This window comes from Paenibacillus thiaminolyticus (assembly GCF_003591545.1).
Lineage (GTDB): Bacteria > Bacillota > Bacilli > Paenibacillales > Paenibacillaceae > Paenibacillus_B > Paenibacillus_B thiaminolyticus_A.
The window spans coordinates 57,672-115,342 of record NZ_QYZD01000008.1 but is presented as its reverse complement, the minus strand read 5'-3'; the positions used below and the strand labels follow the sequence as shown (position 1 = coordinate 115,342).

Genomic DNA, 57,671 nt, shown 5'->3' with positions numbered 1-57,671 from the left:
ATAAAATAGCGCCGCCAAAATCGAGAAGACGATGAATGTACCCAATCCGAGAACCTGGCCGTACCCCGTTGTCAAATAGTCATGCTTGAAAAACGGCTCGACCAAAAAACCGGGCACGATAATCGTGAATTTAAAAATATAGCTGAGCCAATGTAGTCCCCCCCATATCAACCCGGCAAAAAAGCCTGTCACCACGCCGAACGAGAACGGATTCGTCCGCTGCTGCTGCATACGAGTTTGTCGTTGGTTCATATCGATTGCTCTCCTTTCCTCGGACACACAATATATGCGGTAGTATGCACCATTTAGGAAAGGGAGATTACAGAATTCCGCAATGAAATCATGAAGTGGAAAACGGTGTTGAAATTCGTTACAATAATATAACATTCCTAATACATTAGTACTGACTGAACAACTGTTTTTGAATACATGAGGATGGTGAAGAATTTGTCTGAACAGCAAAACCGGTCAATTTATGGCGGACAGGCCGTTATCGAAGGCGTCATGTTCGCTGGCAAGCATGTCAATGTGACAGCGGTCCGCCGTAAAAATAAGGAAATCACTTTTTATGAAGTTCCGCGCGAAGACAAGCCGTGGCTTACCGCATTGAAGAAGATTCCTTTTATCCGCGGGTTCGTCAGCCTGCTGGACGCGAGTGGCAAAGGGTATCAGCACTTGACTTATGCGGCGGAGAAGTACGCCGAAGATGAGGAAGGAGAAGAGGCGGCAGAACAAGGAAAAGACGATGGCAAATGGAATCTCGTCATGATTATCGGGGTCGCAGCCGTCGGCGTGCTGTCGCTTATTTTCAGCAAGGTCATCTTTACCGCCGTTCCTGTCGTCATCGAACAATTTTTATTCGGAAAAGCATTCGATAATCGGGTCATTCATACGCTGATTGAAGGAATTATTAAAATTATTTTCCTGCTTGCCTACTTGTGGCTAATCGCCAAGACGCCGATTATACGAAGACTGTTCCAGTACCACGGTGCGGAACACAAGGTGATCAGCGCTTATGAAGCAGGGCTGGAGCTGACGGTGAAGAATGTACAGAAGTTCAGCACGCTTCATTACCGCTGTGGCAGCAGCTTTATCATTTTATCGGTCATCGTAGGTGTCGTCATTTACTCCTTCATTCCATATGATAATTTATGGGAACGGATTTATCCTCGACTCCTGCTTATCCCTGTCGTCATGGGTGTAGCTTATGAGTTCCTCCGCCTGACCAATGCGCTGAGAGATGTTCCCGTGCTGCGCTGGCTCGGATACCCCGGCTTGTGGCTGCAGATGCTGACGACGAAGCAGCCGACCGACGATCAAGTGGAAGTATCCATCGCTTCGTTCAACCGAATGCGCGAATTGGATCAGGAGTTAACCGCGAAGAAAGCGGCCTCCTGAGCGGCATCGGCTTCTGCGGTACAAGACCACAGGCGAAAGGAATGATGATATGCGCGCATTTCCAAGATGGGCTCTGGCTGTAATCCTTGCGTTGGCCGGAATTGGCGTAATGTACTCCGCCCTGCAAAGAGGCATCGCATCGCTGCTCATTCCCGTCGTGCTGATTGCAGCGGTGTTCCTCCTATATAAGCTGGGACCGAAGAAATCAGCCGCCCCCAAAATCAAGAAGTCGGCACAGACAGAAGCCAAGGCAAAGGGCAACGCGAACCGGCAGCCTAAGCGGATCCGGCCGCGATCTCAGGCCAACCTGCGGGTCATTGAAGGAAGCAAGCCTAAGGATAACAAGAAGAATACGAAGTAGCGGAACGGAAGCGCTCGCCATGGCGCTTCCTTTTTTATTTCTTAACATTTCATTAATATTCCATTAAATAAAGGGACAGATTGATCCATCGCGATTCATCTCCCTGTACAATCAGACCGTAACGCTTCTTTTCTTAGATGCCGGATCGGCTCCCCTCCTTCACTGCACAAGCGTTAGTTGGATGCGCATCTTTCTTCCTTATTTGTACGTAAAAGGGTCTGGAATAAGTTTTTAACAATTATCCGACACGCATGTTATCCCCTAAGAGAGAAGGAGTGTTCTTGATGAAACGCAACAAATCATGTAGTCTGATCGCATTCAGTACGATTCTGGCTTGGCAGCTACTGTGTCCATTCGCTGCCGCAGAGGCCTCCGATGCAAGCCATGTGCTTGCTTTTACAGCCGATAAGGCCACAATGTCTCATAATGGACAAGAGCTTGTCGCCGATCAGCCCGTTGTCAAAAAGGACAACCTGGCGTATATTCCGCTGAAGAGCGTCGCGCTCCTCTACGGATTCTCGGTAACCTATGATGCCGATACCAAGGAAACGGTAGCCAGCAAAGAAGACATGACGCTCCGGTTCAAAGCAGGCGCGAAAACGATTGATGTCAACGGGACGGCGGTGGAATCGGCAGGAGACATTTTCAGCCAGAAGGGCAGCCTAATGATACCGCTTCGCACATGGGCCGGCATTATGGAGAGCCAGCTGAAGGTGTCCGGCTCGGAGTATACGCTATCCTGGACAGAGGTCATCGCCGAGCCCTCCCCTCCCGTCGCCAAGTTCAAAACTGACAAATCTGTTTATCGAATGGGCGAAAATATTGAGTATGATGATCTGAGCGAGGACGAGTATAGCGAGATCGTGAAGCGGACCTGGACAGGCAAAGCGCCCGCCTTCTTCGAACCCGGAGAGCATGAAGTCACGCTTCGGGTCGAGAACGAACACGGGAAGAGCGATACGATCACTCATAAAATTACCGTTACCAATGATTCCTTATATACCCCTATCGAGCACGGGATGCTCTACGCTGAGCCCGGAAGCAAATTTCCGGTTGACCGCAACGACGTGCTTGGCTATGAACCGGTCACTTATACGACAACGCCAAGTCCAATGACCTTTGTCCGCAGCAATAGTCCGGAGCATCTGTATGGGGAGGAAGGCATCGGTTACCGGGATACGCTCACGGGAAGCTTCCGGATTAACATCCACAATCAGAACCGTTCGCAGCAAGATATTTCCGTATACTTGCTGGCGACGAATCATGGCACCACCGATGCCAATGTCACGCTCAACGCCTTCGGAATGGGCGGCCCGACCAAATATGTGTCTACCAGCGGCAAAACCGCCGTATCGCGGTTCCTGGACTCTCTCGCCAAGTCCGAACCGGTCCGGACGATGAAGGTGCCGGCCGGCGAGTCGGTCGTTGTCCTGCCCGAGATCAGCAAATCTCCGATGAAGGGCGGATTGACCATGACATCCTATTCCGAAATTCATACGGATCAAGAACTTGAATTCTCGGTTGTCATCCTCAATCCGGACAAGGATCCGATCGAAGCGCTGCCGGAGCTTCCCGTGCTGGAGCGGGACGGCAAACATGTGCGCGGAACGTTCCCTGAAGGTAACCGCACGTTCCACGTCAATCAAGTGCTCGGCGCCAAGCCGCAGCGGATGATTATCGGGGACAATGATCTCGATACATTCGTGACAGGCTCCGATAGCGTCACTGGCCTTGAAGAGGTCAATATCGGGAACACCGGGGTGCTCTATGATATAGAGCTCCGGGTTGCCCCGCACACCCTTGTCGGGCTGAATGCCCGCGGCGGACATTATGCAGGCGCCTTCCTCGTGAACGGCAAAGTCGTAAATATGTTGGACGGAAGCATACTTATCAATCCGGAAGAAGTCGGCGTTCTGCACCGGACAGGAGATCAAGAAGAGACGGTTTATCTGACCTTCGTACTGGCCTCGGGAAGCAATCTCCCGATCCATATGTTGTTCTTGCCGATACCGGAAGCAAATGAATAGGGTTGCGTTCTCGCTCAGTTACGCGCATCCTATATAGCGTATAGAGAGAATATATGATTCGGTTGATTGGCGCGATCAAGACGCTGCCGGGCGGGAATGCACGGGGCGTCTTGAAGCATGTCCCGCCGCTGTCATACTGGCGGGCCGTGGGCCGCATCACATAACCGTACCTACACTGCAAAGGAGTCAGTCTGATGCCGAAAGAGACCATTCTATTGGTAGACGATGAAAAAGAAATTATTGAGCTTATGGAAATCTATTTAAAAAACGAAGGGTATGAGCTGCTGAAGGCGCCGAACGGACTGGTCGCTCTCGACTTGCTGCAGAACCATAAGGTCGATCTGATTATTTTGGATGTCATGATGCCGAAGATGGACGGAATTCAGGCCTGCATGAAAATACGGGAGCAGAACAACACCCCGATTATTATGCTCTCGGCTAAGAGCCAGGATATCGATAAAATTGCAGGCCTGAGCATCGGAGCGGACGATTACGTTACCAAGCCGTTCAATCCGCTTGTCCTCATTGCCCGCGTCAAGTCCCATCTCCGCCGTTACAAGCAGTTCAATACGGCGCGCCCGGCGGACGAGAATGAGATCCAGATCGATGATCTCGTCATTAATTTTGCCACTCACTCGGTGACCGTGGACGATGTGCCCGTGAAGCTGACTCCGCGCGAGTTCGCAATCCTGAAGCTGCTGGCCGTGAATCGGGGAATTGTATTGAGCATGGAGAAGATATATCAAGAAGTATGGAACGAACCTTTCATGGAGTCCAAAAACACCGTCATGGTCCATATTCGTAAAATTCGCGAGAAAATCGAAAAAGACAGTCAAAATCCGAAATTTATTAAGACCGTATGGGGCATTGGCTACAAGATGGAGTCCCTGTAAAACGGGATGCGATAGGAGTGTCATGAATGGGAAAACCGAAAAGCGCCAACCTCATCCGCACCGTCCGTTGGAAGTTCCTGCTCGTGTTCCTCGGGAGCGTGAGCCTGACCGCATTCATCATGCTGCTAGGCCGCTTGCTGGCCTCGTACTTGCTGTTAGAGCCTCCTTACAACGAACCGCTGATCTGGGCGGTGAACAACATCGGCTCTAAACCGATCATGATCGTGACGGGTATTGGAACGTTTCTGTTGTTTTATTTTCTGTTCAGCCGTCCCATCATTCGTTATTTGAATGAGATAACATACGGACTTCAGGAGATTGCCAAGGGACAATTCGAATATGCCATTCCAGTCAAAACGACGGATGAAATCGGATCGATTGCCTATCGGATTAACGTGTTGTCCGAAGAGTTGAACAACTATTTGCAAGAGATTACATACGGACTGCAGGAGATCGCCAAGGGGCAATTCGAGCATGTCATTCCGGTGAAGCCTGCCAACGATCTCGGCCTGGTCGCCGAGAGCATCAATCATATGAGCGCCCAGCTGTATCACTCGATACAGGAGGAGCGCAATGCCGAGAAGACGAAGAACGACCTGATTACGGGCGTCTCACATGACCTGCGTACCCCGCTGACGTCGATTCTCGGCTTCCTGGAGCTAATCGAAAATGACCGCTACCACGATGAAGTCGAATTGCGGTATTATGTTAATATTGCATATGAAAAAGCATTAAGCTTAAAATATTTGATCGATGACCTATTCGAATTCACGCGCATCAACAACGGACTTCCTCTCGAATTGACCGAGCTGGACATGACCAGCTTCATCCGGCAGCTGGCGGAGGAATTCGTGCCGAGTCTGGAGAATTCCGGCATGACGTGCCGAATCAACGCCCCATCCGAGCCGCTGTACATCATGGCGGATGGAGACCGCCTCGTCCGATCGTATGAAAATCTCATCTCGAATGCAATCCAATACGGCAAGGCTGGCAAAAATGTCGATATTGAGCTCGGCAAAGAAGAGGATCAGATTTATGTGAAGATAACCAATTACGGCGATCCAATATCGGAGAGGGATCTGCCATATATATTCGACCGCTTCTATCGGGCGGAGCAGTCCCGATCCAAGGAGACCGGCGGGACCGGCTTGGGACTGGCCATTACGAAGAGCATTATTGAAGTTCACGGCGGGAAGATCTCGGTGACGAGCGATCGCAACAAGACGACATTTACGACTCGCTTCCCTTGCGCTTGACCCGCCGGCGCCTTCCTCATCGTTTGCTAAGAAAATAATAAGGATTTTAGATCCGTTTTCGTAAGATACATATTTTATACTCGTTGATAGGGCATGTTCCGCAGGAGCTGATTGGAGGCCTGCTTGAACATCTTCTTATAGATATTTCGCATGGGAGGTATGACATCATGGCAACCGGACGTGAAAAGCTGTCCGAGGTGCAGCTTGTACGCGCGATGGCGATCATCGGCGTACTATCCGTTCACTCGACGTCATTTGCGACGCTGCAGATGAAGGAGTCTAATTTTTACTGGATGTACAGCTTCATGAATATATTTATGAAGATTGGGACACCGACATTTTTATTTCTGAGCAGCTTCGTGCTATTCTACAATTACTTTTCGAGGCCTTTGGATTCTAAGCTTATCGGCAATTTCTACAAAAAACGGCTAAAGTACATTATCATTCCGTATTGTTTATTTTCGGTCTTTTACTTCGTCATTTTGCATTTTACTCATTACCGGGACCGTGCCCTGGACGAGACGCTCATCAAATTTTTCACCCAGCTGGCTACGGGCAAGGCGTATACGCATCTATACTTCGTCTTCATCAGCATCCAATTCTATCTGCTGTTCCCGATTTGCCTGTGGCTGTTCAAGCGGAAGCCGGCCATCGCTAAGTGGAGCATTCCACTCGGACTGGCCATTCAGTGGGGCTTCATCCTTCTTAATAAATACGCGCTTCAGGTGCCTAACAAAGGGAGCTGGTCGCTCGCGTATATGTCCTACTTCATGCTGGGCGCCTTCCTGGGCATCTACTATCCGAAGCTGAAGAGCTGGCTCGTCATCAGCCGGGACAATGCGACTGCGCCGCGTATCATGTCCTGGATCGCCTTGTGGACAGTGGGATTATGCGCCGGACTCGGTCACGTGTACATCTGGCACACGACACGGCTGTATGGCGCAAATTACAACTCGCTCTTATATGAATTACTGTGGAATGTTCACACCTATACCTTCGCGATTATGGCGTTTCAGATCGCATTTCTGCTTCGCCGCCACGCTTGGCCGTGGCTCGTTAACGGAATGCATCGGCTTGGGGAAATATCATTCGGCATTTATTTGATTCATCCGTTCTTTTTATTCGTCTATCGCAATTTTCCGCCGCACACGTCGAAATCGCCGCTCTTGCATATGTGGTATGCCGGCGGATTCTTGTCGGCTCTTATCTTGTCCTGGATTACGGTCTCCCTGACGGTGCGCTTCGTGCCACAGTCGTGGCTTATCTTCGGGAGCACGCCTCCACGGAAGAAGAGCAAGCCTGCACAGGGCGTGGCCGCGAGCGGCTGAACCTGAATACTCCGTCCCGATCTGATGCGGGGCGGAGTTTTTATTTCCTTATTAAGAACTTCTTAAGTAAGATGGTAATTGTTTCACGTCAAATAAGCATTTGTTAAGATTTGGCTCACAAGATCATTAAGATCCTCCATCTACAATCTCGTTATGAGATGAACGAAGGAGGATTTTTTAATGAAAGCCCGCTTATTATACCCTGTCAAAATCGCATTTGCACTTCTATCTTTATTCGTGATGCTGCAAGGCTGCGGCTTGAACCGCAGCGTAAAGGAGGTTGCATTCATTATTAATGGACAAAAGTTGGAGAAGCCCGTCTCTGTTGTCGTTGATGATGGAACTCTGATGGTCCAGGCATCCTCTGATCAGATCTGGAAGGAACTAGGCATGTCAATTGTTGAATATGCCCCGCCAGCATCGTCTTCCGTCTACTATTCGGACCAGGTTGCCGTCTTGATGTACCATCAGCTCGTTGACCAAGCGGATAAGAAGAAGCCACACTTGCTGCCCGTCGACCAATTCGAGCAGCAGATGAAGCTGCTTAAGGAACGAGGATTTCATGTCATCAGCATGGATGAATATGTTGACTTTATGACGGCAGGCGCCGCCATTCCGGATAATGCCGTGCTGCTTACCTTCGATGACGGCTATGAGACGTTCTATACGCACGCCTTTCCCATTTTGCAGCAATTCGGCTACACCGCCACGAACTTCGTCATTGTCGCCAGCATAGACAACCAGACGGGCAAGCCGAAGCTGACCTGGGATCAAATGCGGGAAATGAAACAGGCCGGCATGAGCTTCTACAGCCATACATACAACTCCCATCGCCAGGGCCCAATCAATGCCACAGGCAAGGAGAAACCGATGCTGAGCCGCCATCTCTACTTGAAGGACCGGGATCGAATCGAGAACGATGAGGAATATATCGGCCGCATTACCGGCGACCTGGCCACCGCCGAGAAGCGGCTGCGGGAAGAGCTGGGGAACACGCGCAGAATCGTCGCGTTCCCATACGGAGCTTATAACCAAGACGTGCTCCGTGTTCTCAACACGCTGAATATTGAGCTCTCCTTCACTATCAAACCGGGAATGACCGGCCGGGAAGACCGCAACGCCTTCCGCTTCAATGCGGGAACGACCAAGCAGACGCCGGAGGAGCTGATCAAGCTGCTTAGCGAAGGCGGGTATACGAAGAAGAAGAAGGATAATGAGGTTCGTGTCCGGATCAACGGCAAAAATGCCAACTTTACAAAAAAGCAGCCGATACGGGAGGAGGAGGATATACTGATCCCGCTGCGCGAGCTGTGCAAAATGTATAGTATCGAGATCAACTGGAACAACTCGCAAAAGACCGTTGCATTGATAACCACCCCCGTGTCGGAGGAATCCCCTCCGGACCACGGCAGTGATGGCGTCTCTTCTCCATGACGTGTTCATTCGTCCGCAACCTGCCTTTTCGACCGTAGGCCTCATGCACGACTTCAAGAACGAACCGAAATAGCGCTGCCGCATACACCGTGGAGCGCTATTGGCCTATATTTTATGAACCAGACTATGAAAAGCTTGAAACATCTCTCTATATCTCCCGAAATCCCAGCTTTTAAAGAACTCGGTGCCCGCTTCCAGACCGGAAGCGAATAACGCCATGCTCTGCTCCAACGTGAGATTGAAATCAGTCGTGCCGATGCCAAGCGTCGGGATTTTGATGGTCCGATACTGATTACGCTTCTCGATATACCTCTGATCATGAGCGGACATCATCGTGCCGAAAATCGCTTGCAGCATCGACAGCAGGCCGGAAATCCGGTGCGGCTGGTTCTCTCTCTTCCCTACCATCTGGAATCCGATAGTCGGAATACAGTTTTTCCCCCCGCCCGCCGCGTCCTCATCGAACAGCCAAAGCGGAAAATTGCTCAGCAAGCCTCCATCGACGATATAGGAGAACTGCTTGTTGAACGGCTTGCTCTTGCGCATGGCCGATTGGAAGGACTGACGGATGATAACGGGATCAAAAAAATACGGGATGCTGGTGCTCATCCGTACGGCTCGGCTTACGAGAAACCGGTTCGGATCGATCCCGTACTGCTTAATATCGTCGGGAAGCACGAGCAGCCGGCCATTGGAAATATCCGAGGCGATAATGCGCAGCCGGCCGGGCTTGACGTCCCCGAAGCTCCGAACCCCTTTTTCCAGCAGCCGCTGATGGATCCAGTATTCGAGCCGTTCTCCGGAATACAGGCCTTTTTTCAGCAGCATCCGCATGGCCGGCCCAATCCATTTGACTTGAAAAATCGGAGCGCGATGCAAAAAAGAGGAGAATGGCATCTCCATCATGAGATGGCGCATCTCTTCCGCCGAGTAGCCTGCAGCGATGAGCGCGGCCACGACGGCACCCGAAGAAGTTCCGGCTACGCGATGGAAGGAAAATCCGTAGTTCTCGGCGGCCTGCACCGCTCCGGACAACGAAATCCCTTTCACGCCGCCGCCTTCAAAAACAGCATTGATTTTCATAGAGGGAATACCCCCTTCCGGCACATACGGGATCGTATTACTGTTATGTATGCGCGGAAGGGGGCGGTTATGATGGGTTATATAATGGCGGTATTCTTATTGCTCATAATACTGCTTCAGCCGCGCAGCCACGTCCTTCGTGTTGTTCAGCAAATCCTTCGCGCTGAAGAAAATGCTGCCGGCCACGCTGTCATACTGCTTGTTGTAGTCCAGTTGGCGGATAAGCACATCAGCGCTGGACCAATCCTTCTCCTTCGCGTCCGCGAGCTTGTAAGCGGCATGCCCGATATACAGATCGACGCCGGTGCCTGCCGTCTCCTTCATCCACCAATCGACCAGCGTCTTGTAGTCTGCTGCCGAGTGGCCGATATGCCAATAAATTTGCGGCGCGATGTAATCAATCCAGCCGTTCTTAATCCAGGTGCGCGTATCGGCGTACAGGTCATCATAGGTGTTCACGCCGGCCTTCGTATTCGAACCTGTCGGATCAAGACTCGCATTGCGCCACACTCCGAACGGGCTGACCCCGAAGCGGATATTCGCATTGCTCGCCTTAATTTCTCTGTTCAATTGATCAATGAACTGATTGACATTGTTGCGGCGCCAGTCGCCTTTGTTGTTGAATACTTTGTTGTACGCTTTGTAGGAAGCGTCGTCACGGAACGGCTCGGAAGCCTGTCCATACGGATAGAAGTAATCATCCAGATGGACTCCGTCGATATCATATCCGTTCACGACTTCCATAATCGTATCGATAATGAACCGGCGCGCTTCCGGCACGCCCGGATCATACATCAGCTTGCCGCCATGCTTGACGACCCAATCCGGATGCTGCTTCGCCGGATGATCGGCAGCCAGCTTCGCGATGTCTCCCTGCACGCTGATCCGGAACGGATTGAACCAGGCATGGAACTCCATTCCCCGGCGGTGGGTCTCTTCGATCATATAAGCGAGCGGATCATAGCCAGGGTCCTGCCCCTGCTTGCCTGTCAGCCATTCCGACCACGGAAGAAGCTTGGAAGGGAAGAAAGCGTCCGATGTCGGTCTCACCTGAACGAAGACCGCGTTTAAGCCCATGCCCTGAAGCTTGTCCAGCATCTCGGAATATTGCTTCTTCTGCTGCTCCGGGTTGGCCCCTTTGTTGGGATCGGCCGGCCAGTCAATGTTATATACAGTGGAAATCCAAGTGCCTCTCAAGCCCTCGGTATGTATCTCTTCTTCCGCTCCCGCATTGCCTTGCGAGCCTGTATTCCCTTGCGAACCTGCATTGGATCCCGCCTCGCCCGTTAACAGGTTCACCCTGCGATCCTGCTGATTCCAATTAACGGTTAGGCCCGTGTTCTCCCCGATGAATCGCAGCGGCACCATCGTCCGGCTGTCCCGCATTTGCGCTCCGGCATCCAGCGCCACCTTCTCTCCGTTGACTAGCGCCGTATCGCTGCCGATCGTGAGCTGGATGACGGTGTCATCCTTGCGGAACTCCACCTCCTGCTTGCTCTTGTTCCAGCCTACCGTCGCACCGACCGCTTCCCCGACGGCCCGGAACGGAAGCATTGTTACGTTCTTCCCCGGCACCAGGTAAGGCGCCACGTCCGTGACAAGCCTCTTCTGATCGAGATAAATGGTAATGTCGTCCGCTGCTGCCTTCGCAGGCGCCGCTAATCCGGCCCCGAGCAGCAGCGCCGCCATCGTTCCCGATAGGAGGCGTCTCCAGATTGTCATGAATCCTCTCTCTCCCTTGCATCTGATATTTCAGACTTGATCATTTATTCAAGCCCTACTCTATTAGACGCACAAAACAAAACATCTGTTTCTCTCGAAACAGATGTTTTTACGAAGATTCGTTCTCTAATTCGCCGCGTACGCCAGCGAGATCCTTGATGCGCTTGGGGTCACGCTTGAAATATTCGACAAGCGCTTCGATGCACGTAATGGAATCCCAGCTCAAGTGATGCTCGATTCCTTCCACATCCGTGTAAATGTTCTCATGTTGCACGCCGATCATCTCCAGGAACTCCTCGAGCAGATGGTGGCGGTCTACAAGCCGTTTGCCGATTTTTTTGCCTTTGCTCGTTAGCACGAGCCCGCGGTATTTCTCATAGATCAGATATTGATCCTTATCCAGCTTCTGAATCATCTTCGTGACGGAAGATGGATGTACCTCCAGCCCTTCCGCAATATCCGATACACGGGCGTACCCTTTCTCATCAATCAACTTATAAATGCGTTCCAAATAATCTTCCATGCTTGGCGTAGGCATCAAGCGTCCCTCATTTCATCCACGATCACTAACAATATCCATAAGATAGTGTACCATGTTCATGTAAGCAAGTTCAACCATAGCAGGGAAATACGGCTTTTTCCAAGCGGTTCTGCCTGAAAATGACGCATACTAACCGGGAATGATTGCTTGCAAGGATCATACTGTCCAGTGCAGGCAGGAACCGACTATAAAGGAGGGACAGGCGAGAAATGGCGTCACAATCCGTAACACGGCAGGACAAGCGGCGGGAGACGACGCTGTTCGTCCCCGATCTCGTCTATTTCGAGCCGGGGGCGCTTGCATATCCGAAGGGGCAGCAGATTATGGGTTGGGTCCAGTCCCAGGGGATAGAATATCGGATGACAACCTCACATAACCGGATTCTGGACTTGCCGGGGGCTACCGATACGGAGAAATACCGAATTGCGAAGCGCACGCTCGTCGTCGGCGTCCGCAAAACATTGACCTTCGATCAATCAAAGCCTTCCGCCGAATACGCGATTCCGATCGGAACCGGGTGCATCGGCCACTGCCATTATTGCTATCTGCAGACGACGCTTGGTGCCAAGCCCTATATCCGGGTGTATGTCAACACGGATGACATATGGGCGGCAGCTATGCGATACATCGAGGAACGGAAGCCGGAAATAACGCGCTTCGAAGCGTCCTGTACCTCGGATCCGCTGAGCATCGAGCATATTACCGGCAGCCTGTCCGAACTGGTCGAGCGGATGGCCGATCAACCCTTCGGCAAGCTTCGCTTCGTCACGAAGTACCATCACGTCGATCCGCTTCTCCCCCTCCGCCACGGCGGACGCACCGATGTCCGCTTCAGCATCAACAGCGATTATGTCATTCGCCACTTCGAGCCGGCCACCTCGCGCTTCGAGGAGCGGATCGAGGCGGCCCGGCGCATCGCCGAAGCCGGCTATCCGCTTGGCTTCATTATCGCGCCGATAATGTGGCACGACGGCTGGGAGGATGGGTACGACAAGCTGATTATGACGTTGGCCGGCGCCTTACCGCGGGAAGCAAGCGAGGGGATCACGTTCGAGTTGATCCAGCACCGCTTCACGAAGACAGCCAAGGCCATCATCGAAAAGCGGTACCCGAAGAGCAAGCTGGAGATGAATATCGCGGAACGGAAATATAAGTGGGGCCGCTGGGGGCAAGGGAAATATGTCTATCCGGATGAGCGGGCCAACCGGTTGAAGGAATTCATCACCGGGCGAATCGGCAAATACTTCCCTGCTTCCCGTGTTCTCTATTTCACGTAGCCGGAGTCCATGAGGGGAAAACAACGAACCGGGCATGCCTGTCTCCCTGTGGAGAAAACATGCCCGGTTATCTGATGAGCAGCATCGAGTCCCATTTCCATGGGAAGTTGCCGCTCCTATGTAAGCCGCTTCAGCCAATCCGGCGTGATCTGCTGCAGCCAAATATTGATCTGGTTCAAATGATCCGTAAATAGCAGCACGCCCATAATAATCATCACCGCGCCGCCGAACTTCATCATGGCGTTCGAATAGCGGAGCAGCCAGCGCGTCGATCCGATGAAGAACGACAAAATGAAAAACGGCAGCCCGAAGCCGATGCAGTAGGCGGTCGTCATCACGATGCCAAGGCTCGGCTGAGAAGCCGACAAGGTGAAGATTGCGCCGAGAATCGGCCCCACGCAGGGGGACCATCCGGCCGAGAAGCCCATCCCGAATAAGAACGATCCGAGGTAGCCTCCCTTGCGCGACACGTCGACCTTCCATTCCTTCATCAGCAGCTGCGGGCGGAATACGCCCATGATGACAAGACCCATCGCAATAATGATAATTGCCGATACTTGACGGACCGTATCCCGATATTCCGCCAGGAATGATCCGAGGAAGGTCGCGCTTAACCCCAGCGTATAAAATACGACGCTGACCCCAAGAATGAAAAACAGTGTATGCGTCATCGTCTTCCAGCGAACGACACGCTTATTGCGCTCTTCTTTCAATTGATTGACGGACATGCCCGTAATAATTGAAAGGAATGTGGGATACAACGGCAAGCAGCACGGGGAAATAAATGATATGACTCCCGCCCAAAAGGCAACCCAGACCGTTACATCCGACATGTTGACCGCCTCCTCCCTAGTTCACACACCGGGGCGGCACGGCTGCATGCCCTGGAAGAGCCGCCATTCCGACAGCCCTATACCTTTACCCCCCGGCGTATCACTAAGGTTAATATTAACATGGTAATCAATAGTAAGACAATCGTTGCACCAGGAGCCAGGTTCCACACGCCTGCCATCAGCAGCCCGGCAATGACGGCGGATTCCGACACGAGCACGGAGACGATGACCGCCTTCTTGAAGCTCTTCGCGAGGAGCAGGCTGGTCGCGACCGGAATCGTCAAGAGCGCCGATACGAGCAAGGCTCCGACGATCTTGATCGCGACGCTGATGACCAGCGCCGTCAGCACCGTCACGGCGGTATTCAACCAGCGGACCGGAAGCCCGTTCACCGCGGCCGCGTCCTCATCGAAGGTCAGCATGAACATTTCCTTGAAAAAAATAAGCATAAAAACGACGACGATGACCGTTACGGCTCCGACCACCGTCAGATCCGTGCCGTTCAACGTGTAGATGCTGCCGAATAAATAATTGGTCACGTTCGCGTTGAAGCTTCGTCCCAGCGTAAAAAAGAGCGAGGCTAACGCGACGCCGCCCGACATGATGACGGCTATCGACAGCTCCGCATACGTCTTATACGCCTTGCGAAGCCGCTCGATTGCCACCGCCCCCAGCAGGGCGAAGACGACCCCCATCGCGAGCGGATAGATGCCTAGCAAAAAGCCAAGCGCCACCCCGGCAATCGTCACATGAGCCAAGGTGTCCCCGATCATGGACAACCGGCGCAGCACGAGAAACATCCCCATCAGCGGCCCCGTAATCCCGATGAGCAGACCGCCGATAAGGGCCCTCTGGAAAAATTCCGAAAATATGATATCCAATCTATACCGACCCCTTCACATCATTTGCTAGCCGTATGCCGCAGCGGCATTCAGACGATGACGCCATGCGTCAAACCCGGCTCCAGACATTCCGCCTCATGAGAGTGCTTCACATAGAAGTGGAACTTCCCGCAGGTGCCGGCCGGCTCGTCTCCAAGCCACGAGTTCACCAGGGCCAGATCGTGGGAGACCATGACGAAGGTCATCCGGTGATGCTCATGCAAATGCTGCAGCAGGCTGAAAAACTCCTTCTGCGTGCCGGCATCAATGCCGACGGTCGGTTCGTCCAAAATCATCAAGTCCGGCTTGTTCACCATCGCCCGGGCTAAAAAGACGCGCTGCTGCTGTCCCCCGGACAGCTGTCCAATTTTTTTGTGAGCCAGATCCTCGATCCGCATCGCCGCCATCGCATCAACGCATTGGCTGATTTCCTGCTTCGACAGCCTGCGGAACAGGCGGCTCCGGTTATACATACCGGACTGCACTACCTCCATGACCGTGGCGGGGAACAGCGGATTGAACGAATTTTTTTGCGGAACATATCCTACACGTTCCCACTGCTTGAAGCGCTGAATCGGCGTGCCGAACAGCCTCACTTCCCCGGCGGTAGGCCGGAGCAGGCCTACCATTAAGCGCAGCAGCGTCGTCTTGCCTGCCCCGTTCGCCCCGATGACCCCTACGAAGTCCCGTTCTCTCACCGTGAAGTTCACATTATCGAAGACCTTCTGCCCTTCATAGTCAAAGCCGACTTGATCCAACGTGATGACCTGCCCGTGGCAGGGATCGGTTACATTCATTGTTCTAGTCATCTCTCTTCCTTATCCTCCCGGCCGGCTCGCCGCCCATGCCGGAATATATCCTTCTTATTGTAACGCTAGAAGGAGATTTTGCAAGTTGCGTTCCATCAGGGTCACATAATTATCGCCCGCGGCTTCCTGTTCCTGCGTCAAGCCTTCCAGCGGATTCAAGACGAGCGTATCAACCTTCGCTTCCGAAGCTAGCGTTTGGGCCAATTGATCGGATACCAGCTCTTCGAAAAAGACATATTTCAACTGCTTCTCCTGCATCAGCTTCGACAGATTCAGCAAATCCTGCGCGCGCGGCTCCGCATCCGGGGAGATCCCCATAATGGCATGCTGGTGCAAATCGTAATCCCGCGCCAAGTATCCGAAGGCCTGATGCGACACGACGATATCGCGCTTCGCCACGTCCTTCAGCTTCGTCGTATATTCCTGGTCGATCGAAGCCAGCTTCGCTTTCAACTGCTCATAGTTCTTCTCATAGTCGCCGCGATGCTCCGGATCAGCATCCACGAGCGCGTCCTTCACATTCTCCACCATAATGAGCGCAGACTTGGGACTGATCCACGTATGCGGATCGATATCGCCATGGTCATGTCCATGCTCATCCTCCTGGGCATGCTCGCCCTCGGCATGCGCTTCTTCTCCGTGCTCCTCTTCCTCTTCGCTCGCCTGTATCAGCGTGATTCCGTTGCTGACCTCGACAGTCTTCACCTTTGAGCTGGCATCTAGCCCCTTTTGGAAATCAGGCAGCCAGCCTTCGAATCCGGCTCCGTTCACGAGCAGCAGCTGCGCGTTGGACGCATTTTGCAAATCCCGGCTTTTCGGTGTCCAGTCATGCGGCTCGACTCCTGTCGGGATAAGATTGGTCACCTGTACATGCTCCCCTCCAATCTCGCTCGCCATATAATAGATTGGGTAGAAGCTTGTTATCACATTCACTTTCCCGGTGGCTGCTCCTTCCGCAGCCGAATCCTTATTCGCACATGCATTCAGCAACAGCAGACCGCAAGCGACCAGCGCCAGCATGATGAACCGCAGCGACAGACGTCGTTTCCCAAGATTCATAATCCAACTCCCTTTCGTGTCCTTGTTCTTTCTATTTCGTAATTATTACTATTAAGATTATAGCAGGGTCGAAGCACATGTCAATCCCCTCTTTACAGAAAAAAAATAGTTTCATGTTTTGACATCTTTCTACACCGATCATAAGATGATAGAGGGTCATTTGGCGTCTGAATCCCGCGGCAAACCTATTTTTATAAGGAGTGAAGAGTTTGGAATGGATAGACTGGCTGAAATACGCCATCCTCGGCCTGGTGCAAGGGGTTACGGAGCCCATCCCGGTGTCTTCGAGCGGACATCTTATTATCGTTGAGAAATTATTCGGCATACATATCGAAGGGCTTGGATTTGAAGTATTCGTCAACTTCGCCTCTTTATTGGCTATTCTGCTCATTTACCGTCAAGATATTGCGCGGCTGACCGTCAACACATGCCGCTTTCTGTTCCGCCGCGACCCGGCGGCGAAGGCCGACTTCATGTTCGTCGTCTATCTCGTGCTGGCGACTATCCCGGCCGGCGTCATCGGCGTCCTGTTCAAGGATGTAATCGCGGATAACTTCAAGGGGCTGAAAATTATCGGTGTTACGCTGCTGGTAACAGCGCTCGCCCTGTGGCTCATACGCAACCTGCGCGGTCGCAAGGGCGACAAAGATTTGTCGTTCGGCGAAACCTTCCTTGTCGGCCTGGCCCAATCGGTCGCCTTGATTCCCGGCATCAGCCGATCCGGCGCGACCATCGTCACCGCCATGGCGCTCGGATGGAAGCAGGAAACGGCGCTGCGCTTCTCCTTCTTCCTGTATATTCCCGTCAGCGTGGGCGGCATGATTCTCGAAGGGAAGGACATGCTGAAGGATCCGACGCTCGGACAGTTCATCGGCCCGTATTTGCTGGCCTTCGTCTGCTCCCTGGTCGCCTCCTACTTCGCGCTCCGCTGGTTCATGGGGCTGATGGCGCGGGGCAATCTGAAATGGTTCTCCCTGTACTGCGTGGCAGCCGGCCTCTTCGTATTGCTGTTCCTGAATTGATCCGTACGACGAGCAACAAACACAATACGCAAAAGACGCAAAAAAGCTTGGCTGCCGGCCAAGCTTTTTGTATGATAATGCGGTCAACCTAGCTGCTTCACCTTCTCTTCAACCCTTACTTTCGCCTCTTCATCCCAGACGACCGAGATTTCAAAGGTCCCCTCTTCGAAAAATAACGGAAATCTGCGCTTGAACCAAGGCTGCATTGGCAAGTGCAAAGCTTCTTCTATGTTAACCCAGACCAGCTCTCCTTCGGGCGGATTTTGCAGCAGTTCCCCTTCATACCGTGTGGCGAGATAATTGAAGACGATATACCGGTATTTCGTCTGAGGCACGACATACTCGTCTATTCCTTTAAAAATCAAATCCTCTGGTTGTACGCGCAGACCGGTTTCCTCCCGCAGCTCTCGCACCGCTCCTTCCGCAATGCTTTCGGGAATGTCAACCTTGCCCCCAGGACCAAGGTAACCTGGGAATCCCAGCTTATCGGGGCGATTCACCAGCAGCACCCGGTCTCCATCCTGCACAAGACACATCGTATATAACCCGCATTCCACCTTCTGTAATCCTGACATATTGCCCTCCCCTTTGTCCCATGGATCATTTTCCCGACTCCCGTCAACTATACCACCAACAAACGTTCGTTGGTACAAACACAAAAATGGCGTTCAAATGGAAATCCAATCTGAACGCCATTGTGCATACGGATAGAATTGTCAGCTAATCTACTTCACAACCGCTCCGTTCGGCATGCTGTCCGGCACGGTAGCCACTGTCAGCTGCCCATCCTTGGATGCGGCCAGTATCATGCCTTGAGACAAGACGCCGCGCAGCTTGACCGGCTTCAGGTTCGCGACCACAATCACTTTGCGGCCGATAAGATCCTCCGGCTTGTAATATTGCGCGATGCCGGAGACGACTTGACGCTGCTCGTAGCCGAGATCAAGCTCCAGACGGAGCAATTTGTCCGCTTTCGGCACCGGTTCGCAATGCGTCACTTGGCCGACGCGCAGCTCGACCTTGCCGAAATCATCGATATTGATCTCTTCCTTGGCGTCGGCAGGCGGCCCTGCCGCAGGCTCCGCTTCCGCCGGCGCAGCTGCTGCTGCAGGCGCCTCGGCCGGAGCGGGCGCGGTTGCCCCGCCGCTCATGCTCTCCGCGATGAATGCCGCCTCTACGGCAGCCTCCAGGCGCGGGAAGATCGGCGCGGCCTTGACGACGCGTGTACCTTGCGGAATGACGCCGAATGTACGAGCCGCATCCCAATCGGCGCATGTCTCAGGCTTCAAGCCGAGCTGCTCCCAGATCAGCGCAGGCGTCTTCGTCAGGAACGGCTGCAGCAGAATCGATGCGACGCGTAGACTCTCTGCCAGATGCGACATCACCGATGCCAGCTCGTCGCGTCGCGCTTCGTCCTTCGCAAGCGCCCATGGCTGAGTCTCATCGATATATTTGTTCGTGCGGCTGATGAATTGCCAGATTGCGCTGAGCGCGACGGAGAATTCCATCTTCTCCATGGCCGCTTCCACCTTATCGATCGTCTGGCCTGCCATCGAAACCAGATCGCCGTCGAACGGAGTCACCTGCCCCTGGAACGCCGGGATCACGCCGTCGAAATATTTCTCGATCATCGCCACTGTACGGTTCAGCAAGTTGCCCAAATCATTCGCCAGATCGTAATTGACGCGCTCCACGAAGCCCTCCGGCGTAAATGTGCCGTCGGAACCGAACGGCACCTCGCGCAGCAAATAGTAGCGCAGCGCGTCCAGGCCATAGCGGTCGATCAGCATGACCGGATCGACGACATTGCCTTTCGATTTGGACATTTTGCCGTCCTTCATCAACAGCCAGCCGTGGCCGAACACCTTCTTCGGCAGCGGGAGTCCGAGCGCCATCAGCATAATCGGCCAATAAATCGTGTGGAAGCGGATAATTTCCTTCCCAACCAGATGCACATCGGACGGCCAAAACTTCTCATACAGCTCCGAATTGTCGGAACCGTAGCCTAACGCCGTAATATAGTTCGTCAATGCATCGATCCAGACGTAGACGACATGCTTCGGATCGCCGGCCACCTTGATTCCCCAGTCGAACGACGTGCGGGAGACCGCCAGATCTTCGAGCCCCGGCTTGATGAAGTTATTGATCATCTCGTTCTTGCGCGATTCCGGCTGAATGAAGTCCGGATGCTCTTCATAGTAAGCCAGCAATTGATCGACATACTTGCTCATGCGGAAGAAATAGCTTTCCTCCTTCACAAGCTCCACCGGACGTCCGCAGTCCGGACAGCTGCCATTGTTCAATTGACGCTCGGTGAAGAACGCCTCGCACGGCGTACAGTACCAGCCTTCATAGGTTCCCTTGTAAATGTCGCCCTGCTGAACCAACTGATCGAAAATTTGCTGGACGACCTTCTTGTGGCGCTCCTCGGTCGTGCGGATGAAATCGTCATAGGAGATATCGAGCTTCTTCCACAGCTCTTTAATCCCTACGACGATATCGTCCACGAATTGCTGCGGCGTCTTCCCTGCTTCCTCCGCCTTGCGCTCAATCTTCTGCCCATGCTCGTCCGTTCCCGTCAAGTAGCGGACCTCGAAGCCGCGCAGCCGCTTGTAGCGTGCCATCGCATCGCCGGCTACCGTCGTATACGCATGCCCGATATGGAGCTTGTCGCTCGGGTAATAGATCGGGGTCGTGATGTAAAAGGTTTTGTTATTGTTGGCCATCATGCCCATCCTCCTTCATATTCGCTTGCAGCCGCTGGCAGTGAACCCCGGAATGCACGCAAAAAAGCTCTCATCCTCTTGGGACGAGAGCTGAACTCACGCGGTACCACCCAAATTTCTGCCGCCTTCCCTTCCTATTCTGCAGGTCAGTGGCGACAGCTTCATTGCGGCCGATTCAACCGGCCTGGAACATTCGTTATCGGGAATGAGCCGCCGCAGGCTTGCCTTCTCTCGCCAATCACGTACAGAAGCTCGCAAGCGGATCCTCCGGGACCATGTTCGGAAGGGTTCACATACCGGTTCTCAGCAATCCCGGCTCTCTGCAATGCTCGTCGCTTCCTACTTATCCGTTCATCGGATGATATATACAATATTGTCTCCAGCTTACCTCCAAATATATCCCAGCCCTCCGCCACATGTCAAGAGCGCTTGAGCGGAACCGGATCGTAGCCGCCGGGATGGAACGGATGGCAGCGGCCAATCCGCTTGATCGCGAGCCAGCTCCCTTTGATCGGACCGTGAACCTCGAGCGCTTCCAACGCATAGGCCGAACAGGTCGGATAGAAGCGGCACGTCGGAGGCTTCAACGGGGAGATGAATTTGCGGTAAAATCTCACCGGCCCCTGCAGCGTCCGCACCGCCCGCGACGGGCGTGGAGCGGTCTGCCGGCCCGCATCTTCGGGCGAGCTCATGTCCGGGCACCGTCCTTGTCCGCGTCGGCCCCCGCTCCGGAACCGGCTGCATGCGAGCAGGCCTCGCAATAGCCGAAGACTTCGAATTTATGCTTCACGACCTGGAACTTCTCCGGCACATCGGTCAGCGGCATCGGACAAAAATGTATCGGATACGTCTTCTCGCACTGCAAGCAGATCATATGATGATGGTGGTGCGCCTCTGCGCAATGAACCCGGAACTTTACCCCGTCCTCGAAGACGATCTGCTCCAGGACGCCCAATTCATGCATGACACGGAGATTACGGTATACCGTATCGAAGCTCAACCCCGAATACCGCTTCCCCATAAAATCATAGACATCCTTCGGTGTCAGGAAGCCGTCCGTATCGGCGAATAATTTGGCTAGCGTGCGACGCTGTTCCGTAATCCGCAGTCCTTGCGCCGCCATTTTGTCCAGTATTTGATCTGTCGTCAGCATCGGTGTCCCTCCCGTAGATTCCGAACCTCTCCTATAATAATGCGCCATTGTCCTTCCGTAGTCAAACATTCTCCCCGCAACCCGCTGCCACAATCAATCCCTTCTGCTCACCCAGTCGTCACCCCGCTCATCCAATCAGTCACCTACTCATCCATCGGTCACCCCGCTCATCCAGTCGTCCCCCCTCTCGTCCAGTCGTCACCCCTCTCGTCCAGTCGGTCACCCCACTGCTCCAGTCAATGGTACAATAATAACCGAGGTGAATAGATGATGATTCAACTGCTCCGATTCCGGCAGCAAGACGCTCCGCCCGATGTGGCGGAACAGCTTATCTCCTTGATGCGTCAAGAATGGCCGCAAGCCTTTGAGGGCGAAGCGACACGCTGGCCGGATAACCCAGACACCAATCCGGTATCATTCGTATATCTATCCGCTAAGAGCGTCATAAGCCACGTCGCCGTGCAGAACAAGACGCTTCATCATCAAGGGCAAGCTTACCGCGCCTTCGGACTCAGCGAAGTCCTCACTCGCCCCTCCAGCCGAGGGGAAGGCTTCGGCACGAAGCTGATTCAGGAGGCGGCAGGCTATATCCATACGCAAGAGCCGGATATTTCCGTGTTCACGTGCAAGCCCGAGCTTACATCATTCTATGCCCGGGGCGGCTGGGAACATATGGAGGGTGCGTGTCTTGTCGGCGGCACAAGACGCAAGCCGTTCCGCAGCGACTCGCTGGGGCTGGCCGTCATGCTCCACCTACATTCGGCCGCGGCGCTTCAGCGACAAGAAGATTTCGAGCGGGCGGATCTTTGTCTGGAGCTCGGTGAGAACATGTTGTGGTAACGCGCTCGCTGGCTGTAAGTTTCTTCCCCTCATCCACACAGACACTGCCATACACCACTGGCACACCGATACCTCCACACAGCAAAAGAGGCTGCCCCTTCCATGCCTTCCGGCATGCGGGATAGCCTTCTTGAGGTGCTCCGATTATTTCTCCAAATGATACTGCTTGTACAAATCGTCGAGCATCAGGTTCGCTGCGCGCACGCCGCCGGCTGTATTCCAGATGGCGGCATCGACGCGGAAGACCTGGTTGTTCTTCACCTCGTTCAGGTTTTGCCACAGCTTATCCTTCGTCCATTCTCCCTCCAGCTTCGACGCTTCCTGGTTGCCGGTCTCATAGACGAAGTAGAACATCAAATCGCCGTCAATTTCCGGAATCCGTTCCTTGGAGACGTCATCCGCGAAGGCGTCTTTTTGTTGGGATGCCGGACGCTTGATGCCGCAGCAACGTGCAGCGCGACCGCTTCCTGCTGCTCGGCACCGTGGCCATCCTTGCAGGAGCCGGGGTGGCTATCGGCGGCCCTATCGGCTTCATCGCCCTGATGGCGCCGCATATCGCCCGCCGCTTCGCCGGTGTGACCTACGGTCTGCTCATTCCTACGAGCGAGCTTGTCGGCGCCATCCTTATCGTCATCGCCGATACAGCCGCCCGCACCGTGATGAGCCCGCTCGACATCCCGGTCGGCGTCTTCACCGCCGCCATCGGGGCTCCCTTCTTAGTTATCTTGCTGCTCCGCCGGAAGCGTAGCGGCGAGTAACCCCTCGCCATAACGGACGGCCCGCCTGCGCGGGCCGCCGAAGCCGGGGCACAGGTTAGACGAGTCCCTTCTTCTCGCTCTTATGTTTGCTATCCCCGTGGCGCAGGTTGGGCAGGTCCCTTATGGCTCTTTTGTTCGCTATCCCCGACGCGCAGATTGGACAAGTCCCTTCTGGCTTTTATGTTCGCTATCCCCATGACACAGGTTGAACAACACCTCTACTGGCTCTTATGTTCACTATCCCCATCGCGCAGGTTGGATCAGCCCTCGTTTAGCTCTTGAACCATAGTCCCCCTGACTGGAGGGGATATCGCTTATAAGGAGTCAGCTTGAAACATCAGCCGGAACTCCTGAGGGACGGGAATATCAGCTATAAGGAGTCAGCTAGCAACATCAGCCGGGACTCCTGAGGGGTGGGGATATCGGTTATAAGGAGTCAGCTTGGAACATCAGTCGAGGCTCCTGAGGGACGGGGATATTGGCTATAAGGAGTCAGCTTGGAACATCAGTCGAGGCTCATGAGGGACGGGGATATCGGTTATAAGGAGTCAGCTAGCAACATCAGCCGGAACTCCTGAGGGACGGGGATATCAGCTATAAGGAGTTGGCTAGGAATATCAGCCGGGACCCCTGAGGGGCGGGGATATCGGTTATAAGGAGTCAGCTAGGAACGTTAATCGAGATCGAGAGTTCTGCGGCGGCGGGATATTGGTCATAGGAGCAAATGTATGTTCAATCCAGTCGCGCCAAAAAAGAGGGCACCGCGACGGTACCCTCTCTTTCGTTTGTATTGATAAACTAGAATGATGGCTTATTCAGCTGGCTTTTCTTTTGGCAATGGGATGAAGAGCAGATTAACCGGCATATTGCTGCCCGCAGCCGGCGTGAACAGAATTTCCACCGTTTCCTCGTAAGCTCCAGTCCGGTAGACGACACTGGCTTCGCTAGTACTGCTTAATCTTCCCTGATTCGGCGTCTGCAGGGTTTGTCCGTTCACAAACAAGCCGCCAGAGTAGGAGCCGCCGCGGGAGTTGAAGGCGATCAGTGTATGCGGCGCCACATTCTCCAGCTTGACGCGGTACAATACGCCGTAGTTGCCGGCATTCACCTGGTCCTCGTATGTCATCATATCCGAACCTTCAATATACGAGTCATTAGTTTTGTCGGCGAATACGAGACGGGATGCCTCTTCCCCTACCCGCTCCCCAATCGTGAAGACGCGATCCGCTTTGTTGAACGTGCCTCTGATATGCTTGCCGTCAGGCTCAAGCTCCTTCAGTTTGTTCAGTTCTTTCATAATATCCTTCGAAGCATCCAAGGCGACGACCGAATATTCCAACGTATTGTCGCCGAAGAAATCGGCATACATCGTATAAATGTCATCCGGTCTCATCGGGCGTTCATTCAATTCCGGTATCAGCACCCGAGTCTCGTTCGGCTGCAGCACGAGCTTATTGAGTTCACCTTCCTGCTCGAACGATTCCATATATCGAACCGACGCGAGCTTCCCGGTCTGCTGCGGATACGGGTTCGGGCCGGCTTGGCCGTAATGTTCCACATAGACGGTCGCCGGACGGTCGGACACATTCTTCGCAAGCACGTAGAGCTGCATCCTCTTGTCCGTTCCATTCTTGTGATGCAGGAAAATACGCGCGCCGCCTGCGACGCGATCTTTGTAGACGATTCCTTCCTCAAGCACGGTCTCCGGAGAATTCGTGCGGTACAATGTCCGATTCTCTTCCTTCACTTCCGGCTGGAGCAGCTTCATGCCCAGTACGGATTGTCCGCCAAGCGGGAACACTTCGCCGTATCCCGTGTAGAGCAGGTTGAATTCATCGAAAGAGTACAGTGTTTCATCCGAGATCATTATGGTATGGGAATACTCATCCGTCAGCCCGAACTTATTTGTAACCTTAAGCGTGATTGTCTGGGGACCCGGTTGAAAAAAAGCCGGCTCGTTGTTGGTCCATACCCGTTCCGTGATGGAATCCTCTTTGTCGGTGCTCATGTCTTCGTAACGGATGTATTCCCCCATCTTGTAGGTGGTCTTAGGCGTCTGGAAGTTCGCTTCCGGCGGCTCCTTCGCCGGCTGAACCGTAATATTGACAGAGTAAGGTTCGCTTATGTTACCGCGCTCGTCGACAACACGAAGCGTGATAGTGTAGACGCCGGGCGCATCATAATACTCCTGGAGCCCTTCCCACTGCTCATCGACGATCTTCAACCCGGTTGGACTCGTGGATTCGTTCTTGACTGTCACGCGGGTCTGCGTCGCGAAAATTTCCTCTTCATTTACGCTGAACTTGGCAACCGGTTGCGTGCTCAACTGAATCACGATCCGCTTGTTCTTGCTGTCCCATGTATATGGATAGCCGAATGCCTGCAGTGCGGAGGTTACCGGGACCATGAACGTGTTTTTGACAATATAGGCTTCCCCGCTCATCTTCGTCGGAGAACCATTCACCCGGTATTGATCGCTGCCGGCCTTATAGCGCAGCTCTTTGTCTCCGTTCGTAATGATCGTTTCCTTTGTCTTATTATCGAATCGGGTCTGCAATCCGAACCGATCCACCAAGGAGCGGAGAGCTATGTAAGAAACGCCCTTTTTGACGGTAATCGGCTGTGGGGAAGTATATTTAACGCCGTTATGATACATCACATTGCTGTTCGCCATCAGGATGAGCTCATCCTTGCCGGCTGTACTGGCTGTTGGATCCGGGATAACCGTATCCGGCGTGGCCGCGTCCGAGTTAGCTTCGTCCGAGTTAGCTTCGTCCGGATTAGCCCCATCCGGGTTGTCCGCGCTTCCATCTCCGTCCGGCTCTTCACCTGTAACGTCGCCTTGCTGTTGAGTTTCGACAGCTGCCTCCGTTCCGCTTGCCGCGCTGCGGTCTCCTTCTGCAGCGACCATGACGGGAACGAGTGTAATAAGCTGAATTGCTGCCAAGCAAGTTACAAATAGCTTTTTCCAAGATTTCATTTCTGTGTTTTCTCCTCACCCATCGTAATCATTTGTGCCTATATTGAATTCTCACCATCGTATTGAACATAGTCTTAGACGCAAAAGATTACAAAAAGTTTCTATTTTCGTAACCATTTTTACAGAAAACAAGCATACGGAAGAATTCCGATGAATAACGAAGAAATAAGAAGAAGTGTCAACCGCGTCCGACAATTTTTCCTTGAAGCTCCCCCCTCTCCGAGGCAGATCAACATCAGGTTTGCGATTCAAGAGAAACAATGTTACGATACTAACGTAACAATGTTACGCCAATAACATGAAGGAGGCTTCCGCTTGGCATGGACGAACAATTAATTTCAAAAAAAGAATTGCTCGATCTGACCGGCATCTCTTATGGGCAGCTATACCGGTGGAAGCGCAAAAATCTGATACCGGAAGCATGGTTTATCCGGAAGTCAACCCACACCGGGCAAGAGACTTATTTTCCGAGAGAGAAAATATGGGAGCGCATCGATAAAATCATCAATATGAAAGAGGATCTGTCGCTCGATGAATTAGCGGACATGTTCTCACCCAATGTCGCTAGCACTGCATTCAGCAAGTCCGAGATCGTCGGTCGCGGCATCGTGTCGTCGATGGCGCTTCAGGTATATACCGAGCAAATGGGCGATGCCGAAGCCTTCTCATTTGAGAAGCTGCTGCATATTTACGTGCTCGATCGGCTGCTGCAATCCGGCGATATGAGCCTGGAGGAAGGCATGATGCTGCTTCAACTGCTGCGCGATCAGTACGGCAAGTTCGAAGGGAAGGATTGCGATCTGATACTGGTCCGCAAGATGGGTATTAGTACGCTTCTGCTCGTCTCCAGCCCGGAAGAAATCTGCGTCGACAGCGGCACGAAAGTCGTGACCCGACTGTCGCTCTCCAGCTGCCTCGAAGAATTGAAAGCCCAACTTACGTAACGGGAGGAACCACTTATGTCTCAAGCACAAGGAGATATTATTATTTCGGGTCTTGGAAGCTCGTCCGGCGGCACGTACCAGCGCGTTCGGATAGATGGTGTCGGCAATATCGATGGAGATCTTTTCTGCTCGTCCTTCGTCTCCAACGGAAAAGGCAAAGTTACGGGCAACTTGGAGGCAGACACGACCGAGGTTCGGGGGATGCTTACGCTCAAGGGCAACCTCCAATCGGATCATAGCCGCATCGACGGGACGGCCCGGCTGGATGGTCATTGGTACGGCGATGCAATTGAGTTGAACGGCACCGTCACGGTCGCTTACGATTGTCAGGCCGAGCGCTTCATTTCCCGAGGCGCCTTCCATATTGGCGGACTGCTCAACGCAGGCACGATCGATGTCAAGATGGCCGGCGGTTGCCGTGCCCGAGAAATTGGCTGTGAGCGGATTCAGGTTCGACAAGGCGCTGCGTTATCGATCTTCAACAAGCTGTTCTCCTCGTTCATCAACCGTCCTCAGTTAGAGGCGGACACGATCGAAGGAGATATCGTCGATCTGGAATATACCCGTGCCCGCGTCGTGCGTGGCAATCATGTCAGCATCGGCCCCGGTTGCCAGATCGATCAAGTCGAATACCGGCAATCCATACAGTTGCATGAAGAGGCGCAAGTGAACAGCCATAGAAAGCTGTAATGAACGGGATAGGGGCTGTCTGGGATTGGTTCCATGCGGCACCGTCAAGCCCGAATAAGGAGGAATCGATATCAACATGGAACAGCGGCGCGATCTGAAAATTATGGGCTCCTCACGCGCGGGCGGAGGAGCATATGACAAAGTAAGCATTATGGGAGACGGCTCCGTGCACGGAGATGTGGACTGCCGTGTATTCAGCTGCGCGGGATCCGCCCATATCGAAGGCAGCGTGAAGGCCGGCGAAATGAAAATTCGGGGAACCTCCGAAGTGAACGGAAACGTGAACGTGAACAAGCTCTCTATTCAAGGGCAGGGCGAGATTCGCGGCTACTTGCGAGCCGGGGAGGCCAATATTGGCGGGATGGCGAACATCGGCCGTAATCTGCAAGGGGATCGGCTCAACTTGAAAGGCTCTGCGACAGTGCAGGGAGATTGCGAATTCGAATCCATTACCGCCAACGGTTCGCTCCAAGTCGAAGGCCTGCTCAATGCGGGCAGCCTGGACCTTCGTCTTCAGTGGCCTTGCCATGCCCGCGAGATTGGAGGCGACAAGATCAAGATCCGCCGCAGCAGCGGACTCGGCAATCTGCTTGGCTTCCTTCCCGGCCTGTTCCACCTGACGCCGGATGCGCGCATGAGCGCCGACCTCATCGAAGGCGATCATATAGAGTTGGAGCATACGACAGCACGCATCGTCCGCGGGAACGATGTCATCATCGGTCCCGGCTGCGATATCGGTCAGGTCGAGTACCGCGGGCAGCTGCACCGCCATCCGGATTGCACCGTTCATCATATTATTCAATTGTAGCAGGGTGTGTGCTGCCAAGTCGCACCTCCGGCAACAGCCGGAACGGGTCGCTGGCACACTGGCTTTCCGGGTGCATGTTCCAGGAGCCAGGGGCAACCGATGTATAGAGGAACGAATCGAGCCAGCCTTCCCTGCGGTCAATGCCGCGAACAGCCAACTTCCCTATGGCCGCCACGAAGCTATAGGTCCGGTTGGAGATTCCCTTTTTTGGATCATTCACGAGATTTCCGATCGAAAATAAAGGACGGGATGCAAGCATCCCGTCCCTTGTTCACGTGGTTTAGTTGTCCTGTACCCCGTACCGGCGGCGCAGTTCGGCTGCAGCCGCGCGCACCTCATCCGGCTCCGGCAGATGCAGCTTCGCCGCCGCGGCCGCGATTCCCTGCTCCGTCTGCCGCTCGCGGATGACCCGCTTCACGGCCGCGGTGAAGGCCTCTGCGGCATCGGCCTCGAGGAAGCGGCCAAGCCCGGCCGCTTCCTCGAGGCTGGCCGTGCTCTCCTCCGTCACGCGCGGATAATCCCGCTCCGTGCCGCCGGCGGTTGCCCGCGCGTAGAATTCGCGCACGAGCCCGGCGCTGTCGCGGCCGGAGCCACCGGCGATGACGAACGCCTGCACGATGAAGGCGTTCGCCTGCCGGCGCTGGGCGATGCCGCAAAATTTGCGGCCGCCTATACTGAGGTCGAAGTCGCCAGGGCAGTAGGCGCCCTCGACCTCGCCTTTGTCGACGCGGCAGCCGGTATGCTGCAGCGCGCGCCGAATCAAGCGGTACATCCGCTCGAAATCGCCGTGGAAATGCTTGTCGCCCCCCTCCTGCTTCGGCAGGATGAGCGACAGATTGACCACGCCGAAATCGAGCGGCACCGCCGCGCCGCCGGTATTGCGCACTGCCGTCGCATAGCCGAGCGACTCCAGCCAGCGCAGCGCCTCGGCGGCTTGGGGCAGCCGGCTGTCACGCTGCCCGAGGATGAAGGCCCGCGGATGGCGCCACAGATGGCAGAGCGGCGGGCCGCCGCGGCCGGTCTGTCTGCACAACAGCTCATCCAGTGCGAACGGATAGAGCGGATCCGGCTCCGTCCAATCGTTCGTGCGATCCAGCAGCAGCACATCGTCTAGCTTGCCAAGAACAAGCTCATCAAGCGCCTCGTCCTCCGGCAGCTGGCCGCCGCTTCCCGTCTCTGATTGGTGATTCATGTCACCGCCTCCTGAACGGGATGGGGGCGACAGCCGCCCCCTACCCTCCATTCTATATTTTCCACTCGCGAAGGTTCAGATGCCGAACCCCTTCCACGATATACGGATCGTTCTCAGCCAGTTGGCGCGCTTCTTCCATGGAATCCGCCACATAAATGACCATGCCGCCAGATCCGTCGCCGAAGGCGCCCTTAGCGAACACCTTGCCCTGCTCCTTCAGCTTGTCCAAATAATCCAAATGCGCCTGGCGGTACGTTTGATTTTTGGAGCCATCCTTCATTTCCAATAAAGCCGCATAGTGAGCCATTGTCGATTATCTCCTTTTCCCTGATCAGGTAGTGAATTCGGCAGCGCCGGACGAAGCGGCTCCCGCCCCGGCAGACCACAGCCTGCGGCAGGCAGGCCCTGCGGACCTATGCCATCATGGCCAAGCGCCGGAAGCGAGCCTCCGCGAGGCGTATGCCCTATCTTCCTTTCTAGCGTACAACAGAAGGCTTCATATGAAAAGCAGTAAACCGGCCACGGATCCACCCGCTCGCGCTGCCGCCCCCGAGCGGGGACTGGAGCGGCCCGCCCGGCCGTTACCGCTTGGGCAGCAGCTGGACATACTCATCCGACAGCTTCATCAACGATAAAATATATTCATAATCGCGGCGGTACGGCTCAAGATCAAGCACCGGCTCCAGCGTCTTGAGCGAGATCGCCTCGCCATCTTCGAAGCCCGTTCCCGGAACGAACAAAATTTCGTTCGTAAAAAATGATCCGGTCGGTAAATAATAGCGCATGCCGATGACATTGTTGTCCGTGTTCAGCAGATCCCGCCCGAACGAAGTGAACTGCTGCTCTTTCAGAGAGATGCCAAGCAAATTGGCCAACGTCGGCATCATATCGACCTGCCCCCCGGTAAGCTCCACCGTCTTGCCGCCCTTCTGCCCAGGTACGTGAATAATGAGCGGGATATTGAAGCGGCTTACCTTATTATCATAAGGAATGCCCAACTGGGCGGTAATGTCCTTCCCGTCGGTCTCCGCCGGATTGACGCCGGAATGATCCCCATAGGCGACAAGCACCGTGTTGTCCCATACACCTTCAGCTTTGAGCTGGTCGATGAAACGGCCCAGCGCATAATCCGTATAATGGATCGCCGTCAAATAATGCCCAAGCTGCGTATCCTCCATCTCTGCAGGCAGCTTCAACCGGCGGCGATCCGGCGGCACGACGAACGGGGCGTGGCTGGACGTCGTCACGAACTGGGCATAGAACGGCTCGCCGGTTCCGGCCATCTCCGCCAGCTTCTCACTGCCGACGCGGTATAATTCTTCATCCGAAGCGCCGAAATCATTGAAATGATCATTTTCGTAATAAGGCCGGTCGAAATAACGATCAAAACCGACGCCGGGATACAACAGGTGGCGGCTCCAGAAATGAACATCATTGACATGGAACGTTGCCGATTGATACTGAGACTTTTTCAGCAGGCGCGGCAGGCTGGGCAGCTCCCTGTCCCCGAAGCCCGTCGACATCGCGACTGTACCGGTCGGATAGATCGATGTATTGGACATGAATTCCGCATCCGATGTATTGCCCTGGCCAATCTGCTGATACACATAAGGGAAATAATAGCCTTCTTCCGCCAGCCGGTTCAAGACCGGCGTCACCTCTTGATCGCCAAGCTTCAAGTGAATCGGGAAATTTTGAAAGGCCTCCATCTGCACGACAATGACGTTCATGCCTTTCGCCTCGCCGAAATGAGCGGGCTTCGCGCCCTTCTTTTCTTCCATGCGGTAAGGATATGTCGCCTGCAGCTCGTTCACCCGCCGAATTGTGTCCTGCAGGTTGCCCTGGGCGATCAGATCATTCTCCCGCTTGCTCTTAATTGCCGATGCGACCTGGTAATTCAGGAAGCCAAGACGCTCTGCCTGCACCAGCTCATTATCGATGCGGCTGCCATCGACAATGAACTGCAGAGAGACCCCCACGCTGATGACGAGCGCGAGCGCAGTCGCGATTTTGCCCCGCAGCGTGCCGGTCCGCGGCCGGTCCTGGTCCGATACCGCGATCTCTCGCACGGAAGCCCGATTGAACCAGCGAAGCGTTCCAATCCCGGTCACGATCGCCATATCCGCAAAAAAGAGAAAATGATACGGCTGAATCAAGACCGTAATGCTGCCTCTGATTTGCGGTACTTGGCCCAATCCGCTAAGCGCCGTATAGGTCGGCACCGTATTGAAATGAATCCGGTACAAGGTGGCGGCGAACAGCATCAGCGAAAAGACGGCGTTGATCGCCCAATAGCCCTGCCGCTTCCCCCGGCGCGGCAGGGCCAGCTCCAGCAAGCTCATAATAACGAGCAAGGACAAAGCGTCGCTGAGCATCCCCAGGGCCGTAATTTTGCCGAAGAAGAAAAGGCGAAGCAAGGCCAGCTTGGCCAGCAGCAAAAGAGAGATGCCCGTCATAGGCGATATTCGATAATATCGATTCCGCATTATTATTTTCATGGCAACAATCACTTTCTTTCTATTCAATCTGTTGCAAGCGGCCTACGTTCACATTCGCGCCGCTACGATCGAAGCGAAGCCGAGCCGATCTGAATATAGACTTGCTGAATCGTGTCCAACGCGGCCGCATGGCCAACTATATTGTGGATCATGGTTAGCACCGCACAGGCGATGATGACCCCGGTCAGTATCTGGCGCGCACTCCCGCCGCAGCGGTGAACCCCCCAAGCGCTTAACAGGAACAAGGCAAATAAATAGTGTCCGGCATACAGATACATATCATATTGGAATGCCGCCAAGCCGAAGCCGACGACAATATGCAGCAGAAGCGCGAACACCGGATAGACGGCGAGAGATTGTACCGCTCGCGATCGATATCCTGTGACGAGAGCCAGCAGAGTCAGGCCGATGACAACGATGCCGAGCAAGATGTCCATACAGCGGGAACGGGTTCGACAGGTTCGTGACGAACGCCATCACCGAGTCGTCGATCATCGCCAAGCGCGGCGTCACAATCGGACTCTCGATCATCGAGTACAATGCTTTCCAATGATGGGCGAAGGAAAATGGCGCCACATAGCTGAATCCGCCGGCTTGAATATTATGCTGCCACGTCGTAATCCAGGAGTTGCCGGGAAACAGAACGAACTACAATCCCGAAAGCAGAGCGACGAGCAGCAAAGAGACGCCCGCAATTTTGAGACAACGTTCAAATATGTTCGGCTCTGATGCGACATCCCCCTAATAACCTAGCAATCTATGTTTCTTCGAGTCTACTCTCTAGCAAGTATCTTTTTATCTTTCTATGGTTTCTCCAATTTCTATTGTTTTTCCATTTCTATTATAATTGTTTTTCCACTTCTATGATTTAACATCTCGTCGGCGCTGAATCCAATGATAGATCGCCAAGGCCATCTCGACAAGTACTCCGCAACCATAACCGATAGCGAGTAAATACAGAAATGTGAGGACGCCAATCAGGTCCTCCCATCCGCCATGCCCCCGATCAAGAGTGACGATGAACATCGCCGCCAGGCCGACTGTCGCGCCGATGCTGCCCAGCAGCCAGATCCAGCGCCCGCCCAGCCAACCGGACACGTTGAGGACCGTCGCGATCGCCACGGCAGCCACCGCCATACGCAACGCGGTATCCCATGCCGGCTCCGCTCCCGCCGCCACATAGCGGACGCTCCACAATCCAAGCGTCAGCACGAGCGCATGCCACAGCTCCCATCGAATCCATTTGCGGCTCCAGCGTGCCGGTATCCAGCGCATGGCTCTCAGCCTCCTCTATCATCCGCTGCGCACTGACAAAAAATAGAGGCTGAGTGTCAGCCTCTATTTCTCAATATATTCGACTATCTTCTGATTCACAAGTACTTCACTTATTTTTCCAATCTCGATTTCTTCACCTAAAGAAACAACCGCTTGATAGCTTCGCTGCCGGGCCGGCTGGACAGAATCCGTGCCCGCGCTGCCATCTGCGCCCCCGGCTGGTGGCGCCGCTTCTCCCAGTGGGGTGTCTCCTGAAGAGGTCTCTCCCGAAGGCTTGTCTTCTGAAGGCTTGTCTCCCGCCGTCTCATCCGGCTGCGCGCTGTCCCCGCCCTCTGTCGATCCTGCCTTGTTATCAGGAAAATCGCCTGATTGCGTGTTGCCGCCGTCATTCTGATCCTGCTGCTCGGCGCTTGTCGAAGTAGAATCGGCACCGCCTGCATCCGTCGTTCCCGCGGAGCCGGTTCCCGCTCCGGAAGAGGTGCCCGGCGGCGTTCCTTCCGTACCCGCCCCCGAAGCGGCTCCCGAAGAACAGAGATGCTGCACGGATCGATTCGTATATGTGTGCTCGGTGCCGCCCTCCAGCTTCACCGTAATTGTTCCCGCCTGGAATGCGGCGCATTCCGCCTCCGTCCCGAACTCGAATACAAGCTCTGTCGTCGGCTTCAATTCGCCGTCCACGAAATCCTCGTTCTGCCGCGCATAGACTTGCGGCTCCAGCTTCTCTGCCGGCTTCTGCGTCGCCGGCGCCGGATCGGCTGCGTTGTTGTCCGCCACCGCAGGCTTGCCGCTGTCGAAGATGCCGGAGGCCGCCAAGCCTCCGCCAATGCCGCCGATGACCAGGAGAATGGCCACGAACCATACCATCGCTTTCCGGTTGCGCCGCAGCCATCTGACGATGGGCGGCGACAGCTCGCTGCGGGCCTTAACGTAGACAGCCTGAAGCGGCGCGCCCGCCTGCTCGAAATAGAGCTTGCGATTCGTCCGGTTTTTGAACGCGTCCTGGTCGTATTTTTTGAAATAAGCGACCACCGCCGCAGCATATCCTGGCTCGAGCTTCCTTCCTCGCGAGAAAAAGCGCTGCTTCTCGGACCAGTTCATGAACTGATAGACCGTCTCCTTGTCTGGCGCATGCTGATGCAAATAATGAAGCAGCGCCCCGTATTCGATCAAGCCTCTATCGGCATCCCGGCAGAACGCCAGCACCAGCCGGCCGAAGCAGGACGGCCCCAGATCCTTCTGCATCCAGCGTCGTCCAAGCTGCTGCAGCCGATCCAGCTCGGCAGGCGATAAGCCGTCGAAGATCGATTCATCCGGCTCGGCGTCGTGGAACCAGCGGTATGCAGACAGCATAACATTCGCCGTGGACTGCACCTGAGGCGGATAGCGGCCGGCCCATTCCCTCACCTCGCCCGGATGCGCCAGGAATCCGATCTGGAGGAACGCTTCCTGGCGCGTCTGCTCCAGATTCAGCTCCGTCAGCAGAAACACATTCGCCGCATAAGACAGCTGCTCCATAAAGAGCAGCATGTCTTCGCTGGCAGGCCGCCCCTCCTCTGCGAGCAGGCGATCGGCCATATCCAGCACCGCGTTCACGGCGGACACCGGATCCACATCATGCCGCAGCTTCTCGGCAAGCTGTCCGGCGGCCAACTCGGTGAACTCGGACTTGCTCAGCAGAACCGGGTGCTGGCTGGACCAATGATGAGCCAGCTTCACGAGATCCTCGGCCCGGACGATCTCCTGGAATTTCTGCCGCATATACGGGAAGAAAAGCTCTACCGTCTTGCCGCCCCGCAGCAACGTGTCGAAGAAAGGCTTGCTGACGTTGTCGCTGCCCTCGATGAGCGCATAATAGGCTTCCATTCGCTCGCGGCCCTTCGACTCACTGGCTTCATACAAGCTCCGGATCAAATATCCGATCAGATCGCTGCCCAGCGCCGCCCCGGCAAGCGATTCGTATTCCATGAAGCACTTCACGATAGCCGGATCGGGCGTGTCTCCCTGCTTGACGAGCTCATACTCGCGCTGGAAGCATCCGCAGAACAGCTCCGCCAGCCGATGCTTCGACTGGATAGCCCCTTCCGGCGCCAAATAATCGAGCATCGAACGCAGCGAGCCGACCCGGTTCTGCGTATAGAAAGAATCGCTGCCTTCCTCGATCTGGAACAATACAGCCAGCTCGTGGCAGCTGACGATCGCGGTGTGCCGCTGCGAGTCCATGCCCTCCAGCATCTGCTCGTGGAAGACATAGAAGGCTTCCGCCCGCTCCGGCTGCTCCAGATTGCTCCAGGCGAAGCTCAAGTAGGGCTGCTTTCCCAGATCGATATCGACATTCGTCACCCGCTTGGACACCAGATCGAAGGTATAGTCCTTATCGATGTTGCGATCATTCGGGCGCAAGCTCCCTTGCTCGACGAACGTCAGATGAATGCCCTTCCGGCTCTGCGGCTCCTTCGAGAACGTCAGGAAGCCGAGCGCGCGGCGGTACGCATACGGCAGGCTGCCGTACAGCACGCCGACCAGCTGCAAGGCGGTCTCCGACAATTCCTCCACCGCGACATCGAGCGCCACGAACACTTTGCGTCTCGTGACAACGGACGACATGACGGCGAACAACAGCTGCTTGAACATCTTCTCGTCGATGCCGAGGCTGGCGAGAAGGGCGGTCGGCGAAGCCGGTCGGCGCGCTTCCGCCGCAGCGGGAATCTTCTCCAGCTCGGGCAGCTCCGTGCCCTGCTCGATGTCATAGCTGCTGGCGAAGTCCGCGTTCAGCAGCGATGGGTAGTCCTTCACCGCATCGGCCGCCCGTTCGGCAGGCACGATGAAGTTGTGGGTGAAGAAGGCGCTGCGCAGGCCCGTGAAATCGGCCGCCTGATAGATGCTGCGGCCCAGGACGAGCTGCCCCATATCGGCGTGGAACAGGTGCAGCGCTTGCGGATAGCGCGCTTCGTCCTTCTCGCCGCGTGCCGCCAGCTCCGCCGGAGCGTCATAGACGCAGAACGGATGCAGCACTTTTTTGATAAATCCGGTATCAAGGGCGCCGGAGGCCGCGATCGTGTCGAAGCCTTCATTGGGGCGGAATATCCCGCGCCGCTCCCGCGTATACATTTGCTGCTGGATGCGAGAGGATCTGTTCGATGTCAATGCTGCTCTCTCCCCTCGATATAGTTCAATTCATGCAACAGCCAGATGAACGGCTCATCCACCCGAAGCGGACTGACGACCCCCTGCAGCTTCTGATTGACCGGGTTGCTGCCCAATGCCGACACGGCGAAGTAGGCCGTATTGGAGAAATAGACATCCATCGTTCCTTTGAACGGACGATCCACCTTCTCGATAAAGCGCCGGATCTCGCCGTCGATATTATGGAATTCCGTCAGATCGAGATATTTGCGATGAACCATATTGTGAAAAATATTGCTATTCGACTTGATATAGTCGCCATCCTCATCCTTCAACGCCTGCAGCATGTCGCTTTTCGTCAGCACGACCGCCGTCGGGATGTCGGTCTTGTTCTTATCCTGGTAGGCGATGAAGTCGCCGAACAGCGTCAGCACGACATCGCGCGGCTCGTCATATTGCGGCACCCATTCGTCGGAAGCTCCGCCGTATTGCATGCGGATTTTTTCCCGAATCGATCGAATTTGCAGCGGATCGATCATGAACAGGATGCCGGCCGAATTTTTGATATGCTGGCCGTGCAGGCCAAGATAATCCTGATCGACCATACCTTCCCCCGCGACATCAAAAAACACCAGCGTGAGCGGCGGCTTCGTCTCATCCTTGAAGACGAATTGAAAGATGAACGGCTCCTGCATCTTCTCCTTCTGTGTCGACGCGAGCAGATCGCCGCGTTCGAACAGCGGCTCCTCATACATCGTGCGGAACTTGCGGCTTATCTCCGCATTGAGCGGCATGCAGGCGGCATCGAAATGATCGGCCGTCGTATGCTGGAGCGTATGAATCAGCGCGGTCATGTAGACCGATTTCCCGACCTGGGAGGCCCCGATAATCGAAATAATATTGCTCGGCACCTTCCCTGCCGTCACCGGCAGCTCATTATGGCAGTGCGGGCACAGCCTTCTGCGCGTGACGACGCCATAACGGTCATTCAGCCCGATAAGCACATGATCGGAATACAGATGATGCTCTTCGGGAATATCGCGCGGATCGATAACCGCCTCCATATCATAGACGGTATCGAGGCCGAAGCGGTCCCGGTATTTGTTCAGCTTCTCATCCTCCTGCAGCGCATAATTCTCGTCGTCCTCGCGGTGGTGCGCCGCGCGGAACACGACCTCCTCCGGCGAGAATTTGCTGAAGCAGAATGGGCATACGATATCATAGAACAGCGGCCGTGACGCCTGCTGCGGCTTGCGCTTCAGAAAATCAAAAATCCCCAATGTCTTCCCCTCCTCATTCCGGTATCAGCTCGTATAGCTGGCCGTATTGGCGGCCGTCGGTGAAGAAGAGCCGAATATAATCGTCCTTCCCGATCTCGATCTCCGGCAGCACATTCCGGCCCGGGGCGAACGGCTCGACGAACGGGTACACCGTTCCGTCGTCTTTGCTGGCGGGAGAGCCGCCGTGCTTCTTCACATAACACAGCACATCCGCAGGCAGCGGCACCTCTGCCGTCACCTGGATTTGCGCCGCTTTGAATTTTTTGAACCAGCCGCCTTTATAGCGGATCGAGTAATAGATTCTCGCCCGGCCGGTACTCAGTGCGATCCGGTTCCCGCCATCCGGCTGGATGACAAGCTGCGGCTGCCCGTCCTCCTGCAGCAGACAGGCGTAGACGGTATAGACGAGCCGCCCGATCCCTTCAATCCTGTCATGGAAGCCGTTGTTGGCTTTGTACTCGTCTCTCGTGTACAGCTTCAGCTCCGATGCCGGCGGACGCTCGGCCGCCGGGCGATCCGCAGCCGCCTTGTGGACATAGACAGCCTGGATCGTATCGGGCCACAGCCAGCGCAGCGTACACCGCGCCTCGTCAATATGATGTGTCAGTCCGCGGATGACCGGCGTCTCCGGACCCGCTTCCGTATAATGCATCTGTCATGGCCTCCCCACACTAGAATCCGCGGCTGCTCCGATCGGGCTGCTGTCCGGACAGGCTGCTGCCTTCACTGCCCGCCGGTCCTCTCCGCCCGCGGCCTTCCCGCTGCCGCTGGCTCTCCTGTACAGGCACGACCAGCGAGAACAGCGCGATGACGCCCGCCAGCACCAGATCGGCGCCCAGGCGCACAACTCCGTCCGTAAGCGGGCGTCCGGACAAGCCGGCCTCCAGCAGGAGACCGGCAAGCAGCCCCGCCGCCGCGCCGCCGATGGCGAAGCTCTTTGCAAGATAGCGGTTGTCGAACACCAGGCCGAGCGACAAGCCAAGCGCAGTGCCAATCAGCATAAGGGCAATGATATGCAGCGCCATATAATAGCCGCTGTCCCGAACCGGCCCGGAACGCTCCGTCACCAATGTCCGATCGCCGATGCTGCTGTAAATCTTCTCGAAGACGAACGACAGCTCGTTCGCTTTGGACACATCGTAGTATTGGCCGCCGGTCTCGTCCGCGATCCGGCGCAGCAGACCCGCCCCTTCCGCCTCGACCAGACTGAGGCCGATCGTGTGAACGGCAATATGCTGCGCCTTATAATCGGCGAGCGCTTCATTCGTATTCACTTCGCTGAAGCCGTCCGACAGCAGCACGACCATCGTGCCGTACGAATCATCCTGGTTGTCCTTGATATGCTTCATCGCTTCGGATAGAGACAGGCCGATATCCGTACCGCCCTGTGTCGGCTGGAGTGCATCGATCTTGGCGAACAGCTCATCCTTGACAGCCTGTTCCTTCACTTGCACGAAAGGCTGAAGCAGGTCCACGCTGTCGTTAAATACAAACACAGCTACCCGCTTGTCCCGATCCATCTCTTCGATCATCCGTTTGGCCGCTTCATAGCGATCCTGGTCCGGATCCGTCTGCTCCATGCTGCCCGAATTGTCGATCACGAGCACGATATTTTTGACCGTCTTTACGCCGCCCGCCTCGATCTGGTACGCCGCTTCAAGCGCCAGTCCCGCGATGAACAGCATGACGAGCGTCGCGGGCACGAGCACCAGCCATGATGTGCCCGCATACCGCTGCCGCCACGATTGGCCATTCAGCCGGGGCGAGATCATCTCGGCCGTCAGGCAGGCCAGGCCGATGAATAGGGCGATAACGCCGAAGTAGAGCCCGCTTACCACGATATCCGGCCATTGGCCAAGCAGGCGGCCAAGCAGCCACTCCCCGGCCGCCCAGCCGGCGGCGCCCCCGATCAAGCTGAACAGCACCATGAGCCAGTTCACTTTTCGCTGCATAAATATAGCATCCTCTCACATAAAATACGTGTTCATTAAGGCCGGTTTTACGTGTCCGTTAAGGTCAGCGTCTTGACCCGATCCCCGGTCCATGCCAATGCGCTGCGCTTGACGCCGCTTCTGCTCTTCGGATGGATGTACAAGCAGTCCGCTCCCCGCCATTCCCCCCGGAACGGCCGCAGTCCGTACGGAACATCCGCGCTCCCGCACGGAAGCATGGCGGACTTTCACCCGGCACGCCTGGCTTAACGGACAGGCGGCAGCAGCTCAGGATCGAGGCCGTGGAATAGATACCCGTTCTGCGCATAGCTCTCGTAGTACATTTTCCCGTTCCGGTAATACATGAGGTCCTCGACGCAGAAGCCGCCCATAATGTTCAGCTTCTCCACCCCGCTGCTTCGCTTCTCATGCACGCAGCCAAGCTTGTAGATGCGGGACGTCTCCTCCTCATTCAGCGCATACCGCATAAATTCGCTCGTCGCGTCGCCGAAGAAATATTTTTCCTCATAGCGGTGCTTATGCGTATAATCGAGCAGGCGGATATGAATGCCGGCATGCTCCTCCAGCGTCCGGTACAGCTTCTTGAACAGCTCGTCTCGCGACAGCACCTCCTGGTTGCTGTAGTCGATCGTCACGTTCGCCCGCCGCAGCAGCTCTTCCTCGAACGTCTGCTTGAACGGAGCCGCGGTCAAAATATGAGCCCGGCACACCTCGCACAGCCGCGCGGCCAATGCTTCCGTTCCCTCCTCCAGCAGGCGGGAGACGCTGCCCATATACCGCTCTTCGCCGAAGGCGCCCGGCCCCCGCTTCGCCTCGATATCCCGCATGACGTCCGCCGTTACTCGCTCGTAATACTCCATAATATTTTGACCGATATAATCATCGGCCTGGCGGATGCTGGCAAGCGCCGCTTCCCGGAGCGTCCGCTCCAGCGTCTCCAGCTGCTCCACATACTGCTTGTATATCGTGTGCAGCCGTTCCAGCTCCGCTTCATATTTCCGGTACAGCCGCAGCTCCGTCTCCAGCCGCAGCACCTCCAGCTTCTGACGGTACACGGTGTCGAAGAAGGTGCGGATGAAGCTGCGCACATTATGCTTATCCATCAGCGGCAGCCGCTGGAACGATTGCTCCTCCACCGTCTCGCTATACTTCTGCTCCAGCTCGGCCCGCGCCGCCTCGAGCGCTCTTCCCGCATCGCGGATGCGGCCGTGCAGAAGCGGCCAGATGCTGCCCGCTTCCTCCGCCTCGTTCGTCCAGGCGTACACATGATAGAAGCCGATATCCGTCTGGGCGTCCAGCCGCTGCCGGACCGTATAGTGCAGCTCGTCATTCGGCAGCTCCCGGATCGCACTGTCTGCGGCCCGTTCATAATTATCCCGAAAAAAAGCGATGCAGCCGCTGCCGAACAGCGCTTCCTCGGCTTCGCGCAGCGTCATGCGCTTCAATTGGCCGAAGCTGACGCCATGCGTCATTATGCCGTTCATATCGCGGAGCCGCTCATCGTCCGGCACCGCTTGATCGACCCGGGCCCCTATCGCTTCCGGGTCCAGGCCGAACCAGGCCAGCTTCTCCGCCGGCGTCCGTTCGGGTCCGCCCTTCATCCGCGCCGTCAGCTCCCGGCAGAAATGGTACAGCACAGCGAGCGCTATCGAATGATTCGGGCGCTTCACCTTCGAGAATCCCGCCGAGACGAACCCGATCCGGCCGGATTCGGTCATCAGATTGTTGCGCAGGGAGGTATTGTTGTAGCTGTCCATTCCATGCGCCGCGGCCGAGTCAATCCGCTTCCGGTTTTTCAACAGGTTCATATGGCAAATGATCTCGTAATTGTCTTCCTCGTCGAAGGATGACATGCCGCGTTCATTTTTGTCCGTCAGCACATAGACGAGATCAAATAACGGCGAAGCGGGATGCGACACCTCGATCGCAATCCCGTCCTCCGTCACATGCAGCGGGGCCGAGAACGAATAGTCCGGACTCTGCATATAATCGAGCTCGCGCAGGAACGCGACTCCCGCCGAGCTGGCATAGCCGAAGGATTCCGCCTGTTCCCGCTCGCTGACGAGCGCGTACAGGTCCGTCTGCACCGATTTGAACGATTGCTGAAAAATCGCTTCCGCCAGCATCGTAATTTCCGGCACCAGCACATTGAGCGGATCATCGGCCCGCGTAATGACCGCCAGATGAATCCGGTCGAAGGAGGCATACAGGCGGCCGTACTCCGCGATATCGCTGCTCACCTTCCGCAAGGTGCGGTTGAGCTCAAGCAGGCCGCGCTCCTCCTCGTAGAACTGGCGGTGCACATCGCGGCGCATCGTCTTGCGGCTGTCGCCGCCCCCGCTTCCGCCGATCGGAAGCACGAGCCGGGCGACTCTGCCGCCGGGGTCTGCGCCATGCCGCGTGGAAGCGGCGCCGCGCGCGGCCGAACCGGCCGCATAATCGCCGGAAGCTTCCACGCCTTGATCCCGGGACGCCGCGTGCACGTACATCACGCCGGCGCTGTTATCCCACTTCCGCTCGTTAATACGGATCATCGGCTCGATAGCTTCCCCCGCCTTGTCGCCGATGAAGAGGAACACCGTCGGATAATGAATGCTGCTCTGGTTATCGTCCCGGCCGGTGAGCCGATCCTCGTCGTGCGCATATTCGGTTGCGAACCTTTCCACCATGGTGTGCGTCATCATCTTATTTCAACTTTCTCCGAATGGCGTTCAGCTTGGTCGTCAATTGCTTGTAGAACTGGTACGTGTCCTCGCCGTTCGCCAGCTCTATTTTCTCATACTCCAGCCGCTCGCGCGCCTCCAGGAACGCCGCGTACAGCTCATCCAGCTTCGCCAGCAGCGGCGCGACGTCCTCTGTCGCCGTCATCTCGGCGGCGCGGCGGGCCGATTTGCGCAGCAGCGTGCCGCGATGCTTCTCATCGAGGCCCCGGAAATGCTCGTATACCTCGTACTCGACATAATCCCGGCTCTTCATCAGATTGGCGAACGGCTCCCATGCTTCCTCTTCCTCGTCGCGGTCATACACATAGAGCGCGCCTTTTTTGCAGATCGTTCCGGTGTACAGCGCCTCGATGAATTGATCCTGCCACTTTTCCTCATCCTGATGCTGGCTGAGGATCTGCTCGAACTCGGCCATCTTCGCCTCGATCGCCTCATACTTGGCCAGTTCCTCGCGAGTGCGCGCAATCAGCTCCGGCGAGCGGATCAGATTGTCCTTCGCCAGATCCTCGTTCATGCTGCCGAAAATATCTTTGGTCTCGACCGGCTCCAGCCCCTCTTCCAGCAGCCGCTTCAGATCGAGGTAAGCGCGCTTCACTTCCCCGAGATTCGGCTTCGCGGCCTGAAGCTGCAGATCGTAGCCTTGCAGCATGTCCGCGAGGTTGAACGGCTTCGTGAAGACGACCGCATAGCGGTTGCTCGTGTTGTCGTCCATGCCCTTCTCGATGACGGTCTTGAACCGCGAGCCCCGTTCGAATTCGGCGCGGACGCGGGCGTTGTATTTCTGCACCCGTTCATTCTGGTACGTATCTCCCCATGATTGCTCCGGTATCGGCGAAGGAAGATAAGTCCAATTCGCTTTATCGGTCTGCACGAGATGGCGGCCGATCCCCTCCTTGTCGAGAATCGTGCGCTCGTAGCTTTCCTCATATACCTTGAGCGGCGTATAGACGAAGAGCGGCACCCCGTTATGCGTATTCAGCCAGAAGATGCGGTTCTTCACTTCGCTCTCCTTGACCGTGAAGTTCGACTTGCCGACCGCATTGTTCTGATAATTGCGGATACCTTTGAGAATGCTCGGTGCCTGGACGGGCACCGACACGAAGCCCCAGCGCGGGAAATGAAGATTGCCCGAGCTGTTGCTCAGATGGAAGACCGGAACCGCCTCGTCATCCAGCTTGCTCGCGATCTGGCGCTCGACGAACTTGTCGATCGACTCGTCGTTGCCGAACTTCATGACGAGGAACTCTTCCATCGATTGCGTAATCAGATCGCCGAACTTGTCCGACAGGAAATCCGAGATCGAACTGACGATATCGAGCTCCTGCTCCTTGATCCACTGGTTCGAGTGATTCAGCAGCTCCAGCGAGAAGTCGCGGATCAAGTCATCGACTTCCTTCTGATCCATAATGTTGCTGATGACTTTCGAGATGTCCGGCACGCTGACGATATTCCAGTAATAGGTCCGGTTCCCTTTATGGTCGGCCTGCTCCTCGCCGTTGATCAGAATGTCGCCGTTCTTCTCGAAAATCGAGTTGAGCGCGTTCAATATTTCGGTAAATACGCTATAAATGCGGTTGTTCTCCTGGTTCAGCAGCTGGTACAGATCCTCGTAGAATTCGATCATCTGCTCCGTGCGCTCCACATCGGCATGCAGCCAATATTCCTGGATTTTGGCTTCGATGTACATGTTTTTCTTTTTGTCCTTGGAAATAAAGGCGCTCTTCGCATCGCCGAGGCGCTCATTCGCCTGCTCCTGCACCGCCTCGATGTCGCGCGGAATATGATGCAGATTCTCGCGCAGCGTCTCGATGTAGGAGAGCAGCATTTTCAACAGACAGAAGCCCTTCTCCGTGTAGATGAGACGGGACACATAGAACGGCCCCTGCTCCGGATGGAGGAACATCCGCCGGATCTGATCGGTGAAGCTGCCGACGATCTCGCCGGGAAGCTGCTTCTTCACCTTGATGTATTCCTCGCGCGCCCGCGCCAGGAACGTCTGCTCCAGCTCCGTATCCATATTGACGACTTGCATTTTGATAACATTGTTATAGCTCAGGCGCTCGCTGTTCTCGAAGCCAGGCAGCGGCTCCGGCACGCGCGATTCGAATGTCTTCACCATCGTGTCGAGATCGACGCCCAGCTTGCGGGCGAACTTCTCGACCTCCTCCTGGCTCGGCGCCTTCTGGAACATCTTCTCCATCTTCTGGAACAGACGGTACCCGAGATAGGTCGTCATCTCTTCGATCGGAAGGACGGCCGACGATGCGCCGATGATGTTGTATTCGTAATTGGCCGGATACGCCCGGTTCATCTGGGCGATATTCGTGCGAATATTGCTGATGTAATCGTGAATCGCGAATTCCTCGCCGGACTGCTTCTCCTCGCTCGCCATGAAGTTGGTGATGTTCTCGGCCGTCACATTCATGCAGTAGTCGTACGCGTTCTCCAGCAGCTTCCCTTCCGTGTTCGTCGCCGAGATCAGATGGCACAGGTTGAACGGCGGCAGCGGAGAATTGACCGTCAGGATATTGCCGTACTTCTGCCGGAAGCGTTCGCCGCGGCTGTCGACGTTCATCCAGTAATCAAGCTCCTTGAGCGCGGCGTAGCCGTTCTTCTTGATATATTCGCGCGTATGCTCGCTTAGGCTCTTGTTCGACAGGTTCACGTCCGGCGTGAACAGATAGCCGAGCGTATTGACGCGGTCGATGCCCGCCGAGCCGTAATCCCGCTCGATAATGCCCCGCACGATATAGGAAATGTCCAGGAAGCAGCCGCTGCCTGTCCCACCGGACAAGCCGGACAGGAGAAATACCATCAGCTTCTTGTTCGTACCGACGGAGAGCGTCTTAATCTTCTTGTCAATCGCCTGCACGACCTGATTGATTTTGGTGAATAGCAGCAGGCGGCCCGCCTGGCGCACGCCGGCGGCGCCGTTCATCCCGTCGGTGATGCTCAGCTCGGGGGACAGCCACTCGGTAATGTACGGCTCCAGGATGCTGCGGTTCTGCAGCAGCCCGCCGATCTCGGCGTTCGACAGCAGCACGAATTCATTGAGCGGATCGAGTCCGATGCCGCGGTATTTTTTGTTGCGATCCTGTTCGTTCGTCTCAAATGCCAGGAACTCCACATTATCCGGCTTCTCGCGCTTCTTCTTCGAGATCGGATCTTCCGGCAGCTTGAATCTGCGGTTGATCTGATACTTCAAGCGCAGCAGCGCATCGATGCCGGTCCCACCCAAGCCGATAATCAGGATCGGATTGTCGATCGTGTCGACGCGGATCTTATCGCTAACGATTCCTCCGCCCAGCGATACGTCCAATTGCTGAATATGTTCTCTGACGATTGGTTTCATAAAAGGATGTTCCTCCTATCAATTCGAGTTCAAAAAAAACGGGCGTGCAGAACGGTTCTACACAATATATTCAATCCAGACCGTTTTATCAACCTGTTGCAGCGGGATCGTAACCCGGTCGCCGCTCTTCAACTCCAGCCCTCTGCTCGCATCGACGGCGCGGCCCGATTTCTCAACCGTCCCGGCCGAGCCGTTCTTGAGCAGTATGCGGTCGCTCTTGCCCGGCATAAAGAGCATCTTCTCGGTCTCCTTGAACTCGGGCGCCAACTGCAGCAGCTGGTGAAGCGTGAATTTGCCCTTGAAGGCAGTCAGCTTCTTATATTGCGGATAGGTCTTCTCCCCCGTATTCTCATCACGGATCTCGATGACCATCTGGCCGACGAAGCCGCGGTTCGCCTTCTTCCATGCCGCAATAAGGAACCCGGCGCCCAGAGCGAGGACGATGAGGCCGACAGCCGCATAGACGATCCACATCGGGAACGGCTTGTCCGCTTCTCCATCGCCTGCACCCGCTTGAGCGGACGTACCGCCGCCCGCTGGCTTGGCGCTCACCTTGACCGGCTCCGTCTCCCGGTAGAAGCTCTTCTCCTCCGCTCTTACTTTAATCTCGTAATCATGCTTGTCCTTCACCTCGAACTCCCCTTCGAAGCGGCCCCCGGCCTGATCGAGGGGCAGATCGACCGTATCGCCGGTATCGAGGTCCTTGACATTCAGCACGGCGCTCATGTTCCGGTACAGCGCCTCGTTCTGCAGCTGCTGGCCATTGCTGGTCAAGTAAGCACCGATCTTGATTTTATCGCCCTTTGTATAGGTTTTGGCCGGAATCGGGTCCATCGTCAGCTCCAGATCGTAGTTGAAGACGAGATTAATATCGATCTTGTCCTTGTCCGCCCCCTTGACCTGCAGCTTCCAGTCGCCCTGGACCGGTTGAATCAGCTTCAGGAGCGAATAGCTCTTCGAACGGGACAGCTGGACGTCATCTGAAGGAATCGCAATCTCCTTGCCGGACGGGTCATACAGCTTCAATTCGACCGGCTTCGAGGACATGATGGAAATATTGGCTTCCATCACGTTCGCATTCGGCACGTTCACCGTCACGTCCTGATAGCTCCCGTTCCCGGTGATCGACTGGGCCGGAACGATCTTCAGCTTTTGATGGCTGGCAAAAATTTCGCTCAATATTTGCGGCAGGTCGTCCGCGGACGACGTGACGAACGATTTGCCGTTCGTCTGCTTCGACAATTCCGCCAACGCTTCCTTGTTCAGCTGCCCGTCGGCATTCAGCCCGATCGTGTAGATCGGGATGCCTTTTTGCTTCGCGTCTTCTACCGCCGCGCTCAGCTCCTGATCCGACTCCGCCTGCGTGCGGCCGCCGTTCTTATTCAAGTAGTTATTGCCGTCAGCCAGCAGCACGATCATCGGCTCATGGGCCGGGTCGGCTCTCTGCTGGAGCACCTTGACGGCTTCCTTCACCCCGACCGCGATGTCGGTATAGGGCCCGCGGTTCAATTGGTCGATGAACTGCTTCAGATCCTCCTTGTCCGCCTGGGATCGAATCTCCAGCAGCGCTTTCTCCCGTTCGATTTTATCGGTATAAGCGACGATGCCGACTTTGTCTCCCGAGGAAGACAGCATATCGACGAACATCTTCATCGCTTCGTTGCCGATCTTGTCTTTATCACTCGTATCCATCGAATTGCTCACATCGATGACAAGCATGGCATCGATCTTCGAGGCCGCCTGGGCAGCCTGCGCAGCGGGCATCTTCCCGAGCCAGGGCAGCAAGCCGAATGCCAGAGTGAACAACATCATGTAAGCAGCTAATTTTCTCCGAAGCATAGTTGTACTCCTTTATCATAAAATGATAGGTTAATGGCAGGCACACAAGCGCCACGGAAGGCGGCACTATATTGTTATACCTTATAGTTCTTAAGATTAGATGAAAATTTTCTGAATTTCCTTGGGTCCCCGCCACGATATCGTCTGAAATGACAATATATTTACTGAATCTACCACCGATCTGTCATTATGATATAATCAGTGACTATAAAGTTCAACCTTATTCGACACAATGCAATAGGGACAAGGTCATTCGAATGAAGGATATTCTTGTCGAAATTTGTCTAATCAGTATACGATACAAGGACACGCAGCCTTGATAGATTACTATGGGGTTGCGCAGCATCTCCCATTACTAGATTGCAGTTAAAGGAAGGGACTCTCTATGTTAGCATACGGTTGTATCGCAGTTTTGTTTCTTTTTGTCGCCAGCCAAGCCGTCCTCTATTGGGTTCGGAAGAAAGCGACGCCTTCGCCGGCGGATATTGATGCCCGGCTTGTCTCTATCGTCAACGGCGAGAGCGGGAGAACGCCATGAAAAAAATACCTGCCTATTTCAGACCTTACCGCAAACCGAAGCAGCTCTATCATCTCATACATCGATGCGCCTCGTGCCAGGCGTTCACCGCGCTGGAGGAAGAAGTCTGTCCGGTCTGCGGCAAAGCCTCGCTGCGCCCGATCGAACGGCACGCGGCCTCCCGGGTAAGACGATCGATGCAGACGAAGCGGCTCTTCGCCCTGCTGCTCGGGCTCATCGGCATCCTGCTCAGCGATACGTTCGGGCAAATGGCGCTCTGCGCCGCGGCGTCCATCCTCTTGATCGGCCTGCTCTGGTTCGTCCAGCGGAAGGCCATGTCCGCCGAAGCCAGCCGTGAGTTGGACCAATTGCTGCAGCGCGAAGAGGAACGGCTGGCCCAGGACATATACCGCGACTGGGAGCATGCCTTCTCCCATTGGGATGACGATAAGCAGCTCACCTATGAGCTGCTGCGCGAGCTGCGGCCGTTAATCCGCAACGATACGATTCGGCTGCAGCAGCTGGCGCTGCTTCATTACTTCGCGCTGCGCAAAGATATGGAGCTGGAGCTGGAGCCGCTCTTGCTGCAGCAATATGATCCGCTATTGGCCGATTACATCGGCGAGATCGCCAAAATCAAGCGGGATCTGATTAAGGACCGCACGTTCCAGTTCGTCATCCATTACGAGCCGGAAATTCTCGGGCTGGACAACGGCCAGGACATTCTCGCGGGCGTGGCGGGCGCGGCCGTGCGCATGAAGCGGTACGTGCTCGCCTATCCCGGATTGGTCCGGCGCTACGCCCATCGCCTGCCGAAGGAGCGCTTGCTCCGGCTTCACCTGATGATCCGGCAGCACCCGCATGAGAATTGGGACCGCGTCGCCGACGAGGTGAACCGGATTGTGCGCGAGAAATACGAATGGGATCCTGACTTTCAGGACTCGGCTGAGAGAGGCTGATGTATATGACGATCCGAGACGTCCTGAATCCGTGGAATCTGATGATCTTGTTATGCGCTTCCGCGGTGGTAATGATTGGGTTCAAGGGGATTCAAATGAAAGAGAAAATCGACGCCGTCAAGGAGGCGGACCGGCTGTATGCCGCTCATGAGCTTGTCGAAGCGGAAGAAGCGTACCGTCTAGCCCGGAATAATCGTTCGATACGTTATGAGGAAGACAAGCTTGCCGAGAGATTGCGCGAGCTGGCGCCGATTACCGAGATGAATCAACAACTGAACGAGGTCATGTCAGAGGCGGACGAAGCGGCGGCATCGCTCCGCTTCGATTCATTTTTGAAGATACATAGCCGTTACCAGCAATTGCGATCGACCTATTTGAAGTCTGGCGGCTCTTATGCCGGCGAGTTCAAGCAAATGCTGGCCTCCGTGCGGGCTGCAGACCGAATGCAGGTTCATTTCAGCCGGTTCAAGGCTCATTTCGAGGCCCAACTGCAAGACGGCAAGCAGGAGGGCGGAGGCGATGAATTCAAGGCAAATCTGCTGGCTATTCCAGCCTCGCTCTTCGGCGGCGGCGACCAGAAGTCGAAGCAATTGACCCGCCTGTTCCGATCCTATGACGAAGCCAAGCTGGCCCGCTTGGCCGGCCAAGGAGAGTTCCAGCTTATGCTGGACGAGGTCCTGGCCATGCGCCAAGCATACCGGAAGCTTGACATCGAGGCCGAATGGCTGAAGAGCAAGTCGGAGGAGCTGGCCGAGACGATGCTGCGGAAGGATGTCGAGCAGAACAATGCGAAGGCGTTCGCCCTTCACGCTTCCGCCTATGCGGCCTATGTGGACGCTTCCGGCATCCCGTCGCGCCTAACCGGCTATCTGGAACGCGAGATGGAGAACTGGATACGGAAGGCGGACCGCCATGTGGCGGCCGGGGAATACGAAGCGGCGATCAGCCTCTATGAGGCGCTGGCCGGATTCCACGACACGTCCGCGAACATCGAGGCCGTCCGCATCACCTGGGCCGCGTCCGATCCGTCCCTTCTGCTGCCGGAGGGGGACTATCCGCTCGTCAGCGGCGGCCGGGACCGGTTCGGCGCCAAAGTCTACGCCATGGCGATCGATTCGGAGCGGCGCGTGTACTATGCGGCCTGGGACGGCCAAGCGCAGCCGCCGGTGCTGCGCAGCCAGCCGCTTCCGACCGGGGCCGCCGTGCGGAGCCTGACCGTCGAGGAACGGTTGAGCAGCAGCGATCAGCCTGTCCTGCTCGTCGAAGCCGATTCACATTCGCGCGCAGCCTTGTACATCGCCTATACCGTTGCGAATAACCAGCTCCAGCCGCTGTTCGCGTTCGAGGCGGACGGCTACGAGGTCGGGGGCGGCGCGACCTTGCTCGTACGTAACCCGACCATAGCGGGAGCCGAGGGCAGAGTGGCCACCTATGAGCGTCAAGGCGACAGCTACCAATTTGTTGGTATTATTCCAGGTTCGGATTATATCGATATCCGCGTGGAGCAGCTGCCGGAGTATCCGCGCGAGAAGGTCCGCTTCACCTGCGAGATCACCGCTGTCAGCGAAATAGGAGCTTACGCCCGCATGGGAGACCGCTATATTCTGCTGAAGGGCGATTTCTCCTTCGAGGAAGGCCCAGTTACTGTCATTGGCGCCTATTACCACTATACGAACTTAGAAATCGGCAGCGAGGTCGAGACCATTCCGGTCTTCAATGTCGAAGCTGTCGAATAGCGGGGTCATGAACGGGGCCTTTCCCCGCTTCCCTTCGCCTGCTTGAGAACCGGGAAGGAGGGGGCTCCTCGCCCCCTCCTGCTCCCATCAACGTACATGCCATTCGTTACCATTCGATGCCGATCGATGCCGTTCAGTAAATGGTACCCTTTCGATTACTCCGTCCCTGTTCAGGCTAGACAGCATAGGTCAGCGGGACGGGACTTCTGTCTTGATCGGTCGAAGGCGCGCAGTGAAATGCCGCAATATCGGCGGTTCGTACGTGAACTCCAATCCTGCCAATGTGCTTGCCCGATCCTTGATTGCAATCAGGGCATCCGCAATGACATCCATATGATTATTCGTATAGACGCGGCGCGGAATCGTCAAGCGCAGCAATTCAAGCTTGCTCTCCAACTGCTCACCCGTCGCTGCGTCACGTCCCAGCAGAAAAGAACCGATCTCGACCCCGCGTATCCCTGCTTCCAGGTATAGCTCGTTCGCCAGCACCTGGGCCGGGAATTGCGCCGCAGGAATATGCGGCAGCAACTTCTTCGCGTCTACGAAGACGGCATGGCCGCCGGTTGGTGTCTGGAAAGGGATTCCGCCCTCCTCAAGACGTCTGCCGAGATATTCGATCTGACCGATGCGATAAGCCAGATACTGCTCGTCGACGCCTTCGCGCAGCCCGCGGGCGAGCGCTTCCATATCACGGCCGGTCAATCCGCCGTAAGTCGGAAAGCCCTCCATCGGCACCGTCATCGAACGTGCTTGCGTAAATAACGCTTCATCCTCTTTAAAGGCCAGTAAGCCGCCAATATTGACAAGCCCGTCCTTTTTGGCGCTCATCGTGAACCCTTCGCCATAAGAGAACATTTCACGGACGATATCAACGATATCCTTATGCTCATAGCCTGGCTCGCGCTTCTTGATAAAGTACGCATTCTCCGCATAACGCGCGGCATCAAAAAACACGCGAATCCCGTTCTGCTTCGCAATGGCGGATACTTCGCGAACATTTTCCATGGATACGGGCTGGCCGCCAGCACTGTTGTTCGTCACGGTAATGAGTATAAATGCAATGTTCTCGGTTCCCTTTTCAGCGATTGCATGGCGCAGCTTATCCGTATCGAAGTTTCCTTTGAACGGGTAAGGCGTCGTCGTATCATAGGCTTGTTCGGTTACAAGATCAACCGCAATCCCCCCGGCCAGATCAACGTGCGCACGTGTTGTATCGAAATGCCAATTGCTCAGGACATACTGCCCTTTTTGAATAAGCAGCGGAAACAGCACCTTCTCGGCGCCCCGCCCCTGATGCATCGGAATCACATGCTGATAGCCTGTAATCTGTTGCACCGTCTCGCACAGATGATAATAGTTGCGGCTGCCCGCATACGATTCGTCGCCCAGCATCATGCCCGCCCATTGGTTGTCGCTCATCGCGCTCGTGCCGCTGTCTGTCAACAGATCGATATACACTTCTTCTCCGCGCAGCAGAAACGGATTATACCCCGCCCGTTCTAATGCTTTCTCCCGTTCCTCCCGTGATATTATGCTCAGCGGCTCCACCATTTTGATTTTAAAAGGCTCTGCGAATCGCGCCATTCCAACACCCCCGTTATTATTAAAAAGTTTTCACAACGCCACCTTTAAAGTTTTTCCTTTCAGTTCCAATATTTTGAAGGCGCCTTCATTATACTGGAAAAATATAACGCTTTCAATATTGTACTCTTTTTGCCTTTTTTTCTCACGATATTTTCGCGGCAGGAGGAATATAGAAAGAATTGGGGGTGTTTCCAGATGGTTCATGAGTGGTATGTAATGGATAAATTAGGGGAGTTTCGGCGTCAAAAACTTGAAGCGGCGGATCGGAAAGGGGCGTCTAGAATAGAGAGACAGCAGATGTTGTCTCCTAAGAGGAGTCATTGGCTTTCTTCCATATTCAGAAGGAAGAAATGCAGGGGCAGCCTCTCTCTCTCACCTGCGGGAGCAACTGCATCTCCTTCCCCTGCCCGGCATCAGGCAAAGAGCCGATGAGTCACCTTTCCCTGGCCAGCCGGGCCTCCCCTCCTTCCCTGTGCCGCAGCGGCGGAACCCGCGAATCCACCAAGAGAAGGCCGTTCCCGGCGTCATCATTGACGACCGGGAAACGGCCTTCTCTTCCATCATCGGCTCTTTTTCCTTGCCGATTCTCTATCCCTCTACGCCTGATGCCCGAACGGGTATTCCGGCGAGATCGTAACCGGCAGCTTGCCGCGCACTTCCTGCTTGCCTGCCAGCACGGCCCCCAGCGCCTTCATCGTCGCTGGGCGATTCTCGTAGCAGCACAGATAGACCGGCGCTTCCGGGAACTGGTTCAAATCATACGGATTGCGCGTCGAGGCGACAATAACCTGCACATCCGGGCGCCCAATCAGGCCCTGTACAATCTCGACCTGCCCGGGATGGAGCGTAGATGCCGCATTATAGGTCAGCACGACAATCTGCTTGAAGGATGCGGCCTTCGCCAAGGTCGCCTCCACTTCCTCCGCCTCCGGATACGTGCCGATCCGCCATTCCTCCACATGGTCTACGTACGGCGACAGCGCAGTCGCCACAGTGTAGGACTGTTCGATCGGCTCATCGACCTCTGTGCGCTGGCGAACTTCCGGCCAGATAACGAGCGTCGGCTCCTCCTTGCGAAGCGGAATGGCTCCGCCATCATTTTTGACGAGCGTAATGCTGTTCTCGCAGATGCGGTCGACGACGGCCTTGGAAGCGTCGGAACCGAACAGCGCCGCGAATTGAGGCGTCACTTCCGGCAGGACGTCCATGCTGCGCTTCGCCTTCAGCGCCAACAGCCGATCGACGGACTCGTCAATCTGCGATTCCGGAATCCGTCCGCTGCGCACCGCCTCGACCAGCGCCTCAATCGCCGCCACCTGCTCTTCGTACGTATGGCTGACGAGCACCAGATCGGCGCCGGCTTCCACCGAGCGCACGGCCCCTTCGGGAATGCCGAACTCCTTGGAGATCGCATGCATCTCCAGGCAGTCGGTGACGATGACGCCATTATAGTTGAGCCGCTTGCGCAGCAGATTCGTCAGCACGCTGCGCGACAGCGTCGCCGGAATCGGGTTCGGCTCGAAGGCCGGGAACATGACATGTGCCGTCATAATCAGATCGACGCCCTCGCGGATGGCGCGAATGAACGGCGCCAGCTCGATCGCGAGCAGCCGCTCCTCGTCATGATTGACCGCGGCGAGTCCATGGTGGGAATCAACAGCCGTGTCGCCATGACCCGGGAAATGCTTCGCCGTCGCCGCGACGTTCGCTTCCTGCAGACCGCGAATCTGGGCTGCTCCTAGCTCTGCCACGAGATCCGGGCGCTCGCCGTACGAACGCACCCCGATGACCGGGTTCAGGGCATTGTTGTTCACGTCCACGCTTGGCGCGAAGTTCATATTGATGCCCATATGGAGCAGCTCTTCGCCGCAGATGCGGGCCGCTTCATAGGCATCGTCGGCGCTGCGCGCCGCCCCGATCGCCATATTGCCGGGAATGAGCGTAATATCGTCCCAATCGATGCGGGCGACCATGCCCCCCTCCTGGTCGATGCAGATAAAGAGCGGTATATCGGTATGCTTGCGCGAGATAAGCTGCAGCTCCCGGGACAACCCGCATACCTGCTCCTTGCTCTGCACGTTGCGGCGGAAATAAATGATGCCTCCAACATGATGCTTCTCAATCAGCGTGCGGATATTGTCGTTGACAACCGGGCCGTGGAAGCCGAACATGACCATTTGGCCGATTTTCTGTTCCAATGTCAGTTGCTGTTTACCCATGCCACTCGTTCCATCCTCTCTATCCTTAAATTGATGCGCAGGGTGCTGCTGCGCTGCCTATTCGGCCGTTACCCGGGACTCCCTGTATTCGGAAGGAGTCATGCCTGTGTACTTCTGAAATACTCGGGTGAAGTAACGGCGCTCGGTGTAGCCGACGAGCATGCCGATCTGCGCGACGCTCTTGTCGGTCATGCGCAGCATCGACGTTGCCAGCTCCATGCGCTGTCTCGTTACGTATTCAACGAACGTCTCCCCGAAATAATTTTTGAACAGCATGCTGAAGTAGCTGCAACTGATGCCGAGGTAATCGGAGAGCTCCTCGATGCCGATATCCGAGCCCAAATGCCGGTGAATGTAATCCTTCGCCGAAATCATAAGCAATTCGCCTGATTTCTTGTTCATGGCGTGTTCCTTCGTATTGCCGACCAGATCCGTGATGACATTCATCAGGTCCTTCACGCTCAAGCTGTGCTGCAGCTTGTTCCACACTTCCTCCTCCTGATGAGCCTCGATGAATTCTAGTTCCCGCATCTCACGCAGCAGATGGATGACGACATAATGCAGGAACTTCTCGACCCGCATGATCGACTGCTCCGACATATAGGACAGACTCGTCTGCAAGGAATGGAGCCCTTGCTCGACATTGCGCTTGTCGTTCTGCTTCATCCCGGACACGATCTCTTCGACGAGATGCCATTCCGAGACCGACGCGACCTGGCGGGCCATCGAGCCTTCATCGACCGAGAGCCGCTGCTCGTCTTCCGATGCCCATACCAGCACGCGCTGCAGTCGTTTGTAGGTGTGGGAGAGCGCGGCCATCGGCACCGGTCCCTGATCCCAGGCGAGGCTTACGGTCATTTTGACATGCTCCCGCACCGCCTGTTGAATATCTTGGGCCCAGCATACCATCTCCGAAGTCATCGCCTCCGCGCGTTCCGGGCCGAACTGAATGAGAACCGCCCATTCCCCTTCCCGCATTTGCAGGACGGCATAGGTCAGCCCTTCCTCCTGAATGGCGTCCTGGAGCACATTGCGAACAGCGAAATTCCACAGCTTGCGCTCGCTATCTACCCATGATACGGTACGCTGGGCATATCCGTCCAGATCGACGAGCAGCACCGCATAGGTCAGCCGCTCGGCCGGGATGTCCCCTTCCTGCATCAGCAGCGGGGGCGAACCTGATGAGAAGCCCATCAGCACATCGAATAGCATTTTCTCGAAGGCAAGGCGGATGACTTTCCCCCAGCGCCGTTCCTCTTGCCTTTTCTTCTGCTGGCGGGAGCGGATCTCATCGGCCAGCCTGCGTACGGTCTGCTGCAGCTCTTCATAATTAATCGGCTTCACAATATAATCTCGCACCCCGTGCTGCAGGGCGATACGGGCATATTCGAATTCCTGGTAGCCCGTCAGCATCAGCACCTCCGCTTCGACGCCCATTTTACGGATTTCCCGCAAAAACTCCATACCGTCCATCACCGGCATGCGGATATCGCACAAAATAATGTCGGGCTCATACGCGCGCACCGCATCGAGTCCTTCGGCGCCGTTGCGCGCGGTCCCGACGATATCGATCTGCATCTCGCTCCAGGGGATGACGATCTTCAGATTGTTCACGATCGGGGCTTCATCGTCAATGAGCAACACCTTCACGTTCATTTCCCTTCCCCCTGTTCATATTTCGGTATCGTAATCTGAATGACCGTTCCCATCTGCGGCGCAGAACAGATGAACAAGCCATAGCGCGGGCCGTACCGGATGCGAACCCGGTCGGCTACGCTGCGTACGCCAAGACCGCGGCGCTCCGTATTGTAGCTGTCGGCCAGTTCCGGATTCGAAGACTGCCGCTCATCGGATTGCATATATTGGAAGCGGCTGAGCTGCTCGTTCGACATCCCGACGCCGTTATCCTTCACCCGCAAATAAATGCATTCGGCATCCTCGGAGGCAATGATTCGGATAACCCCGGTATGCATGATGCCGTCGAAGCCGTGCTGAATGCAGTTCTCGACGAGCGGCTGCAGGGTCAGCTTCAAGATCTTCGCATTCATGATGTCATCCGGAACGCTGATCTCGAAGTTGAACACATCCTCGAAGCGGAACTTCTGGATTTCCAAATAACTGCGCGTGTACTCCAGTTCCTCACGGATCGTAATCTCTTCCTTGTCCTGGATGCTCGTGCGCAGGATATTGCCCAGCCTGATCACCATCTGGCTTACTTTGCGGCCCTCATTCTGCACCGCAAGCACATTGATCGATTCCAGCGTGTTGAACAAGAAGTGCGGCTTGATCTGGGCTTCGAGCACCCGCATCTCCGCCTTGTTCTTCTGCTGCTGTTCCCGCTTGACCTGCTGCAGGAGCACGCATACCTGATCGATGAGGCGGTTGAAGCCGACAGCGAGCGCGCCCAATTCATCCCGGTCCTTCTCGTCGACCCGGGCGTTCATCTCGCCGGACTCCACGCGACGCATGAAGCGGACGATTCGGTTGATGGAATGGGTGATCCGGTTCACGAACAGCAGATTGAACAGCACGGCGGCAGCAACGCAAATGAGCAAAATAATGGCGACCCATATGCCGAAGTTGATCATCTCTTTGGTCA

At 55.5% G+C, this 57,671-nt stretch carries 48 protein-coding genes and 1 pseudogene (2 of these 49 cut by a window edge); 17 read left to right on the top strand and 32 right to left on the bottom strand.

Annotated features, from left to right (window positions below):
* Positions 1 to 252 carry the start of a YqhR family membrane protein gene (locus tag DQX05_RS11405; RefSeq protein ID WP_119793619.1) on the bottom strand. It extends 345 nt beyond the left edge of the window, so only the first 252 of its 597 coding nucleotides appear in the window; the start codon lies at positions 250 to 252; its stop codon lies beyond the left edge, outside the window.
* Between the two features lie 195 nt (positions 253 to 447).
* On the opposite strand from DQX05_RS11405, the gene DQX05_RS11400 reads away from it, so the two are divergent.
* From DQX05_RS11400 to DQX05_RS11370, 7 genes are all read left to right on the top strand, one after another.
* A complete protein-coding gene (locus tag DQX05_RS11400; protein ID WP_087442675.1) occupies positions 448 to 1,398 on the top strand; it encodes a DUF1385 domain-containing protein in 951 nt (316 codons plus the stop codon).
* A gap of 49 nt (positions 1,399 to 1,447) precedes the next feature.
* Positions 1,448 to 1,759 (top strand): hypothetical protein, encoded by a 312-nt coding sequence (locus DQX05_RS11395; protein ID WP_119793617.1) that lies wholly within the window; start codon positions 1,448 to 1,450, stop codon positions 1,757 to 1,759.
* Positions 1,760 to 2,043: 284 nt separating this feature from the next.
* Positions 2,044 to 3,786 carry a stalk domain-containing protein gene (locus DQX05_RS11390; RefSeq protein WP_119793615.1) on the top strand — a complete coding sequence of 581 codons (1,743 nt, stop codon included), beginning with the start codon at positions 2,044 to 2,046 and terminating at the stop codon, positions 3,784 to 3,786.
* Between the two features lie 194 nt (positions 3,787 to 3,980).
* Positions 3,981 to 4,679 carry a response regulator transcription factor gene (locus tag DQX05_RS11385; protein ID WP_119793613.1) on the top strand — a complete coding sequence of 233 codons (699 nt, stop codon included), beginning with the start codon at positions 3,981 to 3,983 and terminating at the stop codon, positions 4,677 to 4,679.
* A 26-nt stretch (positions 4,680 to 4,705) separates the two neighbouring features.
* Complete coding sequence (locus DQX05_RS11380; protein WP_119793612.1) at positions 4,706 to 5,935, top strand: sensor histidine kinase; 1,230 nt, start codon at positions 4,706 to 4,708, stop codon at positions 5,933 to 5,935.
* A gap of 167 nt (positions 5,936 to 6,102) precedes the next feature.
* On the top strand, positions 6,103 to 7,263 hold the full coding sequence (locus DQX05_RS11375) for an acyltransferase (RefSeq protein ID WP_119793610.1): 1,161 nt from the start codon (positions 6,103 to 6,105) through the stop codon (positions 7,261 to 7,263).
* 180 nt (positions 7,264 to 7,443) lie between these two features.
* The gene (locus DQX05_RS11370; RefSeq protein WP_119793608.1) at positions 7,444 to 8,697 is read left to right on the top strand and encodes a polysaccharide deacetylase family protein; all 1,254 of its coding nucleotides are present in this window, start codon (positions 7,444 to 7,446) and stop codon (positions 8,695 to 8,697) included.
* A 105-nt stretch (positions 8,698 to 8,802) separates the two neighbouring features.
* Here DQX05_RS11370 and DQX05_RS11365 read toward each other — a convergent pair whose 3' ends face one another.
* The 3 genes from DQX05_RS11365 to mntR all read right to left on the bottom strand — a co-directional run bounded on the left by DQX05_RS11365 (position 8,803) and on the right by mntR (position 12,040).
* Complete coding sequence (locus DQX05_RS11365) at positions 8,803 to 9,780, bottom strand: patatin-like phospholipase family protein (RefSeq protein ID WP_119793606.1); 978 nt, start codon at positions 9,778 to 9,780, stop codon at positions 8,803 to 8,805.
* Positions 9,781 to 9,876: 96 nt separating this feature from the next.
* Complete coding sequence (locus DQX05_RS11360) at positions 9,877 to 11,502, bottom strand: family 10 glycosylhydrolase (protein WP_119793604.1); 1,626 nt, start codon at positions 11,500 to 11,502, stop codon at positions 9,877 to 9,879.
* A 109-nt stretch (positions 11,503 to 11,611) separates the two neighbouring features.
* Entirely contained in the window at positions 11,612 to 12,040 is a 429-nt protein-coding gene (mntR, locus tag DQX05_RS11355; protein WP_119793602.1) for a transcriptional regulator MntR, read from the bottom strand.
* A gap of 212 nt (positions 12,041 to 12,252) precedes the next feature.
* Here mntR and splB point away from each other — a divergent pair, with 212 nt between their 5' ends.
* Positions 12,253 to 13,320 (top strand): spore photoproduct lyase, encoded by a 1,068-nt coding sequence (splB, locus tag DQX05_RS11350; protein WP_119793600.1) that lies wholly within the window; start codon positions 12,253 to 12,255, stop codon positions 13,318 to 13,320.
* Positions 13,321 to 13,436: 116 nt separating this feature from the next.
* On the opposite strand, the gene DQX05_RS11345 is transcribed toward splB, so the two are convergent.
* The 4 genes from DQX05_RS11345 to DQX05_RS11330 form a co-directional block, all read right to left on the bottom strand.
* Positions 13,437 to 14,153: a cytochrome c biogenesis CcdA family protein gene (locus tag DQX05_RS11345; RefSeq protein WP_119793598.1), complete on the bottom strand. Its 717-nt coding sequence runs from the start codon at positions 14,151 to 14,153 to the stop codon at positions 13,437 to 13,439.
* Between the two features lie 77 nt (positions 14,154 to 14,230).
* Entirely contained in the window at positions 14,231 to 15,034 is an 804-nt protein-coding gene (locus DQX05_RS11340; RefSeq protein WP_119793596.1) for a metal ABC transporter permease, read from the bottom strand.
* Between the two features lie 50 nt (positions 15,035 to 15,084).
* Entirely contained in the window at positions 15,085 to 15,843 is a 759-nt protein-coding gene (locus DQX05_RS11335) for a metal ABC transporter ATP-binding protein (RefSeq protein ID WP_259391922.1), read from the bottom strand.
* Between the two features lie 54 nt (positions 15,844 to 15,897).
* The gene (locus tag DQX05_RS11330) at positions 15,898 to 16,902 is read right to left on the bottom strand and encodes a metal ABC transporter substrate-binding protein (protein ID WP_119793592.1); all 1,005 of its coding nucleotides are present in this window, start codon (positions 16,900 to 16,902) and stop codon (positions 15,898 to 15,900) included.
* A 209-nt stretch (positions 16,903 to 17,111) separates the two neighbouring features.
* Here DQX05_RS11330 and DQX05_RS11325 point away from each other — a divergent pair, with 209 nt between their 5' ends.
* Positions 17,112 to 17,924, top strand: coding sequence for an undecaprenyl-diphosphate phosphatase (locus DQX05_RS11325; RefSeq protein WP_397335285.1), 813 nt, complete (start codon positions 17,112 to 17,114; stop codon positions 17,922 to 17,924).
* 83 nt (positions 17,925 to 18,007) lie between these two features.
* On the opposite strand, the gene DQX05_RS11320 is transcribed toward DQX05_RS11325, so the two are convergent.
* From DQX05_RS11320 to DQX05_RS11305, 4 genes are all read right to left on the bottom strand, one after another.
* Entirely contained in the window at positions 18,008 to 18,499 is a 492-nt protein-coding gene (locus tag DQX05_RS11320) for an 8-oxo-dGTP diphosphatase (RefSeq protein ID WP_119793589.1), read from the bottom strand.
* 150 nt (positions 18,500 to 18,649) lie between these two features.
* Positions 18,650 to 20,650, bottom strand: a complete 2,001-nt coding sequence (gene metG / locus DQX05_RS11315; RefSeq protein ID WP_119793750.1) for a methionine--tRNA ligase — start codon at positions 20,648 to 20,650, stop codon at positions 18,650 to 18,652.
* Between the two features lie 419 nt (positions 20,651 to 21,069).
* On the bottom strand, positions 21,070 to 21,342 hold the full coding sequence (gene yidD, locus DQX05_RS11310; RefSeq protein ID WP_087442545.1) for a membrane protein insertion efficiency factor YidD: 273 nt from the start codon (positions 21,340 to 21,342) through the stop codon (positions 21,070 to 21,072).
* On the bottom strand, positions 21,339 to 21,803 hold the full coding sequence (locus tag DQX05_RS11305) for a Fur family transcriptional regulator (protein WP_119793587.1): 465 nt from the start codon (positions 21,801 to 21,803) through the stop codon (positions 21,339 to 21,341). The genes yidD and DQX05_RS11305 overlap by 4 nt, the downstream gene beginning before the upstream one ends.
* Positions 21,804 to 22,073: 270 nt before the next feature.
* Here DQX05_RS11305 and DQX05_RS11300 point away from each other — a divergent pair, with 270 nt between their 5' ends.
* The gene (locus tag DQX05_RS11300; RefSeq protein ID WP_119793586.1) at positions 22,074 to 22,643 is read left to right on the top strand and encodes a GNAT family N-acetyltransferase; all 570 of its coding nucleotides are present in this window, start codon (positions 22,074 to 22,076) and stop codon (positions 22,641 to 22,643) included.
* A 144-nt stretch (positions 22,644 to 22,787) separates the two neighbouring features.
* Here the strand turns inward: DQX05_RS11300 and DQX05_RS11295 are convergent.
* A pseudogene (locus DQX05_RS11295) lies at positions 22,788 to 23,084 on the bottom strand (ABC transporter substrate-binding protein); the annotation flags it as partial.
* A gap of 8 nt (positions 23,085 to 23,092) precedes the next feature.
* Here DQX05_RS11295 and DQX05_RS11290 point away from each other — a divergent pair.
* The gene (locus DQX05_RS11290; protein WP_259391921.1) at positions 23,093 to 23,401 is read left to right on the top strand and encodes an iron ABC transporter permease; all 309 of its coding nucleotides are present in this window, start codon (positions 23,093 to 23,095) and stop codon (positions 23,399 to 23,401) included.
* Positions 23,402 to 24,212: 811 nt separating this feature from the next.
* Here DQX05_RS11290 and DQX05_RS11285 read toward each other — a convergent pair.
* Positions 24,213 to 26,381 (bottom strand): stalk domain-containing protein, encoded by a 2,169-nt coding sequence (locus tag DQX05_RS11285; protein WP_119793584.1) that lies wholly within the window; start codon positions 26,379 to 26,381, stop codon positions 24,213 to 24,215.
* A gap of 320 nt (positions 26,382 to 26,701) precedes the next feature.
* Here DQX05_RS11285 and DQX05_RS11280 point away from each other — a divergent pair, with 320 nt between their 5' ends.
* The 3 genes from DQX05_RS11280 (at position 26,702) to DQX05_RS11270 (ending at position 28,823) form a co-directional block, all read left to right on the top strand.
* On the top strand, positions 26,702 to 27,325 hold the full coding sequence (locus DQX05_RS11280) for a YhbD family protein (RefSeq protein WP_119793582.1): 624 nt from the start codon (positions 26,702 to 26,704) through the stop codon (positions 27,323 to 27,325).
* 15 nt (positions 27,326 to 27,340) lie between these two features.
* A complete protein-coding gene (locus DQX05_RS11275; RefSeq protein WP_119793580.1) occupies positions 27,341 to 28,015 on the top strand; it encodes a bactofilin family protein in 675 nt (224 codons plus the stop codon).
* Positions 28,016 to 28,091: 76 nt separating this feature from the next.
* Positions 28,092 to 28,823, top strand: a complete 732-nt coding sequence (locus DQX05_RS11270; RefSeq protein ID WP_119793578.1) for a polymer-forming cytoskeletal protein — start codon at positions 28,092 to 28,094, stop codon at positions 28,821 to 28,823.
* Here the strand turns inward: DQX05_RS11270 and DQX05_RS30280 are convergent.
* The 14 genes from DQX05_RS30280 to DQX05_RS11210 form a co-directional block, all read right to left on the bottom strand.
* Positions 28,810 to 29,043 carry a hypothetical protein gene (locus tag DQX05_RS30280; RefSeq protein ID WP_147385179.1) on the bottom strand — a complete coding sequence of 78 codons (234 nt, stop codon included), beginning with the start codon at positions 29,041 to 29,043 and terminating at the stop codon, positions 28,810 to 28,812. The two genes, DQX05_RS11270 and DQX05_RS30280, sit on opposite strands and share 14 nt — an antisense overlap.
* Positions 29,044 to 29,103: 60 nt before the next feature.
* Entirely contained in the window at positions 29,104 to 30,015 is a 912-nt protein-coding gene (locus DQX05_RS11265; RefSeq protein ID WP_259391920.1) for a lipoate--protein ligase family protein, read from the bottom strand.
* 52 nt (positions 30,016 to 30,067) lie between these two features.
* The gene (locus DQX05_RS11260) at positions 30,068 to 30,322 is read right to left on the bottom strand and encodes a YciI family protein (RefSeq protein ID WP_119793577.1); all 255 of its coding nucleotides are present in this window, start codon (positions 30,320 to 30,322) and stop codon (positions 30,068 to 30,070) included.
* Between the two features lie 274 nt (positions 30,323 to 30,596).
* Positions 30,597 to 32,513 carry an LTA synthase family protein gene (locus tag DQX05_RS11255; protein WP_259391919.1) on the bottom strand — a complete coding sequence of 639 codons (1,917 nt, stop codon included), beginning with the start codon at positions 32,511 to 32,513 and terminating at the stop codon, positions 30,597 to 30,599.
* A 62-nt stretch (positions 32,514 to 32,575) separates the two neighbouring features.
* Positions 32,576 to 32,941, bottom strand: coding sequence for a DUF6080 domain-containing protein (locus tag DQX05_RS31940; RefSeq protein ID WP_182914710.1), 366 nt, complete (start codon positions 32,939 to 32,941; stop codon positions 32,576 to 32,578).
* A gap of 433 nt (positions 32,942 to 33,374) precedes the next feature.
* Complete coding sequence (locus DQX05_RS11245; RefSeq protein ID WP_119793573.1) at positions 33,375 to 33,788, bottom strand: hypothetical protein; 414 nt, start codon at positions 33,786 to 33,788, stop codon at positions 33,375 to 33,377.
* A gap of 63 nt (positions 33,789 to 33,851) precedes the next feature.
* A complete protein-coding gene (locus DQX05_RS11240; RefSeq protein WP_259391918.1) occupies positions 33,852 to 36,932 on the bottom strand; it encodes a GAP1-N2 domain-containing protein in 3,081 nt (1,026 codons plus the stop codon).
* The gene (locus tag DQX05_RS11235) at positions 36,929 to 38,191 is read right to left on the bottom strand and encodes a TRAFAC clade GTPase domain-containing protein (protein ID WP_119793572.1); all 1,263 of its coding nucleotides are present in this window, start codon (positions 38,189 to 38,191) and stop codon (positions 36,929 to 36,931) included. Before DQX05_RS11235 ends, DQX05_RS11240 begins: the two co-directional genes overlap by 4 nt.
* A 13-nt stretch (positions 38,192 to 38,204) precedes the next feature.
* Complete coding sequence (locus DQX05_RS11230; RefSeq protein WP_119793570.1) at positions 38,205 to 38,843, bottom strand: beta-mannanase; 639 nt, start codon at positions 38,841 to 38,843, stop codon at positions 38,205 to 38,207.
* 19 nt (positions 38,844 to 38,862) lie between these two features.
* Positions 38,863 to 40,143 (bottom strand): vWA domain-containing protein, encoded by a 1,281-nt coding sequence (locus tag DQX05_RS11225; RefSeq protein ID WP_119793568.1) that lies wholly within the window; start codon positions 40,141 to 40,143, stop codon positions 38,863 to 38,865.
* Between the two features lie 47 nt (positions 40,144 to 40,190).
* The gene (locus DQX05_RS30670) at positions 40,191 to 40,361 is read right to left on the bottom strand and encodes a hypothetical protein (RefSeq protein WP_182914709.1); all 171 of its coding nucleotides are present in this window, start codon (positions 40,359 to 40,361) and stop codon (positions 40,191 to 40,193) included.
* A gap of 27 nt (positions 40,362 to 40,388) precedes the next feature.
* Positions 40,389 to 42,827, bottom strand: a complete 2,439-nt coding sequence (locus tag DQX05_RS11220; protein WP_119793566.1) for a transcription initiation factor TFIID — start codon at positions 42,825 to 42,827, stop codon at positions 40,389 to 40,391.
* Position 42,828: 1 nt separating this feature from the next.
* Positions 42,829 to 46,218, bottom strand: coding sequence for a tubulin-like doman-containing protein (locus DQX05_RS11215; protein WP_119793564.1), 3,390 nt, complete (start codon positions 46,216 to 46,218; stop codon positions 42,829 to 42,831).
* Positions 46,219 to 46,275: 57 nt separating this feature from the next.
* The gene (locus DQX05_RS11210; protein WP_119793563.1) at positions 46,276 to 48,057 is read right to left on the bottom strand and encodes a vWA domain-containing protein; all 1,782 of its coding nucleotides are present in this window, start codon (positions 48,055 to 48,057) and stop codon (positions 46,276 to 46,278) included.
* Between the two features lie 385 nt (positions 48,058 to 48,442).
* Here DQX05_RS11210 and DQX05_RS30665 point away from each other — a divergent pair, with 385 nt between their 5' ends.
* Genes DQX05_RS30665 through DQX05_RS11200 form a run of 3 tightly spaced genes read left to right on the top strand, consistent with a single transcriptional unit; the run spans position 48,443 to position 51,269 of the window.
* Positions 48,443 to 48,595 carry a hypothetical protein gene (locus DQX05_RS30665; protein ID WP_182914708.1) on the top strand — a complete coding sequence of 51 codons (153 nt, stop codon included), beginning with the start codon at positions 48,443 to 48,445 and terminating at the stop codon, positions 48,593 to 48,595.
* Positions 48,592 to 49,533 carry a hypothetical protein gene (locus tag DQX05_RS11205; protein WP_119793561.1) on the top strand — a complete coding sequence of 314 codons (942 nt, stop codon included), beginning with the start codon at positions 48,592 to 48,594 and terminating at the stop codon, positions 49,531 to 49,533. The genes DQX05_RS30665 and DQX05_RS11205 overlap by 4 nt, the downstream gene beginning before the upstream one ends.
* Before the next feature lie 5 nt (positions 49,534 to 49,538).
* Positions 49,539 to 51,269: a hypothetical protein gene (locus DQX05_RS11200; RefSeq protein WP_147385178.1), complete on the top strand. Its 1,731-nt coding sequence runs from the start codon at positions 49,539 to 49,541 to the stop codon at positions 51,267 to 51,269.
* A gap of 189 nt (positions 51,270 to 51,458) precedes the next feature.
* On the opposite strand, the gene DQX05_RS11195 is transcribed toward DQX05_RS11200, so the two are convergent.
* The 4 genes from DQX05_RS11195 to DQX05_RS11180 all read right to left on the bottom strand — a co-directional run.
* A complete protein-coding gene (locus DQX05_RS11195; protein WP_119793557.1) occupies positions 51,459 to 52,853 on the bottom strand; it encodes a tryptophanase in 1,395 nt (464 codons plus the stop codon).
* A gap of 596 nt (positions 52,854 to 53,449) precedes the next feature.
* Complete coding sequence (gene nagZ, locus DQX05_RS11190; protein WP_119793555.1) at positions 53,450 to 55,072, bottom strand: beta-N-acetylhexosaminidase; 1,623 nt, start codon at positions 55,070 to 55,072, stop codon at positions 53,450 to 53,452.
* 57 nt (positions 55,073 to 55,129) lie between these two features.
* Positions 55,130 to 56,728 carry a response regulator transcription factor gene (locus tag DQX05_RS11185; RefSeq protein ID WP_119793553.1) on the bottom strand — a complete coding sequence of 533 codons (1,599 nt, stop codon included), beginning with the start codon at positions 56,726 to 56,728 and terminating at the stop codon, positions 55,130 to 55,132.
* Positions 56,725 to 57,671: the 3' portion of a cache domain-containing sensor histidine kinase gene (locus DQX05_RS11180; RefSeq protein ID WP_119793552.1), read on the bottom strand. Its footprint extends 889 nt past the window's final position; 947 of the gene's 1,836 nt are visible here — the last part of the coding sequence; its start codon lies off the right edge, out of view; its stop codon occupies positions 56,725 to 56,727. Before DQX05_RS11180 ends, DQX05_RS11185 begins: the two co-directional genes overlap by 4 nt.

Excerpts from the sequence above, each read along its gene's own strand:
- DQX05_RS11395 (WP_119793617.1), top strand. The coding sequence starts at position 1,448 with ATGCGCGCATTTCCAAGATGGGCTCTGGCTGTAATCCTTGCGTTGGCC.
- DQX05_RS11390 (WP_119793615.1), top strand. The coding sequence starts at position 2,044 with ATGAAACGCAACAAATCATGTAGTCTGATCGCATTCAGTACGATTCTG.
- DQX05_RS11385 (WP_119793613.1), top strand. The coding sequence starts at position 3,981 with ATGCCGAAAGAGACCATTCTATTGGTAGACGATGAAAAAGAAATTATT.
- DQX05_RS11380 (WP_119793612.1), top strand. The coding sequence starts at position 4,706 with ATGGGAAAACCGAAAAGCGCCAACCTCATCCGCACCGTCCGTTGGAAG.
- DQX05_RS11375 (WP_119793610.1), top strand. The coding sequence starts at position 6,103 with ATGGCAACCGGACGTGAAAAGCTGTCCGAGGTGCAGCTTGTACGCGCG.
- DQX05_RS11370 (WP_119793608.1), top strand. The coding sequence starts at position 7,444 with ATGAAAGCCCGCTTATTATACCCTGTCAAAATCGCATTTGCACTTCTA.
- DQX05_RS11365 (WP_119793606.1), bottom strand. The coding sequence starts at position 9,780 with ATGAAAATCAATGCTGTTTTTGAAGGCGGCGGCGTGAAAGGGATTTCG.
- DQX05_RS11360 (WP_119793604.1), bottom strand. The coding sequence starts at position 11,502 with ATGACAATCTGGAGACGCCTCCTATCGGGAACGATGGCGGCGCTGCTG.
- mntR (WP_119793602.1), bottom strand. The coding sequence starts at position 12,040 with ATGCCTACGCCAAGCATGGAAGATTATTTGGAACGCATTTATAAGTTG.
- splB (WP_119793600.1), top strand. The coding sequence starts at position 12,253 with ATGGCGTCACAATCCGTAACACGGCAGGACAAGCGGCGGGAGACGACG.
- DQX05_RS11345 (WP_119793598.1), bottom strand. The coding sequence starts at position 14,153 with ATGTCGGATGTAACGGTCTGGGTTGCCTTTTGGGCGGGAGTCATATCA.
- DQX05_RS11335 (WP_259391922.1), bottom strand. The coding sequence starts at position 15,843 with ATGACTAGAACAATGAATGTAACCGATCCCTGCCACGGGCAGGTCATC.
- DQX05_RS11330 (WP_119793592.1), bottom strand. The coding sequence starts at position 16,902 with ATGAATCTTGGGAAACGACGTCTGTCGCTGCGGTTCATCATGCTGGCG.
- DQX05_RS11320 (WP_119793589.1), bottom strand. The coding sequence starts at position 18,499 with ATGTCAGGATTACAGAAGGTGGAATGCGGGTTATATACGATGTGTCTT.
- metG (WP_119793750.1), bottom strand. The coding sequence starts at position 20,650 with ATGGCCAACAATAACAAAACCTTTTACATCACGACCCCGATCTATTAC.
- yidD (WP_087442545.1), bottom strand. The coding sequence starts at position 21,342 with ATGAGCTCGCCCGAAGATGCGGGCCGGCAGACCGCTCCACGCCCGTCG.
- DQX05_RS11305 (WP_119793587.1), bottom strand. The coding sequence starts at position 21,803 with ATGCTGACGACAGATCAAATACTGGACAAAATGGCGGCGCAAGGACTG.
- DQX05_RS11300 (WP_119793586.1), top strand. The coding sequence starts at position 22,074 with ATGATTCAACTGCTCCGATTCCGGCAGCAAGACGCTCCGCCCGATGTG.
- DQX05_RS11285 (WP_119793584.1), bottom strand. The coding sequence starts at position 26,381 with ATGAAATCTTGGAAAAAGCTATTTGTAACTTGCTTGGCAGCAATTCAG.
- DQX05_RS11280 (WP_119793582.1), top strand. The coding sequence starts at position 26,702 with ATGGACGAACAATTAATTTCAAAAAAAGAATTGCTCGATCTGACCGGC.
- DQX05_RS11275 (WP_119793580.1), top strand. The coding sequence starts at position 27,341 with ATGTCTCAAGCACAAGGAGATATTATTATTTCGGGTCTTGGAAGCTCG.
- DQX05_RS11270 (WP_119793578.1), top strand. The coding sequence starts at position 28,092 with ATGGAACAGCGGCGCGATCTGAAAATTATGGGCTCCTCACGCGCGGGC.
- DQX05_RS11265 (WP_259391920.1), bottom strand. The coding sequence starts at position 30,015 with ATGAATCACCAATCAGAGACGGGAAGCGGCGGCCAGCTGCCGGAGGAC.
- DQX05_RS11260 (WP_119793577.1), bottom strand. The coding sequence starts at position 30,322 with ATGGCTCACTATGCGGCTTTATTGGAAATGAAGGATGGCTCCAAAAAT.
- DQX05_RS11255 (WP_259391919.1), bottom strand. The coding sequence starts at position 32,513 with ATGAAAATAATAATGCGGAATCGATATTATCGAATATCGCCTATGACG.
- DQX05_RS11245 (WP_119793573.1), bottom strand. The coding sequence starts at position 33,788 with ATGCGCTGGATACCGGCACGCTGGAGCCGCAAATGGATTCGATGGGAG.
- DQX05_RS11230 (WP_119793570.1), bottom strand. The coding sequence starts at position 38,843 with ATGCATTATACGGAAGCGGGTCCGGAGACGCCGGTCATCCGCGGACTG.
- DQX05_RS11225 (WP_119793568.1), bottom strand. The coding sequence starts at position 40,143 with ATGCAGCGAAAAGTGAACTGGCTCATGGTGCTGTTCAGCTTGATCGGG.
- DQX05_RS30670 (WP_182914709.1), bottom strand. The coding sequence starts at position 40,361 with ATGCTTCCGTGCGGGAGCGCGGATGTTCCGTACGGACTGCGGCCGTTC.
- DQX05_RS11220 (WP_119793566.1), bottom strand. The coding sequence starts at position 42,827 with ATGATGACGCACACCATGGTGGAAAGGTTCGCAACCGAATATGCGCAC.
- DQX05_RS11215 (WP_119793564.1), bottom strand. The coding sequence starts at position 46,218 with ATGAAACCAATCGTCAGAGAACATATTCAGCAATTGGACGTATCGCTG.
- DQX05_RS11210 (WP_119793563.1), bottom strand. The coding sequence starts at position 48,057 with ATGCTTCGGAGAAAATTAGCTGCTTACATGATGTTGTTCACTCTGGCA.
- DQX05_RS30665 (WP_182914708.1), top strand. The coding sequence starts at position 48,443 with ATGTTAGCATACGGTTGTATCGCAGTTTTGTTTCTTTTTGTCGCCAGC.
- DQX05_RS11205 (WP_119793561.1), top strand. The coding sequence starts at position 48,592 with ATGAAAAAAATACCTGCCTATTTCAGACCTTACCGCAAACCGAAGCAG.
- DQX05_RS11200 (WP_147385178.1), top strand. The coding sequence starts at position 49,539 with ATGACGATCCGAGACGTCCTGAATCCGTGGAATCTGATGATCTTGTTA.
- DQX05_RS11195 (WP_119793557.1), bottom strand. The coding sequence starts at position 52,853 with ATGGCGCGATTCGCAGAGCCTTTTAAAATCAAAATGGTGGAGCCGCTG.
- nagZ (WP_119793555.1), bottom strand. The coding sequence starts at position 55,072 with ATGGGTAAACAGCAACTGACATTGGAACAGAAAATCGGCCAAATGGTC.
- DQX05_RS11185 (WP_119793553.1), bottom strand. The coding sequence starts at position 56,728 with ATGAACGTGAAGGTGTTGCTCATTGACGATGAAGCCCCGATCGTGAAC.